The following is a 55,625-nucleotide window of genomic DNA, read 5'->3' on the forward strand; positions in this document are numbered from 1 at the left end:
CGCACACGAGCAAGCAGGAGACCGAACCCGGAATTGTGCTCCCTTCGCTGAGGCTCCTGCCCGGTTGACAGAGTGCTTGTTCAAGGAATTCTCCAAAATCTCCACCGGGAACACTGGAATAGAGAAGGTCCGTTACTTCCCGCCTAAGCAGGGCAACATAGTGGGAGAAAGCCACCTTGCCGCCACGGCCAGTCCTGGGGTCACTAGGGCGCTATTACCAACCAGCTCCCAGCAGGGATGGGCTCGGCTTCGAGGGGCCCTCCCTTTGCTCCCCATCCCAGCTTCCTCTGAGCAGCTAGCACCGCATCCCCTTCGTCCTTATTCAAGCCAAACTCAGAAAACGCCGCATCAGGAGAAGAAGCAAACCGCTCTTTAAACTTGTCATCGGCGAACACTTTGCTGATAAACGCCTGGACCAAATGAAGTCTCATCTTACACCTCCTCAGTGCGACACTCTAGTTTGCCCACATGGGGAACCTTTTGTCAAGCTCTATATCGCAGTCCGACCACTACCTGCATTCCGCCGACAGCAACACAGACCCAGTTGGGCCATGAACTGGGCAAGGTCACTGGGGTAAGGGAACTGGGGCCCTACAAGCCCGAGCCCCTGAATCTCGCGGGAGCAGGCGTAGAAGCTTGGGGCGGGGGGAGGGCCGAAAGTCCCATGAGCCTCCCCCCTTTTTGGGGATGGGTGTTGCACCAAGAACCCTGCATAATGAATGTCGGTGATGCCAGGGCGGTGTCAGGGAGTATGTTGTGCCTAGAAGAGGTCGCCTTGGGGACGCCTTGACTCATCACGAGTCGGGTCTTGGGTGCCGAAAGGGAATATGTGGCCTGTGAAAGGGGTTCTCACCGAAGAGCAAGAGGCAGACGGGTTCGTGGCCTTTGAGGATGTGGAATTTGTCTACATCAGGAGGTTTGGAGAGCTTTGCCTCACCTTTGGCCGCTATACAACGAGGGAGTCCATTAGAGAAGCCGTGGAGAGGATCCGGCGGTCGCCCCCTGGTGGTGGTCAACCGCCGAAATGAGGTGCCACTCTTTCCATTCACTGGCAAGTTCCGCGGCGCGAAAGATTCTGGATACCTGAATTCACGCTAGTTTCTTATCGTCTGGTTGAACTGCAGATTGAACAGAAGTCCATTTCGTCTCACTAGAGAGAGGTCCCCATGACGATGGGGAGCAATGGGCCTATCTAAGGTCTACCCGCCTGATGCGGTTGTTGCTCCTTTCAGCGATGTAGAGGTTCCCCGAGCCAACGGCGAGACCACAAGGAAAGTTGAGCTGTGCCGCCGCGGCCGGGCCCCCATCGCCCACGAAGCCCCCCACCCCGGTCCCGGCCAGGCTGGTGATGGTCCCTGTTGCCAAGTCCACCCTGCGGACGCGGTTGTTCTGGCTGTCGCCAATGTAGAGGTTCGCCGAGTCAACGGCGAGGCCAATGGGAGTGTTGAGCTGTGCTGCCGTAGCCGGGCCCCCATCGCCCGCAAAGCCCCCCGCCCCGGTCCCGGCAAAGGTTGTCATGGTCCCTGTCGCCAGGTCCACCCTGCGGATGCGGTTGCCGATGCCTTCGCTGATGTAAAGGTTAGCCGAGTCAAGGGTGAGGGCATTGGGATTGTTGAGCTGCGCCGCGGTCGCCGGACCCCCATCGCCCCCGAAGCCCGCGGTCCCGCTCCCGGCAAAGATGGAGATGGTCCCCGTCGCCAGGTCCACCCTGCGGACGCGGTTGTTGCCGCTGTCGGCGATGTAGAGGTTCCCCGAGCCAAGGGCGAGGCCTATGGGATTGTTGAGCTGTGCCGCCGTCGCTGGCCCGCCATCGCCCCCGGAGCCTACCGCCCCGTTCCCGGCTAAGGTCGTGATGGTCCCCGTCGCCAAGTCCACCCTGCGGACGCGGTTGTTGCCGCTGTCGGCGATGTAAAGGTTCCCCGAGCCAAGGGCAGCGCTTCTAGGACCGCTGAGTTGTGCCGCTGTCGCCGGGCCGCCATCGCCCCCGAAACCCGAGGTCCCGTTGCCGGCAACGGTGGTGATGGTCCCCGCCGCCAGGTTGACCCTGCGGACGCGGTTGTTGGCTGTGTCGGCGATGTAGAGGTTCCCCGAGTCAACGGCGACGCCATAAGGACCGCTGAGCTGCGCTTCCATAGCCGGGCCGCCATCGCCTGTGGGGACGGTGGTGCCCCCGGCAAAGGTGGTGATGGTGCCCGTCGCCAGGTCGACCCTGCGGACGCGGTTGCCGGCGAACTCGGTTATGTAGAGGTACCCCGAGCCAGAGGCGACGCCAACAGGAAGGGTGAGCTGCGCTGCCGTAGCCGGGCCACCATCGCCCGCGAAGCCCCCCACCCCGGTCCCGGCAAAGGTGGTGATGGTGCCCGTCGCCAGGTTGACCATGCGGACACGGTGGTTGCCCCTGTCGCCGATGTAGAGGCTCACCGAGTCAACGGCGAGGCTTCTAGGATCGTTGAGCTGCGCTGCCGTCGCCGGCCCGCCATCGCCCCCGGAGCCTACCGCTCGTTTCCGGCAAAGGTGGTGATGGTCCTCGCCGACAGGTTGACCCTGCGGATACGGTTGTTGCCACTGTCGGCGACATAGAGGTTCCCCGAGTCAAGGGCGAGGCCTCTGGGGCTGCTTAGCTGCGCTGCCGTGGCCGGGCCGCCATCGCCCCCGTGGCCCCCCTCCCCTGTCCCAGCGAAGGTGGTGATGGTCCCCGTCGCCAGGTCCACCCTGCGGATACGGTTGTTGCCACTGTCGGCGACATAGAGGTTCCCCGAGTCAACGGCGAGGCCTCTGGGGCTGCTTAGCTGCGCTGCCGTGGCCGGGCCGCCATCGCCCCCGTAGCCCCCCTCCCCTGTCCCGGCGAAGGTGGTGATGGTCCCCGTCGCAAGGTCCACCCTGCGGACGCGGTTGTTGCCGCCGTCGGCGATGTAGAGGCTACCAGAGTCAAGGGCGAGGCCCACCGGACCGCTGAGCTGTGCCGCCGTCGCCGGGCCGCCATCGCCAATGGGGAGAGGGCTGCCCGCCACCGTAACAATATTGCCCGCGATGAAGGCTGCGGGTGTTGTGGCGGGAGACTGGGCAGGTGTTGTAGCGGAAGGCTGGGTGGATGTTGCGGTGGGAGACTGGGGTGCAGGCTTGGGTCGAGGCGATGACCATAGGTAGACGCCCACGACCATCAGGGCGATGACTACCGACCCTATCCCGGCTAGCCTGAGCCACCTATATCGTCCAGGGCCCCTTTCACGGATCGGTTCCACAGTGGCAACAGGTTCTACCCGGGCTCCTACGATTGGCTTCGTTGGCTCTACACCGCCTCCCCGCTCAGGCTGCGGGGTCTCTCCAGCAGGAGCACCTAACAGGGCCTCACGGATGTGGGGCCGCTTGGAAATGATCCACTCTTGGACTGCTGGCTTCTGAGTTCTCACCAGTTCAGCCGGAATGCCTGGCTCGCCGATCGCCTCCTGAATTATCTTGGAGATGGTGACCCTATTCAGGTATATTCCCCGAAGCTCTAGCTTCTGCCGAACTCGGGCGATGCTGTGGCCGCCTGCCACCAGCTCCCACACTGCCGCCCTTTCCTCGTTCGTGACATCGGTCCTAACCCAGTCTGGAGCAAACTTGCGGCGAAACTGTCTCATAACTTGATCATAAATTGACCATAATTTGAGCCTATTCTTTCTCAGCCCGTCTGCCTCTTAGTTTAATGTGTGGAACAGCGGAGTTCAACCAGCAGAGAGGAAAGCTGAGGGTAAGCATGCGTAAGAAGAAACGCCAGGGGAAAGAGTAGGGCAGGCCTGCTATTTGAACTTGCCGCCAGAGAATGCGGAAGCCAACCGCCACCCTGCAGAGAAAGGGGGTGAGAAACAGGCGGAAAGAGAAAGCGGCTCATCCTCAGGTGGACTGACAAAAAGAGGAGGTAGAAAATGCGTACAAAGATTCTTCTTGGTCTTGTTGCGGTTGTTCTGGTTGTCTCTGGCCTCTTGCTCGCGGCCTGCTTGGTGCCTGCAGGCAGGACCATAAGCGGTCCAGTAGAGCAAATAAGCAAGGCGGCGTTGCCCAACATAGCTGACCGTTCCGTAGATTTCAGTACCCCGCCTGATGGTGTGGTTGACTATCAAATCCTGACTCGACATCTTGTATCGCAATACACAGGCGTCATGAAAGGATACGGGACCGTCCTGCTGACGGGCACGGACGACCTGAACACCAAAATGACAAGGGCATTTGCCCAAGGAACCTTCTGGGGCACGGTGGGCGACTCGAAACCAGGAGCCATGACATTCTTTGGCAGTCTAGTGACCGACAAGACAAACTCGAATCTCTGGGTGATCAACTCCAGGTATACGGTGGTGGAAGGCAGCGGTAGCGGTGGCCTCGAGGGCATAACCGGTTACGGAGTCTCCAATCTCACGGGTCCTGGGACCGGCCCCTATGTAGGTGACGCCAACTGGTCGTTCACCCTCCCCACCCCTTGAGGTCGCGAGGTCGGGCACAAACCGAATGCAGAGCCGATAGGCAAGAGAAGGCAAGCTGCCGGCAGCGCCCAGAGGCTTGTCTGGGGCATAGCACAGAACCCTGTCAGGCCGGGAAAGGGGGCGAGAGCAGGGTAAGCAGAAGTTGGGAGAAACGGGGAGATAGAGGGTAGGGAAACTGCGGCGGAAGACGGGTGTGGTGGCAGAAGACCACTCCAAAGGGAAGAATTGAAGGAGGAATGAAAATGAAGAAGAAGGTCCTACTGGCAGTCTTGGCAGTACTGGCTCTCCTCATTGTGCCAATGTCACCAGCTATGGCGGTAACAAAGGTACCTATGACGTTCAACATCACAGGGCTTGTTCAGCTCGACCCTGGCAAAGTCTGGACAGAGGGCAATATCATACACACCGACGGCCGTCAGGTGAGAGGAGTATATTCCAGCCCCCAGCTAGGCACTGGGACCTTTGAGGCCACAATGGACCGGAGGTATAGCCTCCTGACGGGAGAGGGAACCTACCTCGCCAAGGCGACTATCACAATTACTGTTGGAGGGTCGCTTGGCCTTGGAACGGGAACCATCTCGGGCACTGGTGAGGCAAAGATTACAGGTCTTACCCAACTCACAGGCAAGGCTGTGTACACGCATGGTACCGGAGGCCTTGCGGGTGTAAAGAAAATGGCTGATTTTTGGACCGTACCTGGCGGCACTGCGGGAGCTGGCACAATCGCATACTAGGACGTAGCCGACACCGCACAGCCAACGGCGAAGGCTCTAACTGTCGTCTTGGGCAAGCTCCCGCCACACTAAAGGGCGGGAGCTTAGCCGTCCGGGGCGGAGGAAATGCGGGGAACAGACCAGCTACCAGACGCTCCGTGATGAGTTGTTCTCCCTCCTGTTCTGGCTCACCTGGGGGGGCCCGACGCCCCACGACCCGTTCCCTGATGCGGGCGCCCGGGTCAGGCCGCCAAATGTGCAACAGACGGACAAAATGTTCCCCAAGGCCGGGCAACGCGCTCCGTCCCACATTTCAGGTCTTGCCCAGCCAGGAAGTCGCTGATAGGGCGGTGCCGAAAGGGCGGAAGCCGCCCAGTTGAGTCTCAAGGTAGGGTCATCCTTCACCGCTGTCGGGGGCATCACGAGCCGGAAGCTGACCACACAGCTTCCGATACCACTCCCGATGCTCACGCCCGCTGACTTTGCGGTACCTGGCGGTGGTGTTGAAGGATGCGTGCCCCAAGTGCTCTTGCAGAAGCCTCAGCCCGTCGCCAGAATCATCCACCTTCACTGCGTGGACGGCAAAGGCGTCCCTGAGGCGGTGGGGGCTCGCGCCAAGAGCCCTGCCCGTCGCCGGGTTCACCATGGGAGGCAGTCCCGCCCTACGGGCAGCCTCCCTCACGACCCGCCACGCCTGGCCGCGACCTATCCCGAAAAATAGGTTCCTCCCGTTCTTGGTTGCCTGATCGCCCTGCCCGACATAGTCCCGGAGCATGTTCAGGGTCTCCTTGTCGATGGGGAGGGTCCTCATTCTGCGGTGCTTCTGTTCTCTTGCCTGGGCCTCTTCCACCCTGGCACCACACTTAGGGCAGAAAGCGTGGGTTCTCCCCAGCCCGGCGTTACATCGGGGGCAGGAAAGCCTTACTCGGGCCTTGAGGTGCTCTATGATGACGGTACCCTGGACAAAGTTGATATCTTCCACCTTGAGGGCAAGGGCCTCCGAGATACGGCACCCGAGACGTGAAAGGACGCGGATGAGTAGCCGGTCCCTGAGAGTGCAGGCAGCAGCTATCAGTTTTTCAACCTCTTCCGGGTCTAGGTAAGCCTTGGGTTCCGGGATGGGACACCTAGCCTTCACGGTGGATGCCCTCCCGGGCATCGGGTGGCCATGGCCACTGCGAATCTGAGGGGGAAGGTTTGACTGTGTCCAGCATTCCCTGGGACGATGGAGCCCCGGCTTTGCGCTCCTGTTTTGCGGCTGATTCCCTCACCCGCCTACGTGCGATAATCTTCGCCAGGATTCTCAAACCGGGGAGACAGGCATGAGGCGAAAAAACCGAACCCTGTTCTGGTCTGTCTGCGCGGTCTGAATAGCGGGACCGTCTCACATTTTGATTCTAAGCCGAAAGCCAATGGCTGGCAAAGCACGTACACTCAATCATACACTATTGACATGTGCTTAATAATGCAGTAACATACAACAGCAAGAGGTGTTAGATACTACAATGGTAGGGAGATGAGAATGCCAAGAACTTACTTACCTCATCAGAAGGCGAAGTGGCTCGACCTATTTGAAAGTGGCAAAAGCGAGAAGTCGATCGCAAACTACGCCAAGTGTGACTACAGGACGGTGAAGAAAGGGATTGAGGAGGCCCGGCGGGATCGCAATGCGATTGCAGCGCAGATTGAGCTTGTCAAGGACGCATTAAGGGGCCATAAGGACCACTTGTTGATGGTGTTGGATGAGATGCGTCTCATGATGGCTATGCCGGCGGATAATCTGGAGATTCGGACCGAAAGAAACGGAAGCATGTTACCCATCTCTTTGACGCGGGCAAGAGTGAGGGCAGGCAACAGCGGAGGTCTGCTGCTCGATGTACCCGCAGAAGAAACAGTCGCCTGGGAGTTGATCCAGCAGCACCTGAAGGGAGATAAGGTTTGGAAAAGCTACAAAGAATGGAAAGAGGCGGTGCTCACCCATATCCAGGCGAAGGTTGATCTGAAGTCGGCGGTTGCCAGGTTCATTAAAGACAAAACCGATCTGGACATCGGTGATGAGGTTTCACAGGGCGACGAGACCGGGCGTGTCTATCCCGAGGCTGTACAGCTCTTCTATGAGGTGGCAACGGCTCGATCGTTGGGGAGAATTGATGGGACCAACCTGGAAGGGCGCATGATGGCAGGAGCGGACGGATATGTGAGAAACGGGGTCGGGGGCACCCCGCTCGCCTACGCCCCCCTGGGGGCGGATGAATGCCGTAGGGAACTACTTCAGGCTTTGGAATCAATCTACAGGTCTTCCGAAGTTGATAGAGTGGGAACGTCCCATAGCAGGCTGCAGGAAGTCACCGATAGAACCAGGCGCACTATCGATGAGATAGCATTGCTCCACATGCTTCCCGGAAGCTGCCGGGTCTGCAGACGTTTGGGAATCAGGTAAAGAGGGAGGAGGAGAACCACCTATGGAAGTCGCGCTTTATGCCCGGGTATCGTCGGAGAAACAGGACACAGACCTGTCTATATCTGCCCAATTGAGGGCATTGAGAGAGTACGCCGCGAAAAATGGCCACCGGGTAGCGAGGGAATTTGTCGATGAGGCCGAGACTGGCAGAACGACAGCCCGCCCGTCGTTTCGGGAGATGATTTTCCTGGCCCGGCGCCCGGATAAGCCGTTTGAGCAGATATTGGTCTGGAAGTACTCGCGATTCGCTCGCAGCCGTGAGGACTCTATCCTCTACAAAGCAATGCTCAAGAAGGCCGGAGTAACGGTCATCTCGATCAACGAACCGTTTGATGACACGCCGACCGGCCGGCTGCTGGAGGGCATCATTGAGAGTCTGGACGAATTCTACTCCGATAACCTGGGGGAAGAAGTCACCAGGGGGATGAGAGAGAGCGCGGGCAGAGGCTTCTATCTATCAAGCCGACCGCCTTACGGCTACCGAAAAGTACGAGTACTGGACGGGAACAGAGAGCGGACCAGACTCGAGCCTGACCCCAATCAAGTCGCGGTGGTGAAAGGCATGTTCGAAGCAGTATGCGATGGCAAGGGACTGACGGATATGGTACGGGATCTAAATGCAAGGAGAATTCCCGGTCCAACCGGGAAGGGGTGGAGCAAAACGGGGGTGTACGGCATACTGACCAACGAGATATGCACCGGCGTGTTTGTCTGGGGAAAGAACAGCAAACGTGGACTACCGCCGGTCCGTACCGAGAATGTCTGCGCTGCGCTGATAGAGAGGGCCACGTTCACCGAAGTGCAGAGCCTCATGAAAGAAAGGGCTCCGATCCATCAACACCCGAAGAGAGTGGCAAGTCCATTTCTCTTCAGCGGGCTGGCGAAGTGCGGCTACTGCGGGAAAGCCCTGGTTGGCAGGTATGCCAAGAGCGGCAAGTTTGCCTACTATGCCTGCGGCACCCTGGACAAGAAAGGGGCTGGGTCATGTCCGGCACACTACGTGAATGCGAACCAGTTCGAAGCGTTGGTTATTGACCGGATCAAGAAGCGAATCCTCACCAGGGAGAATCTCGAGGAACTGGTACGCCTGGTCAACGAAGAGACGGACCTTCAAATGAAGTCGTTGCGGGACGAATTAGACCTGATATCGGGAGCGTCTACCGATGTCGATCATCGCTTGGAACGGTTATATGATGCTATCGAATCAGGCAAAGTGACCGTGGACGACCTCGTGATCAGGATTCGTGAGCTAAGGAGCCGTCAGGCGCAGCTACAGGCGAGGAGAATCACAATTGAAAACCAGATGTCCGACAGGAAGGTGGACCTTGCCGACCTGAAAAGTATAACGGGCTCTCTTAGCGACCTGTATGTGTTACTCAGTGAAGGCACACTGGCTGAACGAAGGACCTTCATCCGGAGTTTTGTGAAGGAGGTCCAGGTGATGGGCAACAAGGCGGTAATGAACTATACGATGCCGGTGTTGCCGGAAAACCTAATCATTCAAAAAGAGGGAGTTCTACCTACCGTACAGTACAGTGGGCGGTATAGGACTTGAACCTATGGCCTCGGCGATGTCAACGCCGCGCTCTAACCGCTGAGCTAACCGCCCCTTCTGGAATTCTATACGGCCCCCGACAAGTTTTCAACCCTCTGGGGACTTGAAAAAGCTGGCCCAGGGCCTACAATAGCTCCCAGTGAGAGGAGATACTACGAGGATGGTCCCAAGAGAGACCATCCCTTTTTTTGGGAAAGGAGGTGAGCCTTGCGGTCGGCCCTTATAGGCAAGATTGAAAAGGCGAAGAGATATGCCCAGGAGCCCCATAGGCTCTCCCTGGACTCCTTCCGGGCCCGCTTCCAGGGGGAGCATGATGCCTACACCTTGCGCTATGAGGAGGGGGCCTGGAACTGTTCCTGCCCCTTTTTCTCCCAGTGGGGCCAGTGTAGTCATACCATGGCCGGCCAGCGCCTCCTGGCCCTCTTCCTACCACAGGCTGGCTAGGGTAAGGAGGAGCATCTGGGGGACACCCCCCAGACCGCCGGTGGGGGCTTCGCCCCCCGCACCTACAAATGATGCCCTAATAACCCGGCTCGGCACTAGCCCCCTTTTTCCTCCGGAGGTATTCTACGGCCTCGGCCACTACAAAGAGGGAGCCCGTGGCCAGGATGAGGTCGGTGGGCAGGGCCCGGGCCAGGGCTTCCTCCAGTGCCCGTGGCACCGAGGGGAAGCCCTCGCAGGCCTGATATTTCTCCCAGACCCCGGCAACCTTTTCCGTGGCGGCCGCCCGGGGGTGGCGGGAGGCGGCCACCAGAACCCTGGCCCCCAGAGGGGACAGCTCCCGTGCCATGCCTTCTATGTCCTTGTCCACCGAGGTGCCGAAGACCAGGACAGGCCGGCGGCCGGGGAAGAGGGCCAGGACCGCCTCCCTCAGCCTGCCGGCGGAGTCGGCGTTGTGGGCCCCGTCCACCACCACCAGGGGTGCCTCCTGGAGGACCTGGAGCCGCCCCGGCCAGGATACCTCTGCCATTCCCCGGGCCAGGCTCTCGGCCGTTATGCGCGGGAAGTGGGGCGTGAGGGCCTCGAGCACCGCCACCGCTGTGGCCGCGTTCTCCTGCTGGTGGGCCCCCAGGAGGGGGATAAAGAGCTGGTATCTCCCTCTCCGCCCCAAGACCTCCAGGGCCTGGCCCCGCAGGCTGGCCTCTCCCCCCCCCCAGGTGATATCCCGGCCCACCAGGGTAAGGCTTGCCCCCCTCTCCCGACATATTCCCTCAAGGACCCTCAGTGCCGCCGGCGGCTGAGGGGCGCTGACCACCGTGGCCCCCGGCTTGATGATGCCCCCCTTCTCCCGGGCGATGTCCTCTACCTTTGTTCCCAGCAGGGCGGTATGGTCCAGGCTGAGGGAGGTGACGACGGCCACCAGGGGCTCCACGATGTTGGTGGCGTCCAGCCTCCCCCCCAGCCCCACCTCCAGCACCTGGACCTCCACACCCTTCCGGGCAAAGTGGTCCAGGGCCAGGGCGGTGAGGAGCTCAAAAGTGGTGAGCTTATCTCTGTACTCCATTCCTTCTATCGCCACCTTCAGCCTCCCCACCCCCAGGGAGAAGTTCCTGGGGGAGATGGGCCGGCCGTCCACCCTTATCCTCTCCCGGATGTGGTGGAGGTGGGGGGAGGTGTAAAGCCCCGTGCGGTAGCCCGAGAAAGCGAGCCCCCAGGCCACCATGGCGGCGGTGCTCCCCTTCCCCTTGGTGCCGGCGATGTGGACGGTGGGGAGGGCCCGGTGCGGGTCCCCCAGCCGGGCCATAAGCCCCCTCATCCTCCCCAGGTCAAAGTCCGCCGGGGAATAGAGAAAGCTGGGGAGCTTCTCATAATCGGTAAAGCCGAGGAGGAACTCCACAGCCTGCCGATAGGTCATAAAGATATATTACAATTTTCTAGAACTTTCTAGAAATGCCCAGGGGCAACCAAGCCCAATGATGAATAAGTAACCCTGAGACCCTTCGCTGCGCTCAGGGTGACAAACAGTTCTGTCAGGGTGACAAGCAGCCCTGTCATTCTGAGCGGAGCGAAGAATCTGGTTTTGGCCCCCGCGGGATAGGCGGAGCAGGACTTTCGTCCTCCCTCCCGGAGGGGGTATTGACAAAAGGTGAGAAAAGGGTATGATAGATGACAGTTGAATATTTTCTAGCTGGACCCCGGACATGCGGGGCGTGTGTTGTTTATTGCCCCGGGGAAAGGGTCCTGAAAGGGAGGCTGACCGGAAAGCAGGCCTGGACAACTTAATAGCACATCTGCCCTGAAGAGCAGCCTAGAAGTTTTTAAGAATCTTTTAAAAAAGTCGTCAAAAGGGCTTGACAAGTGGGGTGGGTATGTTATCATCCCGCTTAGGCTCGACAAGAAAGGAGGGCCAGATGTGAAAAGGGAATCATTTGGGTAGCCCCGGGTAGAGCTAAGCTTTATCTGGGGCGCAGTGCGTTTAAGAAGGGTATTTAAATCAAGGAGGTTAAGTGAAAGGAAAATTCCCAAGGCTCTTTAAGCTGGCCATGGCCCTGGCCCTGGTTGTGGGGCTGGTGCCCATCATGGCCGCCCCGGCCTCGGCCGCTGTCACGGCCGTAACGGCCGCTCCCACCCCCAACACTGTCTCAGACAATGCACAGTACACCATCGGCTTCACGACTGCCGACGGTGTGGGGCTGGGGGGCACAATCACCGTAACTTTCCCCAGCGGCACGACGGTGCCGGCCACAATCTCCAAGAACAGCATATCCATTAACGGCGTGTTACTGACCCTGGACCCAAGCGTGGTAGGCAGGGCAGTCACCATGCAGCCCCCTGTGGCAATCGCCCTTGGAGCCAGCCCCACCATCGTCTTCTCCCAGCTAGCGGGGATTCTGAACCCCAATCTGGGAACGACCACCGCCACGTTAAGCGTGGCCACGGGGACTGAGTCTGCGGTAAACTCTGCGGCCTACACCATTGTACGGACCCTGAGCCGCAGCCCCTCCTCGGGCGTCCGCGGCACCAGCACCGCGGTCTCCGGGAAAGGCTTTGCGCCGGCAACCACGGCTAACGTGAGGCTTCAGGTCACTTCCGGCACCGATACCGCTGGCGCGGGCGCGTGGCTGACAGACGCAACGAAGAACTTCCTGAGCACTGGTGTATCGCCCCTGAGCGTAGCTGTCGGTGACACGGTCATTAACACCACTGACGGCTCGCTGGCTGTAATCACCGCCGTTACTGCCACGACACTGGCAGGAACGCTGACAGGTGGAACGGCTAATGTGTGGGCCCTTGGAAACGCCTACCGGGTCCTCCGTGCGTCAACGCTGGGCAGCGGTCTGGTGGCCTCTGACGGCACCTTCACGGCCTCCTCCTTCGCCGCCAGCGTAGGGCCCTTTGTCGCGGGCTCCAATACCCTTGTGGTCATTGACGGTTCGGGGTTGGCGTCGCTTACCACTACCTCGTTCACCGTGAGCGCAAAGATCACCCTGAACCCCGCCTCGGGGAAGCCGGGCGACACCATAACGGTAACGACCCAGGACTTCCGTGCCGCGGGGCCAAATATTGCCACCATCACCTTTGAGGGGTCAGCGCTTGCTACTACGATCCCTCCTCTACCTATCGCTCACGTCCTGGGGGCCGCGACCTTCACCTTTGTGGTGCCCCAGGCCACAGCGGGTGACAAGAATGTGATAGTTGGCGACAACCAGGCCACTCCGCTCACTGCCACGACCAAGTTCACCGTGACGGGCATTCCCATTGTTGCCTCTCCCGCCAGCGGGGTCATCGGCAACACGGTGACCCTGACAGGGTCGGGCTACCCGGGAGTCAACATTCCGATAGGAAGCATCCAGTTCGGTGGACAGCCCTGGAACAACAATGTGGTAACCATCTCGGGGGGGCAGTTTGCGACGACTCTCAACCTGTCCAATACTGGTATTGCGACGGTGGAGTCTGCGGCCGCGACCCCGGGCACCTACACCATTACCGTTGTTGACAACACGGGATTCAGCGGCACCGCGAGCTACACTGTTGCCGCCCGCTCCATCACCGTGACTCCTGATAGCAGCGCCATGGGCAGCTCGATAGTGATAAGGGGCGTGGGCTTCCCGGCCAATAGAATCGCCCTTATCTCGTACGGCGCAGCTGGGGGTATCGGGACGGGGCTGATTGACAACTCAGGGAACTTTGCTGGGGCCGTAGTCGTTCCGACCGGGTTGACGCCTGGCACCCAGAACACGGTAACGGCGAGTTCCACGACGGCGGCGGCCACTACCGTAACCGCCACGGCCACTCACAGCATTCCGGCGGGGGCGGTAACCCTTTCCGTCAGCAGCGCGAATCCCGGTTCCACTGTCAGGGTTAGCGGCACAGGCTTCCCGTCCTACTCCCAGGTGGCGTTCCTGACCATCGGGGGCCTGAGTGCCCTACCCTTGCCGTCCCCGGCCACGGACGGAGTGGGCAGCTTCTCCGCGAACGTCCTCGTTCCTGCCCTGCCTGTGGGCCCCACCATCGTGGTGGTCACGGTTGGTACGGTAACGGGGACAACTCTGGTCACGATAACGACAACGGCTATAACCCCGGGCACGGCCCTGGCGGGGATCGCCGGGAAGTACACCCGGGTGTGGGGCTATAATGCCGCCACCAAGGCCCATTTGCTCTATGACCCGGCCGTACCTGCCATCAGCGACCTGACGGCTCTGGCAAGAGGTCAGGGCTACTGGATTAACTGCACGGAGGCCGTTACGCTGGTCTACGGAGCTAACCAGTATGTCCTCGTGCCGGGCTGGAACCTTATCGGCTGGCTGGACTAAGAAGAGGAGATAGGCCTGAAGGGGTGGGGCCGCACACAGCGGCCCCACCCCAGGGCCGATTGAAGGAGGAAGGATGACGAGAATAAGAATCTTAGCCCTGCTGGCGCTGGTAGGCCTGTTGGTCCTGTTGCCAGCGGTGGCCTTCGCCCAGCCAAATGCCCACCGCTTCTACGGCACGGCCACGCTGGACGGGGCCGCGGTCTCGGTCGGCTCAGCGGTGGCCGCCACGGTCGGTGGGGACATCTACAGCACTACCACCACCGATGCCGCCGGAAGCTATGTCCTCACCGCCGCCTCGACGGACATCACCAAGAGCTATGCCGGACAGACGGTGGCCTTCACCGTAAGGGGCTATGCCGCCACGCAGACGGCTACCTGGACGGCCGGTGGGGTGACCAATCTGAACCTCACCGCCCGCACCGCTCCCCCTGCGGCGGCTGCCATTACCCTTAGCCCGACAAGCGGCCTGGCCGCCACCACCATCAGCGGCAGCAACTTCGCCGCCGGCTCTACGGTCACCGTTTCCTGGGCGGGGACAACGGTGCCCACGGTCCCGGCTACAGTTACAGTGGGGGGGACCGGCGCCTTCAGCGCCATCATCGCCGTCCCCACGGCTACGGTTGGCTCCTACACCGTCAGGGCAGCGGATGCCACCGGCAACGCGGGAACGGCTAGCTTCTCCGTAGTGGCCGGGCCTGCCGGGCCTGCCGGGCCTGCCGGGCCTGTTGGGCCTGCCGGACCTGCTGGAGCTATCGGAGCTCAAGGGCCTGCTGGACCCGCCGGAGCTCAGGGGCCTGCTGGTGTTCAAGGGCCTGCTGGGCCTGCCGGACCCGCCGGAGTCAGGGGTGACACCGGGCCTGCCGGGCCTGCCGGAGCTGCCGGGCCTGCCGGAGCTCAAGGGCCTGCTGGGGCCAAGGGTGACACCGGGACCGCCGGGCCTACTGGTGCCCAGGGGGTTGCCGGAGCCCAAGGGCCTGCTGGGGCCAAGGGTGACACCGGCGCCCAAGGGGCCGCCGGACCTCAGGGGCTTGCGGGGGTTGCCGGACCTGCTGGACCTGCCGGACCCGCCGGAGCTATTGGTCCTAAGGGGGCCACGGGTGACGCCGGTGCGGACGCCCCGACGGCCATTGTCTGGATAGGCCTCATCCTGGCGGTGGTGGCCATCATCATGGGGGCCATTGCCGTAATGAGGAAGCCCAAGGCTCTCTAGAGCCTCAAGGCACAAAAAGGGCGGGTCGCAGAAGCGACCCGCCCTTTCCTTTTAGTTAAAGACCCTAGCGGCGGTAGTCCAGGAGAATCAATCTGGTCTCGGCGGGGAGGGTAACCCGGGAGATGGAGAGGCGGGGTTGGGGGACTGCTGCCTCTGCCCCCATCTCCTTGAGGAAGGGTACCACAGGCTCCAGGTTGGCCCCTCCCGACTCTGTGCGGTAGTGCATGGGGATGACTACCCGGGGCTCCAGGGCCCTGACCAGCCCGGCGGCAGCCCTTGCCCCCATGGCCGCTCCCCCACCCACAGGCACCAGCAACACGTCCACCCGCCCTAACCCCCCCACCATCTCCGAGGAAAGGGGATGGCCCAGGTCCCCCAGGTGCAGCACCCGGACATCGTCCATCTCCACCAGGTATATGGTATTCCTCCCCAGCTTCTTTCCCTGCTCGCCATCGTGGTAGGTGGCCAGGCCCAGAACAAAGACTCCCCTGGTCTCATACTCCCCGGGGCCCTGGATAATCCGGGGCCCCCCACCCACCCCCACCCCGTAGCTATGGCCGGGATGAGAATGGCTTATGGTGACGATGTCTGCCTGAGGGCCGGGCCAAGGATAGCCCAGGGAGGGGTCAAAAGGGTCGGCGAGGAGCCCTGCCTCCTTCCCCTTGAGGCGAAAGCAGCTATGGCCCAGAAAGCTGACCTCCACAGGCGGCAGTATAACCACTGCCCCTCCCCCCGTCAACCCCTTCACACTCCCTCCCGACGCCCGCTAAAGACAGGCCGCCGGGGGAACACACCCCCTGGGAATTGACAACCCCCCTTTCAGAATGGGGGAGAGTCCCTAAGGGGCCCAGGGGGCGAAGCCCCCCGACCCCTTGACACCCCTACCCCCAGATGCTAAAGTATGACTATTAGCACTCGGGGCTGCCGAGTGCTAATAGAGGAAAAGATGCTTACAGTGAGGCAGGCAGAGGTCTTGAAGGCGGTCGTGGGGGGGTATATAGCCTCCGGGATGCCGGTGGGGTCGGAGGTTATCTGGCGTCACGGCCAGTTGGGGGTGAGCCCGGCCACTATCCGGAATGAGATGGCGGAGCTGGAAGAGATGGGCTACATCCTCCGGCCCCATATTTCGGCGGGGGGTGTCCCCTCGGACCTCGGCTACCGGTACTATGTGGAATCCCTGGGGGGCGCCCCTCCTCTGCCCCCTTCAGAACAGCTCCTACTCCGGCATCTCTTCCATCAGGTAGAGAAGGAGCTTGAGGAATGGGCCCGCCTTGCCGCCGTTTTTCTCTCCCGTTTCACCGGGAATATAGCGGTGGTAACCCAGCCCCGGGCGCAGGAGGCCCGGCTCAAAAGGGTGGAGATGGTGGCCCTGCAGGAGTTCCTGGCCCTGATGCTCCTCGTCCTCTGGGAGGTCCGCGTCAAGCAACAGCTGCTTGCTTTTGACCGCCCCGTCTCGCAGGGGGAGCTGGATGACATAGCGCGCCAGTTCAACCAGGACTACTCCGGCCTTACCCCTTCCCAGATGCGAGAGAAGGGGCTGCCCGAGGGGGAACTGGCAAGAAAGGCAGCAGAGGCCATGATTGACGCCATGGAAGGGGTGGGGGGGAAGGAGCCTTATGTCCATGGCCTTACCCAGATGCTGGCCCAGCCCGAGTTCGGGGAACCCGAGAAAAAGACAGTGCTGGAGGCCCTGGAGGAGAGCCAGGTCCTCCAGGTTGTCCTCTCCGGGATTCCCTGGGAGGAGGGGGTAAGGGTTATTATCGGCAGCGAAAACCCGGAAACAAGCCTCCAGCATTTGAGCTTGGTGGCCAGGCGCTATGGCTCCCCCGGCCGGGTGGGGGGCACCGTTGCCGTCCTGGGCCCTACCCGCATGAGATACCCCCAGACCATGGCTGCTGTTAGCTACCTCTCCCGCATCCTCTCCAGCCTGGTAGGGGAACTATATGCCTGAGGAGACGAGATGGCCGAGGCGAAAGAGTCCCCGGAGGAAAATATGGACCTTCAGAAGGAGGCCCCTGTAGAGGACCTGAATAAAGCCCTGGAGGCGGAAAAGGCCAGGGCAGAATCCTATCTGGCCAGCTGGCAGCGGGCCCAGGCCGATTTCCTCAACCTTAAGCGCCGCACCGAGCAGGAGAAGGAGGAAACCGTCAAGTTCTCCAATGCCATGCTCATCCTCAATCTCTTGGCAGTGATGGATGACCTGGAGCGGGCACTCAACTCCATCTCCACCCATCTAGCGGGGCTCACCTGGGTGGACGGGGTAAAGCTTATCTACCGCAAGTTCCTGGCCATCCTGGAGGCCCAGGGCCTCCAGGATGTCAAGGCCGTTGGGGAGCCCTTTGACCCCCGCTACCACGAGGCGGTGCTACAGGCTGAGGGGGAAGAGGGGATGGTCCTGGAGGAGGTACAGAAGGGCTACAAGCTCCATGACCGGGTCATCCGTCCCGCCATGGTGGTGGTGGGCAAGGGCAAGAAGAAAGAAAAAGTCACCGAAGAGGGCGAAAAGACCCCTGAGGAAAAGGGAGGCTAGATATGGCAAGGGCAATAGGTATTGACCTGGGCACTACTCTGAGCGAGGTAGCTGTGGTAGAAGGGGGACAGCCGGTCATCATCCCCGGTCAGGATGGCCAGAGGCTCCTCCCCTCGGTGGTGGCCATTTCCAAAAAAGGGGAAAGGCTGGTGGGCTGGGCCGCCAGGCGCCAGGGTGTCACCAACGCGGAGAACACCATCTATTCCATCAAGCGCTTTATGGGCCGAAAGTTCGGGGAACCTCACGGCCGGGAACTCCCGGTGGAGGAAGATGCCCGGCGGATGACATATAAGGTTACCCCGGCCCCCAATGGCGATGTGCAGGTGGTGATGGGGGACAAGGCGTACAGCCCCCCGGAGATATCCGCCACAATCCTCCAGAGGCTCAAGGCCGATGCCGAGGCCTATCTGGGGGAGCCGGTCACCGAGGCGGTCATCACCGTCCCCGCCTATTTCAACGATGCCCAGCGCCAGGCTACCAAGGATGCCGGGGAGATCGCCGGGCTCAAGGTGTTGCGCATCATCAACGAGCCCACCGCCTCGGCCCTGGCCTATGGCGTGGATAAGAAAAAGGAGCAGACCATTGCTGTCTACGACCTGGGCGGGGGCACCTTTGATGTCTCCATCCTGGAGCTGGGGGAGGGGACCTTCCAGGTGAAGTCCACCGCCGGGGACACCCACCTGGGCGGCGACGACTTTGACCAGAAGGTCATTGAGTGGCTCGTCCATGAGTTCAAGAGGGACACGGGGATTGACCTGAAGGGGGACCGCACGGCCCTCCAGCGCCTGAGGGAGGGGGCGGAGAAGGCCAAGGTTGAGCTCTCCAACCTGCCCCAGACGGAGATAAACCTGCCCTTCATCACCGCCGATGCCTCGGGCCCCAAGCACCTGACCTACACCCTGACCCGGGCCAAGCTGGAACAGCTCACCATGGACCTGGTGGAGAAGACCGTGGGCCCCTGCCGCCAGGCCATGGAGGATGCCGGACTGAGGCCGGAGCAGATTGATGAGGTGCTGCTTGTGGGCGGCCAAACCCGGATGCCCCTGGTGCGGGAAAAGGTCAAGGCCGTCTTTGGCAAGGAGCCCAACAAGGGCATCAACCCCGACGAGGCGGTGGCCATGGGGGCAGCTATCCAGGCCGCGGTGCTCAAGGGGGAGGTGAAAGACGTCCTCCTCCTGGATGTCACCCCCCTGACCCTTTCCATAGAGACCCTGGGCGGGGTGGCCACCCCCCTCATCCCCCGCAATACTACCATCCCCACCTCCAAGTCCCAGACCTTCACCACCGCTGCCGAGAGCCAGACCTCGGTGGAGATACATGTTGTCCAGGGCGAGCGCCCCATGGCCACCGACAACAAGGGCCTGGGGCAGTTCATCCTGGACGGCATTCTCCCTGCCCCCAGGGGGATGCCTCAGATTGAGGTCAGCTTTGACATAGACGCCAACGGCATCCTCAGCGTCCGTGCCCGGGACAAGGGGACGGGCCGGGAGCAGAAGATGACCATCATCCCCTCCAGCGGCCTCACCAAGGATGAGATTGAGAAGATGAAGCGGGAAGGGGAAATGCATGCCGCCGAGGATGCCCGCAAGAAAGAGGAAGCCGAGCTCAGGAACAGCGCCGATAGCCTGGCCTACTCCACCGAAAAGACCCTGAGAGAGCAGGGGGACAAGATACCACCCCCCTTGAAGCAGGAAGTAGAAGGCAAGCTCAAGGCCCTGCGCACCGCCCTTCAGGGAAAGGATATGGAGTCGGTGCGCCGGACCATGGCCGAGCTCTCCCAGTCCATGCAGAAAATAGGGGCCGCCGTCTACCAGCAGGCCGGGACCCCTCCCCCTGGAGGTGAAGCGCCCGGAGGCGAGCCCTCCGGGGAGACCAAGCCCCCCGAGGGCACCATAGAGGGGGAGTTCCGGGAGGTATAGCCGGGCACCGCCTCTGACCCCAGGGCCAGCTGGTCTCCAGAAGAGGACCGGCTGGCCCTGATAGTTTCCGGCCCAGGACTATTTTAGTAGCCGGGCGAAAGGATTTTCCTAGGATTCAATTAGCTTTGGCTGTGTGCCATCTACCAACTTGAAGGTGCCGGGTGCAACCTTTTCCCACGATGCGCTATTCTTGAGTAGCATATAGATATGAGAGGCAAGATTCGCTCGTTTGGCAGCACTCAACTTATTGTCAAAGATAAAGTTGGTTGCCATTGCGTAGTGCACTAAGCCGTCCCGCTTTTTGGCTAGAGTCTTGAGAATATCCATGAGCGTCATGTCCCGAAGTTCGCTAATTTGGTTAGCACTTGCCCAAGAGTCTCGGATTGACAGAGATTTTACTCCATTAGGGAAGAGAAGCAAGACCCGCTCTAGAGCCTTCAAGTCAGCATCAAGCGTAGCTACTTGACTCCCTAGGTGTTGGAGTTGCTGGCGTTTGTCATTGAGAAGCTTCGAAAGCTCTTCTCTGACTAGCGCATTTTCTTCACCCATTTGTGAACTCCTTTCTTTGCATTTGTTTCAAAATGCTTTTAGTTCTTGTCTTGATAAGGCAAGATTGCCTTGTCCTATAGTCATGATACGGAGGGTGGGAGATTCGAACTCCCGGGCCTGCGTACACAGGCCGACCGATTTTAAGTCGGTTCCAATGGACCTCTCTGGCAACCCTCCGGTAAATAGGGCGGGGCCGGATTTGAACCGGCGAATCGACACCTTGCAAGGGGTCGCCGTTAGCCTGACTTCGGCACCCGCCCTGTGGCTAGAGTTGAGTATGTTTGCCGACATCTCACCTCTAGTTTATTCCTTTTCCCCCAAAAGTCAATTAGTGTTTTGGTACTGCTTTTATTGGGTGGTCAGGACAGTTTGTGCCAGCGAGTTTCAGCAGCTTTCTTGGCGATTTCTTTCGTTGCTTAGGGGTGAGCTTGTTAGCCCGTGCCAGCCCGCCCTAAATTTCCCACCTAGTTTTCCCTTCCTTTGTGGGCCCCCGTCCGGGGTGTATAATAGAATGTTAAATTATGGCTACCAAACAGGATTACTACGGGGTCCTGGGCGTTTCCAGGGATGCCAGCGAGGAGGACATCAAGAGGGCCTTCCGGCGGCTCGCTTTTCAGTGCCATCCCGACCACAACAGCGAGCCCAGGGCCGAGGAGAAGTTCAAGGAGCTCAACGAGGCCTACGAGGTCCTCTCCAATCCGGAGAAGCGGGCAGCCTATGACCGCCGGCGGGAGTGGGGTGACGACTTTGGGGGCCTTGGCCCAGGCGGCCTGGGGGATATCTTTGAGTCCTTCTTCGGCGGGATAGGCACCCAGGCCCGCCGTGCCCCGCAGAGGGGGACAGACCGGCAATACAGCCTCACCCTCTCCTTTGAGGAGGCCGTCTTCGGCTGTGACAAGGAGATAGGGATGGAGAGGCTGGAGGTGTGCTCCGTATGTCATGGCCGGCAGGCGCGCCCGGGGAGCCAGCCGGAGACCTGCCCTCATTGTCGTGGAAGGGGCCAGGTGCAACGGGTGCAGCAGAGCCTCTTCGGCCGCTTCGTCCACATAACAGCATGTGAGCACTGCAATGGGGAGGGGCGGGTGGTCACCGACCCCTGCCCTCACTGCAGGGGGAGGGGCAGGGAGAAGCTCAGGAGAAGGCTGGTGGTCTCCATCCCGGCAGGGGGGGAAGATGGCTCCCGGCTGCATCTTCCAGGACAGGGGGATGTGGGGGAGAGGGGTGGCCCCCCTGGCGACCTCTATATCGACCTCGCTGTGAAGCCCCACCGCCATCTGCACCGGGAGGGGGAGGACCTGCTCCTGGAACTGCCCATCAACCTGACCCAGGCCGCCCTGGGGGACAGGGTGGAGATTCCCACCCTGGAAGGCCCCCATACCCTCCATGTGCCCCCCGGTAGCCAGTCGGGCCAGGTGCTCAGGGTAAAAGGGAGAGGGGTGCCACGGGGCAGGGGGAGAGGGGACCTGCTGGTCCGGCTCAATGTCCTCACCCCCAGGACCCTGGACAAGAAACAACGTCAGCTCCTGGAGGAGCTGGCCCGCACTCTGGAAAAGCCCAAACTTGTTGAGGACAGATAAGCCCACCCGGGGGCTTTGAGCTTTGAAGTGGCTTGAGGTCCGGGCCCGGGTGGGGCCGGGGGAGGCCGATGATGTGGCCGCCCTCTTGGGCCGCTTCGGCCGGGGAGGGGCGGTGGTGGAGGAGGGGCCTCAGGGCCTCATGGTCAAGGCCTATCTCCCCGTGGACCGGGCCCTCCCCAAGAAGAAGGAGAGACTCTACACTCTCATCGGTCATCTCTCCCTTATCGTCTCGCTGAAGCTTGAGGAGGAGGTCCTGGAGGAGGAGGACTGGGCCCTGGCCTGGAGGGCCCATTTCACCCCCCTTCATATCGGCCGGCTGGTGATAAAGCCCTCCTGGCACAACTGTGCCCCTGGCCCGGGGGAGACCGTCCTGGAGCTGGACCCCGGCCAGGCTTTTGGCACCGGCCACCACCCCACCACCAGGATGTGCCTTCTGCTCCTGCAGAAATACCTCCGCCCCGGTATAGAGGTGCTGGACCTGGGCACCGGCTCGGGCATCCTGGCCCTGGCCGCCGCCAGGCTGGGGGCACGGAGCGTCCTGGCCCTGGACACCGACCCCCTGGCGGTGAAGGCCGCCAGGGAAAACGTCCGCAGGAACGGCCTCACGGGAGCCATAAAGGTGAGGAAAGGCACCCTGGCCCCCCGGTGGGGGTATTTTGACCTCATTGCCGCCAACCTCACGGCAAGGCCCGTCCTGGAGCTACTGCCTGCCCTCTCCTCTTCCCTCAAGACAGGGGGGGGTCTCATCGCCGGGGGCATAATCGCGGACCGGGAGGAAGACGTGAAGAAGGGGCTCCTTGCAGCGGGCCTGAGGCTCCAGGAAAAAGCGGCGGAAGGGGAGTGGCGCACCCTGGCCGCCTGCAAATAGCAGCACCGGTCCTTCCTCAGCCCCGAGGCTGTGGGGCAGTCCCGAAACGGGATTCCTTGCTATGCTAGATGCTTCGCTATGCTCAGCATGACACACCTATGTTGTCACCCTGAGCGAAGCGAAGGGTCTCTGCTCATTTCTGTGGCAGGAATTATTGCAGCTAAGCACTTGTCAGGAAAAGCTCTCAGGCAAGCCCGCGTTTGAACACCCGGCTTTGCCGGCGGAGGCCAAAGTGTAAAGCTCAGGTCAGGAAGAAGGCGCCACCGCTGTAGATGAAATAGCCTGCCAGGGCCAGGAGGAAAAGGCCGCTGGCCGTCATCAGCCCCCGGTAGATTCTTGTGGCAAGGCCCCGGCTCACCAGGACCCCCACCAGGCTATACCAGGAGAGGTCGGAGAGGATATGGCCGAAGTAGAAGACCAGGAGGCCCAGCAACCCCATCCCCAGGGCCCAGACGACAAAGGTGCTGCCCACAGCGGCCCACCACAGGAACCAGGTGGGGTTGGCCAGGCTCACCACCATCCCACCCAGCACAGGAAAGGCCCTGCGGGATGGGCTGGCCGATAATACCGGCCCCTCCATCTTCTGCCGGAGGAGCCTCAGCCCCATCCACCCCAAGAACAGCCCCCCCAGGATGCCGATAAGTGCAACGACAGGCCCCTTCTGGAGCAAGGGGCTCAGGCCCAGCGCCAGGGCGGTCACCAGGGCCGCCTCTACAAGGCCGTGGCCCAGGACCATCAGGGGGGCTGCCCAGAAACCCCTCCGGGCCGTCTCGGCGATGCTCAGGGCCAGCATAGGCCCGGGGATAATAGACCCGGAAAACCCCACCCCAAAGGCAAGAAGAAAAAGGGAAACAAGCTCGGCCAAAAACTATCGGCCTCGGCTCTGGCCCAGAAGGCCCATGATGGCCTCCCGGGGGTCCCCTTTCTCAAAGAGGACCTGGTACACCGCCCGGGTGATGGGGGCATCCACCCCCAGCTTCTCCGCCAGGAGCCTGGCGCCCCGGGTGGTAGGGATACCTTCGGCCACCTCCCTCAGGGAGGCGGTTATCTCCTCCAGACGGCAACCCCTGGCCACCTCCAGGCCCACCTGGTGGTTGCGGGAAAGGGGGCTCATAGAGGTGACTATCAGGTCCCCCACCCCTGCCAGGCCGTAAAAGGTCCTATCCCGGGCACCGGCGGCCACCCCCAGGGCCATCATCTCCTCCAGGCCACGGGCCATGAGGGCGGCCTTGGCGTTGTCCCCGTAGCCCAGCCCCTCGCAGATGCCCGCCGCCAGGGTGATGACATTCTTCAGGGCCCCCCCCAACTCCACCCCCACCACATCAGCGCTGGTAGAGATATAAAGGTTGGAAAGGCAGAGAAGCCCTTTTGCCTCCTCGGCCACCCTCTCCTCCTGCGAAGCCACGACGGCGGCAGCCGGGAGGACCTGGACGACCTCCCGGGCCAGGTTGGGGCCGGAGAGGGCACAGAGTCCAGGACGGAGCCCCGGTCCCAGCTCCTCGGCCAGCACCTGTGTCATCCGCAGGGCGGTTTCGGCCTCCAGCCCCTTGGACACACTCAGTACGATGGGCGAGCCAGAAAGAGACCCCTTTATGGCCCGGACATTCTCCCTCATGCTCTGAGAAGGGACCGCCATGATGACCATCTCCGCCCCCTCCAGGGCCTCCTCGGGGCGGGGGGTGACCCCCAGACGGGAGGGGAAAGGGACACCCAGGGAAGGGCTCTGGCGGCGGGCCTGTAGCTCCCCGGCTTCCTCCTCGGTGCGGGCAAGGAGCTTCACCTTCGCCCCCCCCTGGGCCAGGCGGATGGCCAGGGTAGTGCCCCAACTGGTAGTGCCGACAACGGCTATCCGGCTCATCCCCTCTTCTCTGCCTTGCTCCCCAGTTTCCTCTCCGTGCCGGAGAGGAGGCGGTAGATATTGTCCCGGTGCTGGAAGACCACCAGGGAGCCTCCGGCGAGAGCGAAAACAAAGGGCTCCCTCCCCCCCCCAAGTGCCCAGACCAGAAGGCCCAGGACCACCCCCAGCGCCATCCCCAGCAGGGAGCCCAGGGAGGCATACCGGGATAGGGCGATGACCAGAAGGCCAAAGATCCCCCCCGCCAGGGCTATCCTCCAGTCCAGGACGAAGAAGCTACCCAGGAAGACCAGGACCCCCCTTCCCCCCCGGAAGCCGAGATATAGGGGCCAGTTGTGCCCCAGCATAGCCGCCAGGCCCCCCGCCAAGGCCCCCGGCATGCCTTTCATCAAGTAGAAGCCCAGATAGGCCGCCCCAACCCCCTTCAAGATATCGGTCGCGAAGACCACCATGGCGGTGCGGGTGCCCAGGGTTCGCAGGACATTGGTGGCCCCCAGCTTGCCACTGCCATACTGCCTCAGGTCTACACCCCTGAGCCTCCCGGCGATGAAGCCAAAGGGAATAGCCCCGATAAGATACGCCAGGACAGCAGTGGCCAATCCCTCCAGCATCAGGTCCGTTTCCCGGCCTTTTCCTTATGGGACCTGGCTTTCAAAATCAGCTTCAGGGGGGTGATGTATCCGAAGGCCTGACGCAGGCTGTTCTCCAGATAGCGGAGGTAGGTTGCCGGCAGGGCCGGCCGGCTCACCTCAAGGAGGAAGGTGGGGGGATTGACCCCGGTCTGCGCCACCGAAAGGAGGCGGAAATCACGCCTGCCTCTCAGGGGGGGAGGGCGGAAGGCCACCGCGTCATTGACTACCTTCGCTAACTGGGCGGGGGGAAGCTGCCGCAGACGGTCCTGATATACCCGGCGGGCGATGAGCAGGACCTGCTCTATACCCCAGCCCCGCAGGGCGGAGATAAAGAGCAAAGGGGCGTAGGGCATGAAGACCAGCCGCTCCCTCACCATCTCCTGGTAGGCCAGGGGGTCGGGCTTCTCCACCAGGTCCCATTTGTTTATCAATATTACAAGACCCTTACAACTCTCGTGCGCATAGGAGACGATGTGAAGGTCCTGGGCCATAACGCCCTGGTGGGCCTCAACCAGGAGGAGGACCACATCGGAGCGGGCAATGGCCCTGAGGGCCCGGAGGACGCCGAAGTGCTCTATCCCCGCCTCTACCTTTGCCCTCTTCCTTACGCCGGCGGTATCAATGAGCAGGATGGGCTGGCCCTCAAACTGGAAGGGGGTATCCAGGGCGTCCCTGGTGGTCCCAGGCAACTCTGACACCACCGCCCTCTCCTGGCCCAGGATGCGGTTGAGGAGGAGGGACTTGCCCACATTAGGCCTGCCCACTATCGCCACCTTCATCCCCGGGGCCTCCTCCTCTTTCCCCGCCGGGAGGAGGAGGAGGAGGCTGTCCAGCAGGTCGCCTGTGCCTTTTCCGTGGTAGGCACTGATGGGGTTGGGGTCCCCCAGGCCCAGCCGGTAGAACTCCGGGGCCATCATCTGCTGGCGAGGACTATCGGCCTTGTTCACCACCAGCAGAACGGGCTTCTTCTGCACTCTCAGCCTTTCGGCGATTTCCTCATCAGAGGGGGTGAGGCCCCCCTTGGCATCCACCAGGAAAAGGATGACATCGGCCTCGGCCAGGGCCATCTCCACCTGCTGTTTCACCTGCTGGAGCAAGCTCGTGGAGGGGTGGACCTCCAGGCCTCCAGTGTCCACGATGGTAAACTCCCGCTCCTGCCAGGAGACATCCGAATATATGCGGTCCCGGGTGGTGCCGGGAATATCTTCCACAATGGCCAGTGGCCTTCCCACCAGGCGGTTAAAAAGGGTGGACTTGCCCACATTGGGCCTGCCCACTATCGCCACGATGGGCAGGCTCATCCCAGGACCTCGGCGAGGAGGGCCCGCTGGAGATGGAGACGGTTTTCTGCCTGGTCAAAGACCACCGACTGGGGGTGCTCCAGGAGGCCAGGGGAGACTTCCTCACCGCGGTGGGCAGGGAGGGGGTGCATGAAGAGGGCACCCTTTCCCGCCCGCGCCAGGAGGCCCTCGTTGACCTGATAGCCCGAAAAGGCCTTCCTCCTGGCCTCCGCCTGGGTCTCCTGCCCCATGCTGGTCCAGACATCTGTATAGACCACCTCCACCCCCGCCACCGCCTCTTGAGGCCCCTCATAAAAGGATAATCTGGCGCCCCCTACCCGGGCAAGGGCCTGGGCCTTCTCCACCACTTGCGGCCCGGGGCCGTAGCCCTGGGGATGGGCCATGTGGAAGTCCACCCCCATGAGGGCCGAGGCCAGCATCAGGCTGTGGCAGACATTGTTGCCGTCCCCAATATAGGCCAGAGCCACGCCCTCGAGCCGGCCCTTCTTCTCCTTTATGGTCAGGAGGTCGGCCAGGGCCTGGCAGGGGTGCTCCTCATCGGTGAGGGCATTGATGATGGGGATGGCGGCCCACCGGGCCAGGAGGGCCAGGTCGGCCTGGGCGAAGGTGCGGACTACAATGGCCTGGACATAGCGGCCCAGGGTGCGGGCCACATCGGGGATGGCCTCCCGCTTCCCCAGCCCTACCTCCGCCTGGGAGAGGTAGATGGCCTTCCCCCCCAGCTGGGATACCGCCACTTCAAAGCTTACCCGGGTGCGGAGGGAGGGCTTCTCAAAGAGGAGGGCTACAGCCTTGCCCTGGAGCCTGGGGGTGATGGGGCCCCGCTTCATCTCCCCGGCCACCTGGAGAAGGCGCTCTATTTCCGCAGCCGTGAGGTCGGCCACGGAGAGGAGGCTCTTCCCCTTCACGCCTCAACCTTCTCTATCCGGTAGCGCCGGACCCCCGCCGGGGTGGTCACCTCCACCACCTCCCCTTCGTGCTTGCCCAGGACCCCCCGCCCGATGGGGGAGGCTACCGATAGTTTTCCTCTCTCCAGGTCCGCCTCCCTGGGGTCCACCAGGACATAAGAGACGCTGGCCCCCGAGGCCAGCTCCATCAGGGTAACCCGGTGGCCGGGGGCCAGCCCCCGTCCCTCCTCCCTCCTGGCCGTTGCCCTGGCCAGCACCCCCTCCAGCTCCGCAATACGGGATGATACCTTGGCCATCTGTTCCCGGGCCGCATCCAGGGGGGCGTTCTCCCGGAAGTCCTTGTCCTCCCGGGCCCGCTTTACCTCCCCCACCAGTCTGAGCCTCTCCGCCTGGAGGGCTTCCAGGTCCTGCTTCAAGTGCTGTCTCCCCTCCTCGGTGAGGAGGCTGGGCTGGGGGGTCTCCCCGGCCGGGGACACCCGGGCCGGGGTCTTCTTGGCCCGGAGGTGGACGGAGAGGTTGGTGGGGGTGAGCCCCTCCTTCTTGGCGAAAGTCAGGAAGGCACGTACCGGCTCCAGCTTCTTAATGTCCACCCCCTGGTCAGCTAACCTTTCGGCGTAGTTGCCTGTTTCCGGAGGGGTGAGGGCGGAAAGGGGCCTGTCCCAGCCATACCAGCGGACGAAGCGGTAGACCTCCTGCTGGGAAGACTCCTTTTCCTGGGGGGGAAGGCTGGCCAGGTAGCGGACGGCGGCCTCGCCCAGGGAAAGGTTCGCTTTCATTATAGGGGTATTTTAGGCAGGGCGCTCCCCCCTGTCAACGCAGAGGGGGCCCGAGATAGACCAGAAAGGGCAAGGGGGATATAATCGGGGGACATGGGGACCCTTTATCTGGTGGCCACGCCCATAGGCAACCTGGAGGATATCACCCTGCGGGCCATGCGCGTGCTGAAGGAGGTGGGGCTGGTGGCCGCCGAGGACACCCGCACCGCCCGCATCCTCTTCCGCAAATACGGGATAGAGACGCCCCTTATCAGCTACCACGACTACAACAAGAAGGCCAGGCTCCCCCGCCTGCTGGAGGTGCTGCAAGGGAAGGATGTGGCCCTCATCTCCGAGGCGGGGATGCCGGGGATAAGCGACCCTGGCTATGAGCTGGTGGTTGCCTGTGTAGAACGGGGGATAAAAGTCGTGCCGGTCCCCGGCGCCTCCGCCATCCTCACCGCCCTGGCGGCCTCGGGCCTCCCCACCAATTCCTTCCTCTACCTGGGCTTTCTGCCTCGCAAGAAGGGGGAAAGACGGCGGCTCCTGGAGGCCCTGGCCCCTTTGCCCCATACCCTGGTCTTCCTGGAGGCCCCCCACCGCCTATCCAAGGGCCTGGAGGACCTGCGGGAAGTGCTGGGGGAGAGGCGGATGGCGGTGGGGCGGGAGCTGACCAAGCTCCACGAGGAGTTCTTCCGGGGGACTGTCAGCCAGGCCCTGGAGCATTTCTCCCAGCCCCGGGGGGAGTTCACCCTGATTGTTGAGGGGGCACTCAAGGGAAAAAAGGAACTGGGGCCGGAAGTGGAAGCGGAACTCCTGAGGCTGCGCCAGGAGGGGCTGAGGGCAAAGGAGGCGGTGGCCCGGCTGGCTTCAGAGACAGGCCTCCCCCGCCGGGAGCTGTACCGGGCCTGGCTTGGGGCAAAAAGGGCCCCGTGAGCCCCCTCTTTATTCTCTCCCTTGTCCTGGCGGGGGTGGGGACTGGTATCTATGGAAGCCTGGTGGGGCTGGGGGGAGGCTTTATCCTGGTGCCCCTCCTCCTCTATCTATACCCTGAGGAAAGTCCCCGCATCATCACCGCCGTCTCCCTGGCGGTGGTCTTCTTTAACGCGCTCTCGGGGAGCCTGGCCTATGCCCGGATGCGGCGGATAGACTACTCCACTGGCCTCCCCTATGCCCTGGCCACTGTCCCCGGGGCTCTCCTGGGGACAGTGGCCTCCCGCTACGTCAGCCGGGAGGTTTTTGACCCCCTTTTCGGCCTGATGCTTGGCGCCGTTTCCCTCTTCCTTCTACTGCGCCCCCAGGCCCGGCTCTCCCTGCCCCGGGCCAAAACCAAGAGGGTGGTGGTAGACGGCTCCGGGCAGGTCCACGCCTACCGGACCAACCTGGGGCTGGGGGTGGGGCTGAGCTTCCTGGCGGGGTTCGTTGCCACCAGCCTGGGGCTCGGAGGGGGGGTCTTCCACATCCCCATCCTTATCGGCCTCCTCCAGTTCCCGGTCCACATAGCTACCGCCACCTCCCACTTTGTCCTCTCCATTACTGCCTTCACCGCCAGCCTGGCCCACCTCATAGGCGGGGCCTACTCCGGGACCTGGCAAATAGTGCTCGCCCTGGGGGCCGGGGTGATAGTGGGGGCCCAGGTGGGGGCAAGGCTCTCAGAAAGGGTGGCGGGGCCCCTCCTGGTCCGCCTCCTGGCCGTGGGCCTCCTCCTGGTGGGGGCAAGATTGCTCTGGCAAGGCCTCACCGTCTAGTGCTAGAATATGACCTTGATGCCTGATAAGGTTTTGGTCTGTGTCGCCTGGCCCTATGCCAACGGCCCCCTCCACCTGGGCCACATCGCCGGGTGCTATCTCCCCGCCGATATCTTCGCCCGCTACCACCGTGCCAAGGGGGACCGGGTCCTCATGGTCTCCGGCTCCGACCAGCACGGCACCCCCATCACCCTCCGGGCGGAGCAGGAGGGGAAGACTCCCCAGGAGGTAGTGGCCCGCTATCACCAGCAGTTCCTGGAAAGCTGGCAGAAAATGGGCATCTCCTTTGACCTCTTCACCGCTACCGGCACCCCCAACCACGCCCGGGTGGTCCACGACATCTTCCTCACCCTTCTCAAGAAGGGCTACATCTACAAGGACACCATGGCCCAGCCCTACTGCCCCAAGTGCAGGCGGTCCCTCCCCGACCGCTATGTGGAGGGGACATGTCCCTTCTGCGGGTTTGAGAACGCCCGGGGGGACCAGTGCGATAAGTGCGGGAAGCCCCTCAACCCCACCGACCTGGTGAAAGCCCGCTGCCGCACCTGCGGCACCACGCCACAAACAATCCAGTCGGAGCATTTCTTCCTGCGCCTCTCTGCCTTCCAGGAGGGGCTCCTTTCCTGGGTCAGAAAGCAAGCCCACTGGAAGCCCAGTGTCCTCAACTTCACAATCAATTATCTGGAGGAGGGGCTCAGGGACCGGGCTATCACCCGGGACATTGAATGGGGCGTGACGGTGCCGGTGGAGGGGTTTGAGAAGAAGCGAATCTATGTCTGGTTTGAAGCTGTCATCGGGTATCTCTCGGCCAGCCAGGAGTGGGGGGAGGGGTGGCGGGAGTTCTGGGAGGGGGATGCCCGCGCCTACTATTTTATTGGCAAGGACAATATCCCCTTCCACTCCATCATCTGGCCCGCGATGCTCATGGGCTACGAGGGGCTGAACCTGCCCTACGATGTGCCCGCCAACGAGTTCCTCACCCTCCAGGGCAAGAACTTCTCCACCAGCCGCAACTGGGCGGTCTGGGTGCCGGATTACCTGGAGAGGTATGACCCCGACCCCCTCCGCTATCTCCTCTCCGCCAACATGCCGGAGTCGGCGGATGCCGACTTCTCCTGGCAGGAGTTCTACCGACGCAACAACGATGAGCTGGTGGCCACCTATGGCAACCTGGTCCACCGGGTGCTCACCTTCCTCCAGCGCCACTATCAGGGGCGGGTGCCCCAGCCCGGCCCCCTGGACGCGGAGGGCCAGGCCCTGTGGGAGAAGGCCCGGCTCACCCTGGAGGCCGTGGACAAGAGCCTGGCCCTCTGCCACTTCCGGGAGGCTACAAGGGCGGCGATGGCCCTGGCCCAGGAGGCCAACCGCTACCTGGAGGTGAAGTCCCCCTGGAAGGCCGTGGCCCGGGACCGGGAAGGGGCGGGCACCTCCCTCTATGTGGCCCTGGGGGTTATCGCCTGCCTGAAGACGGTCTTCTACCCCTTCCTCCCATTTAGCTCCGCCAGGCTCCACCATCTGCTGGGCTTTGAGGGGTCGGTGGAGAAGGCGGGCTGGGGATGGCAGGTGCCTGAGCCGGGAAAGCCCCTCCCTCCGCCCCAGCCCCTTTTCACCAAGCTTGAGGAGAAGGCCCTGGCCGAGGAGTTGGCCCGCCTGGGCCCGAGGTAGCCTGTGTCCCCAAAAATCCTCCAATTATTCGGGGACCCCGAGACCTAGCTTGGAACTCAAAGAAATATACAGGCCCATCCAGGGGGACCTGGACCGGGTGGAGAAGGAACTCCGGACTCTTTCAAGGAAGGAGTTCCCCCGCCTGGCCCCCCTTCTGGAGCATATCCTGCCCCAGACCGGCAAGCGCCTCCGCCCTGCCCTTACACTCCTGGCCGGCCGGCTCTACGCCAGGAACTCCAACAGGCTCATCGCCATGGCTATGGCCGCGGAGCTCTTCCACACCGCCACCCTTGTCCACGACGATGTGGTGGACGATTCCGGGGTGCGCCGGGGCCGGCCCACCGTCCACAGCCTCTGGGGTAAAGGGGCAGCCCTCCTTCTGGGGGACTACCTCTTCTCCCTCTCCGCCGACCTGGTGGCCTCCACCCGGAACATGAGGGTCATTGACATCTTCGCCGATACCCTGAAGACCGTCTCCCGGGGGGAGCTGGGGCACAACCTGAGCCCGGGGGAGGAGAGGGGAAAGCGGCGGGCATACTACCGGTGGATAGGGGCCAAGACGGCCTCGGTCATGGCGGCGGCCACCCAGGCAGGGGCGATATTAGGGGGAGCGCCAGAGGCGGGGGTTACGGCCCTGGAAGAATACGGCCAGAGGTTTGGCCTGGCCTTTCAGGTTGTGGACGACATCCTGGACTTCACCGGGGAGGAAGGTGAGTTGGGCAAGCCCGTTGGCTCCGACCTCTTCCAGGGGGCCCTCACCCTCCCCGTGCTTATCCTTTTGGAGCGGGACCCTAAGAGCCCACTGGCCCGGGGCGAGGAGAGTCGCGAGAAGGCCCGGCGGACGGCCCGCCACATATCCCACTCCCCCGTCATCAAGGAATGCTACACCATAGCCCGGCGCTTCTCCTCCCAGGCCCTCCGGGCACTGGAGCCCCTCCCCCCCTCCCCCGCCCGGGAGTCCCTGGCCGCTTTGGTCCAGTACAACCTGGAACGGAGAAGATAACCCTCAGGCCTCCACCTCGCCGTCGGGGTTGTGGGTCTGCATGAGGGCGGCGTACTGGGGGTGGAGCTTATGCCAGTATATCTTCTCCAGCTTGTCCATGAGCTCCGCGGGGGTGGAGCTGTAGACCACCTCTGCCCCGGTCTCCTTCTTGACCATCTTGATAATGTCGTCCAGGTGCTCGGTGATGCCCCCGGTGCCCAGGAGGACGCCGATGACCTTCCCCTCGTCGTAGGCGATGGCGAACTCCCCCAGGGTCCCCGAGCGGCCACCGGCCAGGATGACCACATCGCAGGAGCGGATGTTGTCTATCTCCCGGCCCATAAGGCCGCTCCCGGTATAGATGATGGCATCATAGCCCCTAGTGGGGGACTTGTATTCCTCTACATGCTTTCTCAGGTTCAGGGCGGGGGAGATGCCTATGACGGTCCCCCCCTCCGCCTTGGCCCCCTTCGCAGCCTCGTGGGGGAGGCCGGGGCAGGCCCCCGTGATGAGGACGTGGCCCCTCCGGGCAATCTCCCTCCCCAGCTCATATAGCTTATCCAGCACCCTGGGCTCCATTTTTCCCCCAGCGGAGCCCATGACCCCCACGCTCATGTGGGGGAAGAGTTCGCGGTGCTCTCCCTCGTATAGGTTCATTCAACCCTCGCTTTGAAGTTCAGCAAACCAAGGGGGATTCTGACCTTCTGACTTCTTTATTAGCTCGGAGTTTTCCCCGCCAGCGAGATCGATAGTGGGATCGCCAAGCTAGATTTAATACCCAAAGCCTGAGTAGATTGCGATGCCTAATTCTGATCCTGCGCCAAATAGAAGGCAAGCTAAAGAACTCCCTCAACGCCCAGATTGTACCCCTTTGTAATGCTTCTCTTGACATCAATTTTGGCTCATAGACCACATCATCATCATACCTTGACCAGTCTTTGGTAACTATGCGACCAGCTTCGCCTAGAGACTTAAATAGAGCGGTGCCGGGAAGGGGGGTAAGAACAGCGAACCCGGCAGACTCCAGCCTCATCCTCTGGGCAAAACGAACCGTGCGCCCAAAAACACTTTCGTCATCGTCATCCAAGCCTACGATGAAGGTGCCATGGATAGCGATGCCGCGGGAGTGAAGCTTTCTGATTACGTTTTCATAGTCATCTGCCACATTGATCTTCTTCCCCACCGCTACCAGATTAGCTGGAGATAGTGACTCAAACCCGATGAGTAGGGCAACGCAGCCGCTGGCGGCTGCCAGTTGGAGCAGTTCTTCATCCCTCGCTATGGTGACCGAGGCCTGGCCGCCCCACTTGATTTTATAGGGAATAAGGGCACGAAAGAGCTCCTTGGCGAACCTGGGGTTGCCGACGATGTTATCGTCAACGAAGGCAATGAATTTCTTCTCTTTGAATGTCTCTATCTCCTTAAGGATTTCTTCCACCGGGCGGCAGCGATAGCTACGGCCAAAGAAAGAGGTAACTGAGCAGAAGGCGCAGGAATTGGGACAGCCTCTGGTGGTCTGGAGGGTGTGACTGACGAAGTACGCCCCCTCGTCAAACAGGTCTCGCCGGGGAATAGGTAGGCCGACCAAGCTGGGCCGCTCAGGCTGCCCGTATATTCTTTGTAGCTTGTTCGCCTTGAAATCCTCGAGCAGATTTGGCCAAACTTCCTCGGCCTCCCCGATGACCACGGAATCGGCATGCTGACTTGCCTCTTCGGGCAGGAAGCTAGGATGTACACCCCCTAAGACAACTTTTACTCCTCTGGCTCTGAAGGTATCGGCGATGTCGTAGGCCCGTTGCGCCGTGAGAGTTAGCACCGTGATGCCCACCAGGTCGGTGTCCTTTTGGAGATCAATAGCTGTAACATTCTCGTCAGTTATGGAGACTTCGACCTCCGGCGGGGTTAACGCGGCGAGCATGGCGAGGCCCAGGGGCGGGATCAGGCCCCTTTTTCGCTTCCGGCTACCCTCTTGCCTGGCAGGGGCAATGAGCTCAAGTTTTATTGGGACTCCCTTCCTCTTGTGGCGATAAGGACGCTATGGCCAGACCAGCATTCTTGTGCCACGCCTCACGCAATGCCTGGCTTCATCCTAGCCTTTGGCCCATTTCCACCCGTCGGGGAAGACCTCTTTCTTCCACAGGGGGACGGATTTCTTGAGCTGGTCAATGGCAAAGCGGCAAGCGGCGAAGGCCTGGCGGCGGTTGGGGGCGGAGACGGCGATGGCGACTCCTGTTGCTCCCACCTCCACCCTTCCCAGGCGGTGCAGAATGGCCACCTCCAGGGGCCCCCACCGCCTTCTCATCTCCTCCTCAATCCCCTGGAGCCTTTTCTCGGCCATAGGGGGATAGGCTTCATACTCAAGGCGCAGCACCTTCCTGCCCCGGGAGCTGGCGCGGACCGTCCCCAGGAAGAGGACCAGGCCACCGTGGTCGGGGTTCCTGACCAGGTCCAGGGCCCTTTGGGGCTCCAGGGGCTCTGAGGTTAGCTCAACCACAGGCCCCGCCGCTGAAGGGAGGGAGGAGGGCCACCTCGTCCCCTTCCTTGAGGGGGGAGTGGAGGGGCTTCATCTCCCCGTTTATGGCCATCAGGGGCAGGTAGTCTTTGAACCGGGGGAAGGTCCGGTCCAGGGTTTCCTTGAGGTCAGCCAGGGTGGCCCCTTTGGCTACTGCTACCTCCACCTCCCTCCGTTCCAGGAGCTCCCGGTAGAAGGCAAAGGGGAGGATTTTTATCTTGAGGGACACCTTAAGCGGAAGGGGCGGGCTGGGGGACGGGCTCCTGGAAGAGCGTTGCCAGGGCCTCCCCCTCAATGGTCTCCTTGGCGATGAGCTCCTGGGCTATATGGTTGAGCTTGGCCCTCTTCTCTCGGAGGATGTCCTTGGCCGTCTGATAGGCCTCGTTGATGAGCCTGTGGACCTCCTGGTCTATCTCCAGGGCCACCTTTTCGCTATAGTTGCGCTGCTCAGAGATCTCCCTGCCCAGAAAGACCAGCTCCTCCTTGCGGCCGAAGGCCCTGGGGCCCAGGAGTTGGCTCATGCCGTATTCCATTACCATCTTGCGTGCTATCTTGGTGGCCTGTGCAATATCGCTCTCCGCCCCTGTGGAGAAGTCCTGAAAGACCAGTTCCTCAGCGGCCCTGCCCGCCAGGCTTACCGCCAGTATATCCTTGAACTGAGAGCCGGTCCAGATGCGGCGGTCCTCGGTGGGGAGGAGGCGGGTATAGCCCCCCATCATCCCCCGGGCCACGATGGATATCTTGTGCACCGGGTCGGCATGGGGAAGCGTCCTGGCCACCAGGCCATGGCCGGCCTCATGGTAGGCGGCCAATTCCTTTTCCCGGGGGCTGATTACCCGGCTCTTCTTCTCCGGGCCAGCGATGAGCCGGTCTATGGCCTCCTCCATCTCCGCCGTGCCGACAGTCTTCTTGTTGCGGCGGGCCGCCAGGATAGCCGACTCGTTCACCAGGTTAGCCAGGTCGGCCCCGGAAAAGCCCGGGGTGAGCCGGGCGATGGTCTCCAGGTTCACGTCGGGCTCCAGGGGCTTCCCCTTTGCGTGGATCTGGAGGATAGCCTTCCGGCCGACGATGTCTGGCGGGTCCAGGACCACCTGCCGGTCAAAGCGGCCCGGCCTGAGGAGTGCAGGGTCCAGGATATCGGGGCGGTTGGTGGCAGCGACGACGATGACATTGGTGTTGGTATCAAAGCCGTCCATTTCCACCAGTATCTGGTTCAGCGTCTGCTCCCGTTCATCGTGGCTACCGCCCAGGCCGGCCCCCCGGTGGCGGCCCACGGCATCTATTTCGTCCACAAAGATAATGCAGGGGGCATGGCGTTTGGCCTGGTCAAAGAGGTCCCGCACCCTGGCCGCCCCCACCCCCACGAACATCTCCACAAACTCGCTGCCCGAGATAGAAAAGAAAGGCACCCCCGCCTCCCCGGCCACTGCCCGGGCCAGGAGGGTCTTGCCCGTGCCGGGGGGCCCCACCAGGAGCACTCCCCGGGGGATGCGGGCTCCCAGGGCATGGAATTTCTCCGGGTTCTTCAGAAAGTCCACCACCTCATGGAGTTCCTGCTTGGCCTCATCCACCCCGGCTACATCGGCAAAGGTCACCGGGGACCGTGCGCCGGCGAAGATGCGGGCCCGGCTCCGGCCAAAGTTCATGGCCTGGGAGTTGGCCCCCTGGGCCCGCTGGAGGATGAAGATGAAGACTAGGCCAATCAGGACAAGGGGGAGGTAGGTGATAATCAAGGCAACCCAGTTCCTCCCCGCTGAGCGGGGGACTATCTCCACCCGTCCCGGCCCGGAAAGGCTTACCCCCTCCTTCCCCAGGAGGTCATAGAGCTCCGCCGTGCTCCCCTGGAAGGGGGTTATGTAGAGGGGGCTGCCATCTACCCTGGGGATGGCAGTAAGGGTCTCCCCCTGCTGCTCAATGGCCTTTATCTCCCCCGCCCTGGCCCGCTCCAGAAGCTCGGTAAGGGATACCTCCTCCTTCGCCTGGGAAGCAGGGAAAAGGCTGGAGAAGAGGGCCACCACTGCCACCATGAGCAGCAGCCAAAGAAAACTGTTCCTCAACCAACGTCCGCCCATCGCTGCTATATTATAGCACCAAAAAAGCCCCAGGCCTATTCATTGACGCCCGGGGGGTGCCGTGCTATTATCTTCCCAAAAGAGGATGAAAGAGGTCAGGGACCTTTCCCCAGAGGAGCTGGCCGAGAGGGTAAAGGCCTGCACAGACTGCCGCCTGAGCCAGGGCCGTAACCTCGCAGTGCCAGGGGAGGGGAAAGACGGGTCCATCCTCTTTGTTGGGGAGGGCCCGGGCTGGCATGAGGACCAGATGGGCCGTCCCTTCGTAGGCCCCGCCGGCAAGTTCCTGGAGGAGCTCCTGGGCTCCATCGGTCTCAAGCGGGAGGAGGTATTCATCACCAACATGGTAAAGTGCCGGCCCCCGGGCAACCGGGACCCCCTGCCCGATGAGATTGAAACCTGCCGAAAGTATCTGGACCGTCAGATAGAGCTCCTCAGGCCCAGGGCGATAGTCAGCCTGGGCCGCCACTCTCTGGCCCGTTTCTTCCCCGGCAAGACCATCAGCCAGGTCCACGGCTCCTGGCGCAAGGAGGACTCCACTATCTACTTCGCCATGTATCACCCCGCCGCCGCCCTCCACCAGGGAAGCCTGAGAAAGGTCATCCAGGAGGACATTCTCAAGTTACCCCAGGCCATCCGGGAAGCGGAGAAGGACCGGGGGGAAAAGCCCACCCGGCAGCTCAGCTTCTTCTAGGCTACTATGGCTAAAGACAGGCTTAAGGTCATCCCCCTGGGCGGGCTGGGGGAAATCGGCAAGAATATGCTGGCCCTGGAGTTGGGCGGGGATATTATTGCTATTGACTGCGGGCTGATGTTCCCCAAGGAGGGGATGCTGGGGGTGGACCTGGTCATCCCCGATATTTCCTATCTCCAGGAGAGAAAGGACCGCCTGCGGGGCATCATCATCACCCATGGCCATGAGGACCATACCGGGGCCCTCCCCTATGTCCTGCCCAAGCTGGATGTCCCGGTCTATGCCACCACCCTCACCCGGGGCCTTATCCAGGCCAAGCTCAAGGAGCACGGGGTCAAGGCCAGGCTGGAGGTGGTGCGGCCGGGGGGGGAGGTGAGGCTGGGGGCCTTCCGGGTAGGGTTCTACCAGGTCAGCCACAGCATCCCCGATGGCGTGGGGCTCATCATCCATACCCCCCTGGGCACCATTGTCCACAGCGGCGACTTCAAGCTGGACCACACCCCCGTGGACGGCCGGCTCACTGACTTATCCCGCCTGGCCAAGGCAGGGACGGATGGGGTATTGCTCCTCTTCTCCGATTCTACCTATGTGGAGCTCCCCGGCTATACCCCCTCGGAGAAGGTGGTGGGGGAGACCCTGGACAGGATTATGGCCGAGGCCCCGGGAAGGGTTATCATCACCACCTTTGCCTCCCTGGTATCCCGCACCCAGCAGGTCCTCCGGTCGGCCGCCCGGCATGGCCGGAAGGTCTTTGTCCTGGGCAGGAGCATGCAGGATACGGTAAAGATAGCCACGAAGCTGAAATATCTGGAAATACCCCCCGGCACCCTGGGCCAACTGGAGGAACTGCCTGGACTGCCCCTACCCAAGGTGGTCCTCCTCATCACCGGCAGCCAGGGGGAGCCTACCTCCGCCCTGGTAAGGATAGCCCGGGGGGACCACCCCAGGGTGCGCATCTTGGCCGGAGATACCGTGGTCATCTCCGCCTCCCCCATCCCCGGCAATGAGGCCCTCATCAACCGCACCATAGACGCCCTCTTCAGGCTGGGGGCCCAGGTCCTCTATGATAAGCTGGCCCGGGTCCATGTCCACGGCCACGGCAGCCAGGAAGAACTGAAACTGCTTATCAACCTGGTCCACCCCAAATACTTCGTCCCCATCCACGGGGAATACCGCCACCTCAGCCTCCATGCCAGCCTGGCCCAGTCCCTGGGGATGCCCAAGGAGAATACCGTTGTCCTGGAGGACGGGGATACCCTGGAAATCGGCCCCAGGGGGGGCCTGGTGATGGAGCACCTGCCCATCAGTAGTATCTATGTGGACGGGCTAGGCGGGGTGGGGCCTGTGGTGTTGAGGGACCGTCAGAGCCTGGCCCATGACGGGGTGGTAATGGTGATACTCACCCGGGAAAGACGCTCCGGCCGGCTGGTGGGAAGGCCCGATGTGGTCTCCAGGGGCTTTGTGGAGGAAAAGGAGTGGCAGGCACTGGCAGAAAGGAGCCGGGACCTCCTCACCCGCCAGCTGGGCCACGGCAAGATAGAGGGCCTTGTCCAGGACAGGGTAAAAGATGTCCTGGGGCGGTTCTTCTACCAGGAGACCCACCGCCAGCCCATGGTCCTACCGGTGGTGGTAGAGGTCTAAAATGGGCCGGGCCGCAAGAAGGCCTTCCCTCTGGGGCACCCTGGGGATCATTCTCTTGGTGGCGGCGCTGGTGCTCCTCTACTATGAGCTCCCCGAGTTGCCGGACATGACCCAGGAGTGGGCTGACTGGGCGTACGAGCTCATGGGCGTGGGGCTTGCGCTTCCTGCTTTCTTCCTCCTCGTGCTTCTCACGCTCTGGCGTCTGGGCCGATTCTCATTCATCTGGCGGCGGAGATGGCTTGCCCTCCTGTCCTTTTCCTTAGCCGGCTGGGACATAGCCACCCTGACCGACTCCAGCTATGGGGGAGAATGGGGGCAGCGGTTCCTGGGACCGCCTACCTGGATAGCTTTCCTGCGCCTGGCGGTCCTCTTTTACCTGGGCCTCATCTTCTGGTCCCCCCGTCTTACCCTGAGAGTTACCCGGCGGGTCCTGCTTCTTATAGAGCGGCCCTTCCTCTTCCCGCTGCGCTTGCGGCTGCGGCGGCCCCGGCCCGCCGAAGCGCCCGTTGAACTGTCCCGCATGAAAGAAGAGGAACAGGAAGAAGCCCCACCCAAGCAGCCACCAAAGCCTTCCACCCCCCCTGCCCCCGCCCGCCTCAAGAAGGTTGTCATGGAGGTATGGAGGAAGAGGGCTCCACCCCCCGTCCCAGTCCAGCCCATCCTTACCGCCTCGGGGTGGGAGTTGCCCCCCCTGGAGCTGTTGGACATCAGCCCTGAGGCAGAGGCAAGACCTATGGACAACGAGAAGCGGGCCCACCTGCTGGAAGAGGCCCTGTCCAGCTACGGCGTAGAGGCCAAGGTGGTCCAGGTAAATGTGGGCCCCTCGGTCACCCAGTTCGGGGTGGAGCCGGGCTGGGAGCGGCGCTTCCGGGAGCTGAAAGAGAAGGACAAGAACGGTAATGTCCGGGTCCGCAAGGAGGAGGTCTCCCGCACCCGGGTGAAGGTGGAGAGGATTGTCTCCCTGGCCAACGACCTCGCCATGGCCCTGGCTGTCGCCGCTGTCCGCATTGAAGCCCCCGTGCCGGGCAAGCCGCTGGTGGGGGTGGAGGTGCCCAACACCTCCTTCGCCACGGTGGGCCTCAGGAGCGTTATGGAGAGCGCTCCCTTCCAGCGCCTCCGGCCCAAGGCCGCGCTGGCCCTCGCCCTGGGCAAGGGGGCCGGGGGGGAGGTGGTGGTGGCCGACCTGGCCAAGATGCCCCATCTCCTCATCGCCGGGGCCACCGGCTCGGGTAAGACCGTCTGCCTCAACGCCCTCATCTGCTGCCTTATGATGTATAACACCCCCGAGGAACTCCGGCTGATGATGGTGGACCCCAAGCGGGTGGAGCTGGTGGCCTATAACCGGGTCCCCCATATGGCCTTCCCCATCATCGTGGACCGGGAGAAGGCTGTAGAAGCCCTGCGCTGGCTCAATCTCGAGATGGATAACCGCTACAAGAAGTTCGCCGAGGTCGGGGCCAGGAATCTTGATGACTACAACAAAAAAATCCGGCCCCCCCTGCCCAGCCTCGTCCTCTTCATAGACGAGCTGGCTGACCTGATGATGGCCGCCTTTGAGGAGGTAGAACACGGCCTCTGCCGCCTAGCCCAGCTGGCCAGGGCCACGGGCATCCACCTGATAGTGGCCACCCAACGCCCCTCGGTGGATGTGGTCACCGGACTTATAAAGGCCAACTTCCCCACCCGCCTCAGCTTTGCCGTATCCCAGCTAGTGGACTCCCGCACCATCCTGGACATGGCCGGGGCGGAAAAGCTCCTGGGGAGGGGGGATATGCTCTTCCTCCCCACCGAGGCCACCAAACCCAAGCGCCTCCAGGGCTGCTATGTCTCCGATGCCGAGATAGAAAGGCTGGTGGCCTTCTGGTCCCGCCAGAAAGGGCCCGTTGCCCCGATAGCGGAGCCCACCGCCCCCGCTGCCAAAGAGGGGGAGGATTCCCTCCTGGAAGCTGCCCGCAGGCTCTCCAAAGAGCACCGCAAGCTCTCCGCCTCCTTCCTCCAGCGCCAGCTCCAGGTAGGCTACCCCCGGGCCGCCAAGCTCATGGAAGCCCTGGAAAAAGAGGGCCTGGCCGCCAAAGAAAACTCATAAGGGCTACTTCCTGAGGGGCGACAGGAGCTCCAGGTCACGGCGCAGGTCAATAATGCGGTCGCGGATGAGGGCGGCCTTCTCATACTCCAGCTCCCGGGCCGCCTTCCTCATCTGGCCCTCCAGCTCCCTGATTAGCTTGAGAATGCCCTCGGCGGTGGCGGGGGTGGAGACCTCATAGGGGGCCCGGGGCTCCGCCACCACCCTGATGCGCTCGGTGATGTCCCGGATGGCCTTCCTTATCCCCTGGGGGGTAATGGCGTGCTCCTGGTTATAGGCCGTCTGGATGTCCCGCCGGCGCTGGACCTCGTCCATGGCGGCCTTCATTGAGCCAGTAATGGTGTCGGCATACAGGATGACATGGCCGTCCACATGGCGGGCAGCCCGCCCCATGGTCTGGATGAGGGCCCCGGCGGAGCGCAGATACCCCTCCTTATCGGCGTCCAGGATGGTCACCAGGCTGACCTCCGGCAGGTCCAGGCCCTCCCGGAGGAGGTTTATGCCCACCACCACATCATAGACCCCCCGCCGGAGGTCCCGTAGAATCTCTACTCTTTCCAGGGTCTCTATCTCCGAGTGGAGATAATGGGTCTTGATGCCCATCTCCCGGAGGTAGTCGGAGAGCTCCTCGGCCATGCGCTTGGTGAGGGTGGTGACCAGGACCCTCTCCCCCCTCCCCACCCGCACCTTTATCTGCTCCAGAAGGTCGTCTATCTGCCCCTTTGTGGGCTTCACCTCCACCGAAGGCTCAAGGAGCGCTGTGGGGCGGATGAGCTGCTCCGCTATCTGCTCGCTGTGCGCGTATTCATAGGGGCCGGGGGTAGCCGAGACATAGATGACCTGGTTCACCCGCTCCTCAAACTCCTCAAAATTAAGGGGACGGTTGTCCAGGGCCGAGGGCAGGCGGAAGCCGTAGTCCACCAGGGTCTGCTTCCGCGAGATGTCCCCGTGGTACATGCCCCTTATCTGGGGCAGGGTCATGTGGGACTCGTCTATGAACATCAGGTAGTCCTGGGGGAAGTAGCCCAGGAGGGTCCAGGGAGGGCTGCCCGGTGGCCTGCCCGAGAGGTGGCGGGAGTAGTTCTCCACCCCCTGGCAGTATCCCGTCTCTCTGAGCATTTCTATATCGTAGCGGGTGCGGTTGAGGAGGCGCTCCGCCTCCAGGAGCTTGCTCTCCGCCTTGAGCTCTTTGCCCCGCTCCTCCAGCTCGGCCTCAATGGCCTGGAGGGCCCGGGAGAGCGCGTCGGGCGAGGTGACAAAGTGCTTTCCGGGGAAGATGTCAATCTCCTCCCTCGTCCCCAGTATCTCGCCGGTGAGGGGGTCCACCTCCAGGATACGCTCAATAACATCGCCCCAGAACTCTAGCCTTATGGCGGTCTCCTCGTAGGCGGGCTGGAGCTCCAGGGTATCCCCCCGCACGCGGAAGCGCCCCCGGGTAAAGTCCACATCGTTGCGCTCATACTGCATGTCCACCAGGGAGCGCAGGAGCTTCTGCCTCTGGACCCTCTGCCCCTTCTTGAGTTTGATTACAAAGCTGTAATATTCCTCCGGGGAACCCAGGCCATAGATACAGGAGACGGAGGCCACGATGATGACATCCCTCCTCTCAAAGAGGGCCTTGGTGGCGGCATGGCGGAGGCGGTCTATCTCCTCGTTGATATCCGTTTCCTTCTCAATATAGGTATCGGTGCGGGGGACATAGGCTTCGGGCTGGTAGTAGTCGTAGTAGCTGACGAAATACTCCACGGCGTTATCCGGGAAGTAGTCCTTGAACTCGGAGGCGAGCTGTGCGGCCAGGGTCTTGTTGTGGCAGATGACGAGAGCGGGGCGCTGGAGCCTTTCCACTACATTGGCCATGGTGAAGGTCTTCCCCGACCCCGTCACCCCCAGCAGCGTCTGCCGGCGGAAGCCCCTCCCCAGCCCCCCGACGAGCTTCTCCACCGCCAGGGGCTGGTCCCCCGTCATGCGAAAGTCAGAGACTATTTGAAAGTTGGGCATCATGCCAAGCTTATATCTAGTTGGCAGTTGGCTACGGGCCGTATTGCTATCCTCTTTTCGGCTTTCTTGCCGTTCTTACAGGTGATTCTAATTGTGCCATGCAAATCACGAGAGCCATCGCCAATCTTGCGAAGTGACGATTTGGAATAGCCTATCTCAGTTGGGGCAACAACGACACCGGTCTGAATGCCTCTGGCGCAAGTGTCCACTTCTCTCATATCTCCCACGTTCAGGGTCAACTCGGACGCGCCTCCTACCCAACAGAGTTGGTAAGCTTCAGGCGCTGAATCCAGAAGTAACCAAGCTACACAGTTTTCAGCGGCACAGTCTAGGAATCCCTTCTGGTGGTTCTCCACCTTCAGGCGGTAAGCATTGTAATCGTTATCAAAGCCGCCTGGGACCTGTGTTATGGGCCCAATGTGGAAAGCTTCTCTCGACACTGACACCAGTTCAACTCTTGGTGACTTAAGTTCGTCATACAGGAGTTTCGAGACGAATCCTAGCACCAGGCCAATTACGAGCTCAGGCATACCTTTCCTCTTTCCAGGGGTCGGCGGAGTTGGAGTAGCCGCGTTTCTCCCAGAAGCCGGGCTCCTGCTCCCGGGTGAACCGAATCAGCCGCACCCACTTGGCGCTCTTGTAGATGTATTTGTGGGGCACCACCAGGCGCAGGGGCCAGCCGTGCTCCGGGGCCAGGTCCTCGCCGTCCAGGCGGTAGGCCAGGAGGACATCTTCCCTCAGGAGGTCATCCAGGGGCAGGCTGGTGAAGTAGCCGGCCTCGGCCTCTATGGTGGCAAAGCGGGCCTCGGGCCGGGGCCGGGCCAGGTCCGCCAGGGTCTGGAAGAGGACGCCTTCCCAGTCGTTGTCCAGGCGGGTCCAGCCGGTGACGCAGTGGACGTCGCTCTTCCTCACCACCCGGGGCAGGGCCAGGAACTCAGGCCAGGAAAAGCGCAGGGGCTTTTCCACCTCCCCCTCCACCCGCAGGTCCCAGGTCTTGGGGTCAAACCTGGGCACCGACCCCACGTGAAGGACCGGCAGGTCCCTGACCAGGTGCTGGCCGGGGGGCAGCCGGGAAGGGTCCATCTATCCTGCCCCCAGGCTCTGCAATGCCAGCTTTATTCTATCCTCCAGGCTGAGGGCTTTCTCCTGGGGGAGGGAGGAGAGGGCGCGGGTGGCCTCGGCCAGGGTGTAGCCCAAATTGGTCAGGGCGGAGAGGACCTCGGCATCGCCCTCGGAGACGGGGACAGGGGACACCAGCTTCTCCAGCTTGCCTTTGAGCTCCAGGATGAGCCGCTGGGCGGTCTTCTTGCCTATCCCGGGCACCTGGGTGAGCAGGTCCTCGTCGCCCGAGGCGATGGCCAGGGTGAGCCGGTCCGGGGGGAGGGCGGAGAGGAGGACCAGGGCCAGCTTTGGCCCCACCCCCCTCACCCCGATTAGGCTCTGGAAGAGGCCCAGCTCCTCGGCGGTGGCGAAGCCGTAGAGGGCCAGGACTTCCTCACGCAGATAGAGATGGGTATGGAGCTCCACCTCCTTCCCCACCGGGCCCAGGCGGGCCAGGCTTGAGGCGGGGATGTGGACCTGGAAGCCCACCCCCCCCACCCGGACCAGGGCCCAGCCCGGCCCCCGTCCCTCGAGCACCCCTTTCAGGCTGGCAATCATTTCTCCCCTACAAGCTCCTGCCGACGGGAGTGGTAGAGATGGCAGAGGGCCACGGCCAGCGCATCGGCGGCGTCGGGGCCGGGGGTCTCCTCCAGGCCCAGCTGGAGCCTTACCATCTCCTGCACCTGCCCCTTCTCCCCCCTCCCGTAGCCGGCCACGGCCCCCTTTATCTGGGTGGGGGAATACGAGCGGATAGGTATTCCCCTACCGGCACAGGCCAGGAAGGCCAGGGCCTGGGCCTGCCCGACGGCGATGGCCGAGCGGGGGTTCTTGGCCACAAAGGGCTCCTCCACCGCCGCCTCATCAGGGGAGTGCTTGTCCAGAATCTCCTCCAACCCCTTGTAGATAAAGAGCAGTCTTTCCCCGAGGGGCCGGCGGGGGGCGGTGAATGTCCCCCAGGCCAGGGCCTTAGGCGGGTCCCCCTCAATGAGGCCGTAGCCCATAATCTGAGTGCCCGGGTCCAGGCCCAGGATGCGCCTATTTTCCATGAGGGAAACCCTCAGACGAGGCCGGAGGCCTTCAGCTTCTCCAGGACAGCATCGGAGTAGTCCAGGTTGGTGTTGACAAAGCGGACATCCTCCATCTCTTCCAGGCTCTCCAGCAACTTCAGGTTCTGGATGGCGGTCCTCTCCTCCACCATGACGGTGGAACGGGGCACCAGAGAAACATCCGAGGCGGTTATCTTCAGGTTCTTGGCCTCCAGGGCCCGGCGCACCTTCTCCAGGTCGTGGGGTCGGGTATAGACCTCGATGAGCGCTTCCTCGGTCTTCACATCCTCGGCCCCGGCATCTATGGCCTCCAGGGCCGTCTCCTCCGGCGTGGTGGTTTCAGCGGTAATAACCCCCCGGGACTCAAAGAGCCAGGCCACGGCGCCGCTCTCGGCCAGGCTTCCGCCGTGGCGGGATAAGACATTGCGCACTTCCTGGATAGTGCGGTTGCGGTTATCGCTGAGGGCCGCCACCATGATGGCCACCCCGCCGGGGCCATAGCCCTCCAGGGTAAGCTCGACCAGGTTGGCCCCCTCCGCCCCCCCCACCCCCCTCTGGACGGCCCTCGAGATGTTGTCAGCGGGCATATTCACATCCCGGGCCTTCTGGATGATAAGGCGCAGGCGCACATTGGTCTGGGGGTCCGCCCCCCCCTGGCGGGCAGCGATGGCCAGCTCCCGGGAGAGCCTGGAGAACAGCGCGCCACGCTTCTGGTCGGTGACGCCTTTCGCCCGCTTTATCGTAGACCACTTGGAATGTCCGGACATCTTCCCCCTCCCTCGCCCAGATTCTAGCACTTTTGTCAAGTGCCCTCAATGACCGGTTCTTATGCCTCTTAGTGTATCGTGGTATTTGTCTCTTGTCGTCGCTGTTATAATGGGCGTGATGTTTGGGTGGGAGATAGGCTTCGGTGTAGCCTTTCTAGTGGCTGGTTTCGGCTTCATGAGTGCAGGATACATCTGCTGGGGGATAGTTCTTCTCATTCCTGGTATTGGTCTAGCCGTTACAAGCTATCTTCGTATTCACAGCAAAGTCGGGGTTGGGATAGACCTATCAGATTTCAAAGGAGAGTATTTCCAGCGCACCAATATCCCTAGTGAGTATCAGTTTTCAGGGACGATTGAGGTAAAAGTCCCTAATGCGGTTGCTGTCCGTGAAGTGTATCTTGACATCCTCATTGAAGGCAAAAGTATACGAGCCAATCTGATGTCAGATATGGAAGGTTTTGGCGAAGGCTATACTCTGTCGCCATCCAAGCCATTATTCAAACGAATAGCCTTTCAGTTGACTAGCACAATACCAATAGATACACCGCCTAAACAAGGCACTCTCCACTTTATGACCACGGATTGGGAGAGAACAAAGGTCGTCAGCCTAAAATATGAGGCATATATGCATAAGAACCGCTGACGTGGCAGGCATCAAGGCCCCTTACAAGACATGGCCTGATTTGGTGAGGGCCGACAAGTGACTACACCTAGACGCATAAGAACCCAATGACCTGCCCGTGGAGCCTCGCCCGCCGAGGCTTGACAGGGTGGGAGAAGGCCCCTAAAATGTGGCCCATCCGGGGAACTGATGCGCTTTGATGTAGGGGAGCAGCTGAGGGAGCCCGTGGGCACCATCCACACCTATAGCCTGGAAGAGAGGATGGGCCTGTGTGAAGGGGAGGAGTTCCCTGTCGCGGGCAGGTTGAATTTTATGCGCACCTCCCAAGGCCTCCTGATAACGGCCAACCTGGAGGCCAGGATGGAAGCCTCCTGCAACCGTTGTCTGGACAGTTTTACACTTTCCGTCCCCTTCCATATTGAGGAGGAGTTTTTCCCCACCTCGGACCCCTGGAAGGGAGGCAGGCTGGCGACCCCGGAGGACGCCTTCACCATAGATTCGCACCAGGTGCTGGACTTGACAGAAGCCCTCAGGCAGTATATCCTTCTGCAAATGCCCATGAAGCAAGTCTGTCGGCCCAGTTGCCTGGGCCTCTGCCCCCGCTGCGGGCACAACCTCAACCTGGGCCCCCATTCCTGCCCAAGGGACTAACTCCAAGAAGCAAAGGAGGGAGAAAAGCCAGCTATGGCCCCTTTACCCAAGAAAAGAACTGCCAGGGCCAGACAGGGAGAAAGGCGAAGCCATCTCCACCGCGTGAGCTCCGCTCTCAGCCCGTGCTCTCAGTGCCACACTCCCAAGCTACCCCATCACGCCTGTCCCACCTGCGGCTACTACAATGGGAGGCAAGCAGTAAAAATAAAGGGGAAGGGGAAAAAGGGGTAGAGGGGGTTGCTTAGAACTCCCCTTTGCGACCTTCTAGATATCCAATACCCCATCTTTCAGGGCGGGATGGCTTGGCTTGGCACCAGTGAGCTGGTGTCGGCGGTCTCCAACGCCGGGGGCTTGGGCATCATCGGTTCCGGGAATGCCCCCGGCTCCTGGGTGCGGGAGCAGATAACCAAGACCCAGGAAAGGACCGCCAGGCCTTTTGGCGTCAATGTCATGCTCCTCTCCCCCAATGTGCAGGAGGTGATAGAGGTGGTGTTGGAGGAGAGACCGAAGGTGGTCACCTTCGGTGCCGGCAACCCGGCGGTTCATATCCCCCGCTTCAAGGAGGCAGGGGTCCGGGTCATCCCGGTAGTGGCCTCAGTGGCCCTGGCCAAGAGGCTGGAGCGGGCCGGGGCCGATGCCTTCATAGCTGAGGGCATGGAGTCCGGGGGCCATATCGGTGAGATAACCACTATGGCGCTGGTGCCTCAGGTGGTGGAGGCGGTGGATGTGCCTGTGGTGGCCGCCGGGGGTATCGCCAATGGGCGGGGCCTTGCAGCCGCCCTTGCCCTGGGGGCCCAGGGGGTCCAGATAGGCACCCGTTTTGTCTGCGCCCAGGAATGCATAGCCCACCCCAACTACAAGAAGAAGATAATGGAGGCGAGGGACCGCTCCACGGTAGTCTCCGGCACCCCCACCGGCCACCCGGTGCGCTGTCTGGAGAATAGGCTTACCCGCCTTTTCCAGGAACGGGAAAGGGCCGGGGCCACGCCCGAAGAATTGGAGAAGCTGGGTGAGGGCAAGCTCTATCTGGCAGCAATTCTAGGGGACGTGGAAAACGGCTCTGTCATGGCAGGGCAGAGCGCTGCCCTGGTAAGAGACATAAAGCCCGCAAAGGATATTGTTGAGGAAATCGTGCGGGAAGCAGAGGAGGTGCTAAAAAGGCTGGCCGTCCTGCCCCAGCCTGTGAAACATGTTTAAGAAAGGTTCCCCCAAAAAACGAAGCCCTTCAAAGGGGTCCAAAGTGGCCTTTATCTTCCCGGGGCAAGGTACCCAGTGGGTGGGGATGGGCAAGGACCTCTACCAGACCTTCCCCTCCGCCCGCCAGGTCTTTGACGAAGCCGACGAGAGCCTGGGTTTCGACCTCTCCCGACTCTGCTTTGAAGGGCCGGAGGAGAAATTGCGCCAGACGGTCTATGCCCAGCCGGCCATCCTCACCATGAGCCTGGCATGTCTGGAAGCGGCCCGGGAGATGGGCCTGGAGCCCTGCCTGGGAAAACCAGACTTTGTGGCCGGGCACAGCCTGGGGGAGTACACCTCCCTGGTGGCCGCCGGCGTCCTGGACCTCCCCGAGGCTGTCTCTCTGGTCAGGCAGCGGGGCAAGCTGATGCAGAAGGCCTCCCAGCAAGAAAAGGGCGGGATGATCGCCATCCTGGGGCTGGACCTGGAGACAGTGGTTGAGGTATGCGAGTGGAGCGGGACCGAGATAGCCAACGTTAACTGCCCCGGCCAGGTCGTCATCGCCGGCACCGCGGAGGCCCTGGCCGAGGCCAGAGAGTTGGCCCAGGAGCGGGGGGCCAGGAGGGTGGTAACCCTGGATGTCTGCGGGCCCTTCCACTCCTCCGTCATGCGCCGGGCCCTTCGGGCACTGGGCCGGGCTATCTCCTCCCTGCGTTTCCATCACCCCAAGGTGCCCATCGTGGCCAATGCCTCTGCCCGGCCCCTCACCAGTTCCCAGGCGGTGAAGAAGGAGCTTCGCGTCCAGCTCTGCTGCCCCGTCAGGTGGCAGGAATCGGTGAATTTGATGGTCGAACGGGGGGTAGATACCTTTGTAGAGCTGGGACCAGGCAAGGTGCTCTCCGGAATGATTGAGCGCACTGCCCCTCAGGTTCAGACCATCAACATCGGTGACCTCCCCAGCCTGGAAAGGGCAAGGAAGATTGCCCCTCCCGGGTAGTCAAGAATAGCCAGAATACCGCACACATGGGCATAAGGACTGCTCTGCGCTGTTCTCGTTGCGGCTCCGGCGGTCTGGCCCCCCAGGCCCCGGAACATTGCCGCCGTTGCCTGCGGCATGGCTTTCACCGGGTGTTGCCCCAAATAGAGGACCGCCCGTGAAAGGCCCAAGGCGGTGGGCCCGGGAGACCGCCTTCAAGGCCCTCTACGAGGGGGATGTGGCCCGCCATGACCCCCTCCTGGCCCTGGAGCGCCTGGTGGAGGAGGAAGCACTGCCCCCCGAGGTAAAGGGCTATTCCCGGGAGCTGGTGGAGGGGGTGCTCAAGAAACAAAGGGAGCTAGATTCCCGCCTGAGGCGTCTGGCCCCCGCCTTCCCCCTGGAGCAGCTCTCCCCGGTTGACCGCAACATCCTGCGCCTTGCCCTGTGGGAGGTCCTGCATCCTGCCAATATACCGCTGAAGGTGGCCATCAATGAAGCCGTGGAGCTGGCCAAGACCTTTGGCTCAGATACTTCCCCCCGCTTTATCAACGGGGTTCTTGGCTCGGTAGCCGATGAGGTCCTGGGAAAAACAGCCCCAGGAAAGGAGGCGAACGGATGACAACAGTCGCAGAAAGGTTGAAGAAGGTCATCACTGAGCAACTGGGGGTGGAGCCTGACCAGGTGGTGCCGGGGGCCAGTTTCGTGCAGGACCTGAACGCCGATTCCCTGGACCTGGTGGAGTTGGTCATGGCCATCGAGGAGGAGTTCTCCAACCCCGATAAGAAGTTTGAAATCCCCGATGAGGATATGGCCAAGCTGAAGACCGTCCAAGACGCCCTGGACTACCTCAAGAGCCGGGGCATCTAGTACTGTAGCTATCCCCCGTCAGGCAGGCAGGATAGAGAGTTGGATGGTGCGCCGGCGGGGGCGGGTGTCAAACTCCAGAAGGATTATCTGCTGCCAGGGGCCAAGTATGAGCTGGCCCTCCCGGAAGGGGAGGGAAAGGGAAAAGCCGAAGAGGCAGGCCCTGAGGTGGGAGGTGGCGTTCTTCTCCTGCCAGGCCTGGTTGTGACGGTAGTCGGCGAGGGGGGGGACCAGCCTGTTCCCCAGGGCCCTCAGGTCCTCCAGCAGGCCCGGCTCATTTTCGTTGAGGATGAGGCCAGCGGTGGAGCCCAGGACAAGGGCCACTACCACCCCAGAGGCCACCCCGCTCCCCTTCACCTTCTCCGCCACCCTGGCGGTGATGTCCAGGCAATCTCCGTCGCCCTTGGTGTCTAACTCCAGGCTCAGGTGCATGACTTTCCCCCTTTCATAGTTCTACGCCATCCCAATTGACTTCATCCAGGAGAAACACCGGGCCATCCCGGCAGACCAGGCGGTTGCCGTTTCCGGTGGGCACCGAGCAGCCCAGGCAGACCCCAAAGCCGCACCCCAGCCTCAACTCCAGGGAGACCTGGACAGGCTTATCCTTGAGCTCAGGCATCCGGGCCAGGGCCCGTAGCATCTCTCCCGGCCCGCAGGCAAAGACCTGGTCCGCCTTAGCCAATAGCCCGGGCAACAGGTCCGTTGCCAGCCCCCTATCACCAAAGCTGCCATCTTCTGTCGCTATGACCGTCTTGAGTCCCGGGGGGAGGAGCTCCTGGGGATAGAGCCTCTCCTTCGTCCTGGCCCCCAGGAGGAGGGTAGCTTCCAGGCCCTTCTCCCCGGCCCTCTGGGCCAGGAAGGCCAAGGGGGCCACCCCCATCCCCCCTGCCACCAGCAGGACCCTTTTTGCCTTGCCATCCAGATGAAAACCCTTGCCCAGGGGCCCCAGGAGGTCCAGGGCCTCACCCGGCTTCCTCCGTGAGAGCCAGGAGGTGCCCTTCCCCACCACCTGAAAGAGGAAGGCGAGGCGGGAGGGGGTGGCGCGGTGGACGCTCAAGGGGCGGCGCAGGAAGACCCCTTCCCCGCAGCCCACCATTAAGAACTGCCCCGGCTCCAGGGCCATCTCCGGCCTCTCGGCCCACATAAGAAATATCCCGGGCCTGACCTCTTCCACCCAGAGGACAGGGGCGAAAAGGCGCTTCAAGCCCTTTCCTTCACCCCGGCCCGGTAAAGGGGCAGGGGCAGGATGGAGTAGGGCTGGGCGGAATCAATGAGCACCTCCAGGGCCACCCGGAAGGTGTCCAGGGAGGTAAAGCAGGGGATGCGCTGCTCCGCCGCTGCCCGGCGGATCTGGAAGCCGTCCCGGAGGGGTGTGCTCCCATGGGTCAGGGTGTTGACCACCCCCTCTACCTTTCCCCCCAGGATGATGTCCAGGACATTTGGATGGCCCTCGCTCAGCTTCTTGGAGATCTGGGTCACCTCCAGGCCGGCCCTCTCTATCAGGGTCGCGGTGCCCTCGGTGGCATAAAGGCGATACCCTGCCTGGGCCAGCCTTTGGACCAAAGGCAGGGCCTCCCCCTTGTCCCGGTCTGCTATGGAAAGGAGCAAGGCCCCCTGGGGCGGGAGCATGAGGCCCGCCGCCATGAGGGCCTTGGCCAGGGCGGGGCCGAAGGCATAGTCAATACCCATGACCTCGCCGGTGGACTTCATCTCCGGGCCCAGGTAGGTATCCACCCCCGCCAGCTTGGACATGGAGAATACGGGGGCCTTCACCCCCACCAGCTTCTGCTTCTTCCACAGCCCCGATGGGTAGCCCAGCTCCCTCAGGCTGCGCCCCAGCATCACCTGGACCGCCAGGCGCACCATGGGCACCTCCGTGACTTTGGAGATAAACGGGATGGTGCGGCTGGCCCGCGGGTTCACCTCCAGGACATAGACCGTGGAGCCTCCATCCCCGTCCCTCATGATGTCAAACTGGACATTCATCAGCCCCTTCACCTGGAGGGCTCTCCCGATGCGCAGGGTGTAGTCCACCAGGCTGTCCGCCTCGGCCTGGGTCAGGCCCAGGGCGGGATAGACAGCGATGGAATCGCCGCTGTGGACCCCCGCCCTTTCAATATGCTCCATTATCCCGGGGATGAGGATACTCTCGCCGTCGCAGACCGCATCCACCTCGCACTCCTTCCCCCCCAGGTACTTATCGATAAGGACGGGGTGCTTGGAGTCCATCTCCATGGCCGCTCCCACATACCTCAGGAGCTCCTCGGGGTTGTGGACGATTTCCATAGCCCGGCCCCCCAGAACATAGCTGGGGCGGACCAGGACAGGGTAGCCTATCCGGGTAGCTATCTCCAGAGCCTCCCCCCGGGAGGTGACCCCGGCCCCAGGGGGCTGGGGGATACCCAGGCGGTTGAGGAAGTCCTCAAACCGCCGGCGGTCCTCCGCCAGGTCTATGGTCTCGGCCGAGGAGCCGGCGATGGGCAGGCCCGCCCGCACTAGAGGCTCGGCCAGGTTTATCGCCGTCTGGCCCCCAAACTGGACAATGGTGGGGGTGGTCTCCCCCTCATTCTCCAGGATGTCCCTCAAGCTTTCCTCATCCAGGGGTTCAAAATAGAGGCGGTCGGAGGTGTCAAAATCGGTGGAGACAGTCTCGGGGTTGGAGTTGACCATGATGGAGGCCATCCCCTCCCGGCTCAGGGCCCAGGCGGCATGGACGGAGCAGTAGTCAAACTCAATCCCCTGGCCGATGCGGATAGGCCCCGAGCCCACCACCACCGCCTTTTTCCCCTCCAGAGGCAGTGCCTCGTTCTCCTGCTCGTAGGTGCTGTAGAAGTAGGGCGTCTGGGCCTCAAACTCGGCGGCGCAGGTATCCACCATCTTGTAGACGGGCCTTATCCCCCACCCCCGGCGGAGCTGTCTCACCTGCTCCGGCAGGCGGTCGGCCAGGGTGGCGATTACCTCATCTGGGAAGCCCAGGCGCTTTGCCTGGCGCAGGAGGTCCTGAGTGAGGGGCTCGGACAGGAGTCGTCTTTCCATCTCCACCAGGTTCTGGAAGCGGGAGAGGAACCAGGGGTCCACCCCTGTCCTCTGGGCCAGCTCCCCGTGCCCCGCCCCCCTCCGGAGGGCCGCCAGCACCGCCCAGATGCGGAGGTCGTGGGGTGGATAGAGGGGGAACTGGCGCCAGTCGCTGCCCCAGCCCCTGTCCTCCCACAAGATGCTCTTGTTGCCGAACTCCAGGGACCGGATAGCCTTCTGGAAGGCGGCCTCAAAGCAGCGGTCAATGGCCATGACCTCGCCCGTGGCCTTCATCTGGGTGCCGATGGTCCTCTCCCCCGAGGCGAACTTGTCAAAGGGCCAGCGAGGTATCTTCACCACACAGTAGTCCAGGGCAGGCTCAAAGGCAGCCGTGGTCTTGCCGGTGACCCGGTTCGGTATCTCGTCCAGGCGGCGGCCCACGGCAATCTTGGCCGCCACCCTGGCAATGGGGTAGCCTGTGGCCTTGCTGGCCAGGGCCGACGAGCGGCTAACCCTGGGGTTGACCTCAATGACATAGTAGGCACTCCCCTCCCCACCCCCCCATTTCTCCATTACTATGGGGTGGGGCCTCAGGGCAAACTGGATGTTGCACCCCCCCTCAATCCCCAGGGCGCGGATTATCTTCAAGCTGGCGGAGCGGAGCATCTGATATTCCTTGTCGGTGAGGGTCTGGGAGGGGGCCACCACGATGCTGTCCCCCGTGTGCACCCCCATAGGGTCAATGTTCTCCATATTACAGACTGTAATGCAGGTATCGGCCCCGTCCCGCATCACCTCGTATTCAATCTCCTTCCACCCCTCCAGGCTTTTCTCCACCAATACCTGGTGGATGGGGGAGGCGGCCAGTCCCCCCTGGACGATGCTGGTCATCTCCTCCCAGGTATGGGCCAGGCCCCCGCCGGTGCCCCCCAGGGTATAGGCGGGGCGGATGACCACTGGCAGGCCCAGCTTCTTGGCGGCGGCCTGGGCCTCCTCCAGGGTGGTGGCCGTCTCACTGGAGGGGACGGGTTCCCCGACTTCCAGCAGCATCTGGCGGAAGAGGGCCCGGTCCTCCGCCTTCTTGATGGTGGAGAGGGGGGTGCCCAGGAGGCGGACGCCGTATTTGTCCAGCACCCCCGCCTCCGCCAGCTCCACCGCCAGGTTCAGCCCGGTCTGGCCCCCCAGGGTGGGCAGTAGGCCATCAGGCCTTTCCCTTTCTATGACCCGGGCGATAGCCTCCACGGTGAGGGGTTCGATATAGACGATGTCGGCGATGCCCTCATCGGTCATAATGGTGGCGGGGTTGGAGTTGACCAGGACCGAGACCACCCCCTCCTCCCGGAGGGCCTTGCAGGCCTGGGTCCCGGCGTAGTCGAACTCCGCCGCCTGCCCGATGATAATGGGCCCCGACCCTATGACCAGGACTTTTTTGGGCTTATCCATCCCCCGCCCGCTTCTTCATCTCCTGCTCAATCAGCTCAAAGTCCTCTCTGGGTATTTCCCTGAGGCCCTCACGGAAGAGGCGGCCCCCGGGATGCCTGAGCTTTCCCGGGACAAAGCTCAGGTGAGGCGACACCGCCCCAGCCGGCAAGGCCTTGTCCTTTGGCAGGACGAGCTCCGGACGCCTTTCAAAGCGGACGGGGCGGACATTGTCCGGCCAGATGGGCCGCCACTCCACGAAGACGCGGGAGCGGGCCACGCAGATGGCCCCGAAGGCCTCCCACCCCCGGACGTAGTAGATAATCCTGTCCCCGGGCTCCACCCGGATGGCCTTCTCGAGGTCCTCCTCCTGGTAGCCGTCCAGGGCGAACTCGTTCCCAATGTCCAACTCAAAACTCTCCGGGCTGGTGCTGGAAAGCCAGTAGGCCATAAGGCTATCCCCAGGGGTAGAGGCGCTTGGCATCCGGGATGGATAGGCAGATGTCCTCGCTGCTTATGTCGGTGCTGCCCCGGGCCCTGGCCCTCCCC

The 55,625-nt window shown here is 62.3% G+C and carries 56 protein-coding genes and 3 tRNA genes (1 of these 59 running past the window's edge); 27 read left to right on the top strand and 32 right to left on the bottom strand.

The window, feature by feature from the left end; translation table 11 throughout:
• Window positions 1–203: 203 nt before the first annotated feature.
• Window positions 204–419: a hypothetical protein gene (locus KJ624_00890; protein ID MBU2008398.1), complete on the bottom strand. Its 216-nt coding sequence runs from the start codon at window positions 417–419 to the stop codon at window positions 204–206.
• Window positions 420–836: 417 nt separating this feature from the next.
• Between KJ624_00890 and KJ624_00895 the strand changes: the two genes are divergently transcribed.
• On the top strand, window positions 837–1,028 hold the full coding sequence (locus KJ624_00895; protein MBU2008399.1) for a hypothetical protein: 192 nt from the start codon (window positions 837–839) through the stop codon (window positions 1,026–1,028).
• Window positions 1,029–1,188: 160 nt separating this feature from the next.
• Here the strand turns inward: KJ624_00895 and KJ624_00900 are convergent, their stop codons facing one another.
• Both KJ624_00900 and KJ624_00905 read right to left on the bottom strand, forming a co-directional pair.
• Window positions 1,189–2,421, bottom strand: coding sequence for a hypothetical protein (locus KJ624_00900; protein MBU2008400.1), 1,233 nt, complete (start codon window positions 2,419–2,421; stop codon window positions 1,189–1,191).
• Window positions 2,422–2,492: 71 nt separating this feature from the next.
• Complete coding sequence (locus KJ624_00905) at window positions 2,493–3,161, bottom strand: hypothetical protein (protein ID MBU2008401.1); 669 nt, start codon at window positions 3,159–3,161, stop codon at window positions 2,493–2,495.
• Window positions 3,162–3,908: 747 nt separating this feature from the next.
• Here KJ624_00905 and KJ624_00910 point away from each other — a divergent pair.
• Together KJ624_00910 and KJ624_00915 are read left to right on the top strand one after the other, a co-directional pair.
• Entirely contained in the window at window positions 3,909–4,460 is a 552-nt protein-coding gene (locus tag KJ624_00910; GenBank protein MBU2008402.1) for a DUF3224 domain-containing protein, read from the top strand.
• 242 nt (window positions 4,461–4,702) lie between these two features.
• Window positions 4,703–5,194: a hypothetical protein gene (locus KJ624_00915; protein ID MBU2008403.1), complete on the top strand. Its 492-nt coding sequence runs from the start codon at window positions 4,703–4,705 to the stop codon at window positions 5,192–5,194.
• Between the two features lie 373 nt (window positions 5,195–5,567).
• Here KJ624_00915 and KJ624_00920 read toward each other — a convergent pair whose 3' ends face one another.
• The gene (locus tag KJ624_00920; protein MBU2008404.1) at window positions 5,568–6,332 is read right to left on the bottom strand and encodes a site-specific integrase; all 765 of its coding nucleotides are present in this window, start codon (window positions 6,330–6,332) and stop codon (window positions 5,568–5,570) included.
• A 363-nt stretch (window positions 6,333–6,695) separates the two neighbouring features.
• Between KJ624_00920 and KJ624_00925 the strand changes: the two genes are divergently transcribed.
• Both KJ624_00925 and KJ624_00930 read left to right on the top strand, forming a co-directional pair.
• Window positions 6,696–7,613 carry a hypothetical protein gene (locus KJ624_00925; protein ID MBU2008405.1) on the top strand — a complete coding sequence of 306 codons (918 nt, stop codon included), beginning with the start codon at window positions 6,696–6,698 and terminating at the stop codon, window positions 7,611–7,613.
• Between the two features lie 22 nt (window positions 7,614–7,635).
• A complete protein-coding gene (locus KJ624_00930) occupies window positions 7,636–9,189 on the top strand; it encodes a recombinase family protein (protein ID MBU2008406.1) in 1,554 nt (517 codons plus the stop codon).
• Here KJ624_00930 and KJ624_00935 read toward each other — a convergent pair.
• A tRNA-Val gene (locus KJ624_00935) sits at window positions 9,171–9,243 on the bottom strand. The genes KJ624_00930 and KJ624_00935 overlap by 19 nt on opposite strands.
• Before the next feature lie 153 nt (window positions 9,244–9,396).
• Here KJ624_00935 and KJ624_00940 point away from each other — a divergent pair.
• Window positions 9,397–9,633, top strand: coding sequence for a hypothetical protein (locus KJ624_00940; GenBank protein MBU2008407.1), 237 nt, complete (start codon window positions 9,397–9,399; stop codon window positions 9,631–9,633).
• A 76-nt stretch (window positions 9,634–9,709) separates the two neighbouring features.
• On the opposite strand, the gene KJ624_00945 is transcribed toward KJ624_00940, so the two are convergent.
• Entirely contained in the window at window positions 9,710–11,044 is a 1,335-nt protein-coding gene (locus KJ624_00945; protein ID MBU2008408.1) for a bifunctional folylpolyglutamate synthase/dihydrofolate synthase, read from the bottom strand.
• Between the two features lie 592 nt (window positions 11,045–11,636).
• On the opposite strand from KJ624_00945, the gene KJ624_00950 reads away from it, so the two are divergent.
• Both KJ624_00950 and KJ624_00955 read left to right on the top strand, forming a co-directional pair.
• Entirely contained in the window at window positions 11,637–13,943 is a 2,307-nt protein-coding gene (locus KJ624_00950; GenBank protein ID MBU2008409.1) for a hypothetical protein, read from the top strand.
• 73 nt (window positions 13,944–14,016) lie between these two features.
• On the top strand, window positions 14,017–15,153 hold the full coding sequence (locus KJ624_00955) for a collagen-like protein (protein ID MBU2008410.1): 1,137 nt from the start codon (window positions 14,017–14,019) through the stop codon (window positions 15,151–15,153).
• A 64-nt stretch (window positions 15,154–15,217) separates the two neighbouring features.
• Here KJ624_00955 and KJ624_00960 read toward each other — a convergent pair whose 3' ends face one another.
• Window positions 15,218–15,865 (bottom strand): MBL fold metallo-hydrolase, encoded by a 648-nt coding sequence (locus KJ624_00960; protein MBU2008411.1) that lies wholly within the window; start codon window positions 15,863–15,865, stop codon window positions 15,218–15,220.
• Window positions 15,866–16,099: 234 nt separating this feature from the next.
• Between KJ624_00960 and hrcA the strand changes: the two genes are divergently transcribed.
• Genes hrcA through dnaK form a run of 3 tightly spaced genes read left to right on the top strand, consistent with a single transcriptional unit; the run spans window position 16,100 to window position 19,602 of the window.
• Window positions 16,100–17,104 carry a heat-inducible transcriptional repressor HrcA gene (gene hrcA, locus KJ624_00965; protein MBU2008412.1) on the top strand — a complete coding sequence of 335 codons (1,005 nt, stop codon included), beginning with the start codon at window positions 16,100–16,102 and terminating at the stop codon, window positions 17,102–17,104.
• 9 nt (window positions 17,105–17,113) lie between these two features.
• Window positions 17,114–17,683, top strand: a complete 570-nt coding sequence (locus tag KJ624_00970; GenBank protein ID MBU2008413.1) for a nucleotide exchange factor GrpE — start codon at window positions 17,114–17,116, stop codon at window positions 17,681–17,683.
• A 2-nt stretch (window positions 17,684–17,685) separates the two neighbouring features.
• Window positions 17,686–19,602, top strand: coding sequence for a molecular chaperone DnaK (gene dnaK / locus KJ624_00975; protein ID MBU2008414.1), 1,917 nt, complete (start codon window positions 17,686–17,688; stop codon window positions 19,600–19,602).
• Window positions 19,603–19,710: 108 nt separating this feature from the next.
• Here dnaK and KJ624_00980 read toward each other — a convergent pair whose 3' ends face one another.
• The 3 genes from KJ624_00980 to KJ624_00990 form a co-directional block, all read right to left on the bottom strand.
• Entirely contained in the window at window positions 19,711–20,151 is a 441-nt protein-coding gene (locus KJ624_00980; protein MBU2008415.1) for a hypothetical protein, read from the bottom strand.
• A gap of 88 nt (window positions 20,152–20,239) precedes the next feature.
• Window positions 20,240–20,328: transfer RNA gene (locus KJ624_00985), tRNA-Leu, on the bottom strand.
• A 7-nt stretch (window positions 20,329–20,335) separates the two neighbouring features.
• Window positions 20,336–20,411 (bottom strand) — tRNA-Ala (locus tag KJ624_00990).
• Between the two features lie 261 nt (window positions 20,412–20,672).
• Between KJ624_00990 and dnaJ the strand changes: the two genes are divergently transcribed.
• Both dnaJ and prmA read left to right on the top strand, forming a co-directional pair.
• Window positions 20,673–21,728, top strand: a complete 1,056-nt coding sequence (gene dnaJ, locus KJ624_00995) for a molecular chaperone DnaJ (protein ID MBU2008416.1) — start codon at window positions 20,673–20,675, stop codon at window positions 21,726–21,728.
• A gap of 22 nt (window positions 21,729–21,750) precedes the next feature.
• Complete coding sequence (gene prmA, locus KJ624_01000) at window positions 21,751–22,596, top strand: 50S ribosomal protein L11 methyltransferase (protein ID MBU2008417.1); 846 nt, start codon at window positions 21,751–21,753, stop codon at window positions 22,594–22,596.
• 241 nt (window positions 22,597–22,837) lie between these two features.
• Here the strand turns inward: prmA and KJ624_01005 are convergent, their stop codons facing one another.
• From KJ624_01005 to KJ624_01030, 6 genes are all read right to left on the bottom strand, one after another.
• The gene (locus KJ624_01005) at window positions 22,838–23,389 is read right to left on the bottom strand and encodes a LysE family translocator (GenBank protein MBU2008418.1); all 552 of its coding nucleotides are present in this window, start codon (window positions 23,387–23,389) and stop codon (window positions 22,838–22,840) included.
• Between the two features lie 75 nt (window positions 23,390–23,464).
• A complete protein-coding gene (locus tag KJ624_01010) occupies window positions 23,465–24,454 on the bottom strand; it encodes an NAD(P)-dependent glycerol-3-phosphate dehydrogenase (GenBank protein MBU2008419.1) in 990 nt (329 codons plus the stop codon).
• Complete coding sequence (gene plsY, locus KJ624_01015; GenBank protein MBU2008420.1) at window positions 24,451–25,062, bottom strand: glycerol-3-phosphate 1-O-acyltransferase PlsY; 612 nt, start codon at window positions 25,060–25,062, stop codon at window positions 24,451–24,453. The genes KJ624_01010 and plsY overlap by 4 nt, the downstream gene beginning before the upstream one ends.
• The gene (der, locus tag KJ624_01020) at window positions 25,062–26,384 is read right to left on the bottom strand and encodes a ribosome biogenesis GTPase Der (GenBank protein ID MBU2008421.1); all 1,323 of its coding nucleotides are present in this window, start codon (window positions 26,382–26,384) and stop codon (window positions 25,062–25,064) included. Before der ends, plsY begins: the two co-directional genes overlap by 1 nt.
• Complete coding sequence (gene argF / locus KJ624_01025) at window positions 26,381–27,292, bottom strand: ornithine carbamoyltransferase (GenBank protein ID MBU2008422.1); 912 nt, start codon at window positions 27,290–27,292, stop codon at window positions 26,381–26,383. Before argF ends, der begins: the two co-directional genes overlap by 4 nt.
• Complete coding sequence (locus KJ624_01030; protein ID MBU2008423.1) at window positions 27,289–28,068, bottom strand: transcription elongation factor GreA; 780 nt, start codon at window positions 28,066–28,068, stop codon at window positions 27,289–27,291. The genes argF and KJ624_01030 overlap by 4 nt, the downstream gene beginning before the upstream one ends.
• A 93-nt stretch (window positions 28,069–28,161) precedes the next feature.
• Between KJ624_01030 and rsmI the strand changes: the two genes are divergently transcribed.
• The 4 genes from rsmI to KJ624_01050 are packed head-to-tail and all read left to right on the top strand — an operon-like array spanning window position 28,162 to window position 32,463.
• Complete coding sequence (gene rsmI, locus KJ624_01035) at window positions 28,162–28,983, top strand: 16S rRNA (cytidine(1402)-2'-O)-methyltransferase (protein ID MBU2008424.1); 822 nt, start codon at window positions 28,162–28,164, stop codon at window positions 28,981–28,983.
• The gene (locus tag KJ624_01040) at window positions 28,980–29,795 is read left to right on the top strand and encodes a sulfite exporter TauE/SafE family protein (protein MBU2008425.1); all 816 of its coding nucleotides are present in this window, start codon (window positions 28,980–28,982) and stop codon (window positions 29,793–29,795) included. The genes rsmI and KJ624_01040 overlap by 4 nt, the downstream gene beginning before the upstream one ends.
• 18 nt (window positions 29,796–29,813) lie before the next feature.
• Entirely contained in the window at window positions 29,814–31,460 is a 1,647-nt protein-coding gene (metG, locus tag KJ624_01045; GenBank protein MBU2008426.1) for a methionine--tRNA ligase, read from the top strand.
• A gap of 49 nt (window positions 31,461–31,509) precedes the next feature.
• Window positions 31,510–32,463, top strand: coding sequence for a polyprenyl synthetase family protein (locus KJ624_01050; GenBank protein ID MBU2008427.1), 954 nt, complete (start codon window positions 31,510–31,512; stop codon window positions 32,461–32,463).
• A gap of 3 nt (window positions 32,464–32,466) precedes the next feature.
• Here the strand turns inward: KJ624_01050 and KJ624_01055 are convergent, their stop codons facing one another.
• The 5 genes from KJ624_01055 to ftsH all read right to left on the bottom strand — a co-directional run bounded on the left by KJ624_01055 (window position 32,467) and on the right by ftsH (window position 37,026).
• Window positions 32,467–33,057, bottom strand: a complete 591-nt coding sequence (locus KJ624_01055) for a hypothetical protein (protein ID MBU2008428.1) — start codon at window positions 33,055–33,057, stop codon at window positions 32,467–32,469.
• Between the two features lie 61 nt (window positions 33,058–33,118).
• Window positions 33,119–34,444 carry a B12-binding domain-containing radical SAM protein gene (locus tag KJ624_01060; protein MBU2008429.1) on the bottom strand — a complete coding sequence of 442 codons (1,326 nt, stop codon included), beginning with the start codon at window positions 34,442–34,444 and terminating at the stop codon, window positions 33,119–33,121.
• A gap of 87 nt (window positions 34,445–34,531) precedes the next feature.
• Complete coding sequence (locus KJ624_01065) at window positions 34,532–34,936, bottom strand: molybdenum cofactor biosynthesis protein MoaE (GenBank protein MBU2008430.1); 405 nt, start codon at window positions 34,934–34,936, stop codon at window positions 34,532–34,534.
• Window positions 34,929–35,183, bottom strand: coding sequence for a MoaD/ThiS family protein (locus KJ624_01070; GenBank protein MBU2008431.1), 255 nt, complete (start codon window positions 35,181–35,183; stop codon window positions 34,929–34,931). Before KJ624_01070 ends, KJ624_01065 begins: the two co-directional genes overlap by 8 nt.
• 1 nt (window position 35,184) lies before the next feature.
• A complete protein-coding gene (ftsH, locus tag KJ624_01075; protein ID MBU2008432.1) occupies window positions 35,185–37,026 on the bottom strand; it encodes an ATP-dependent zinc metalloprotease FtsH in 1,842 nt (613 codons plus the stop codon).
• Window positions 37,027–37,111: 85 nt separating this feature from the next.
• Between ftsH and KJ624_01080 the strand changes: the two genes are divergently transcribed.
• From KJ624_01080 to KJ624_01090, 3 genes are read left to right on the top strand one after another with little or no spacing between them, the layout of a single operon-like run.
• Complete coding sequence (locus KJ624_01080; GenBank protein MBU2008433.1) at window positions 37,112–37,717, top strand: uracil-DNA glycosylase; 606 nt, start codon at window positions 37,112–37,114, stop codon at window positions 37,715–37,717.
• 6 nt (window positions 37,718–37,723) lie between these two features.
• Window positions 37,724–39,358, top strand: a complete 1,635-nt coding sequence (locus tag KJ624_01085; GenBank protein ID MBU2008434.1) for a ribonuclease J — start codon at window positions 37,724–37,726, stop codon at window positions 39,356–39,358.
• A gap of 1 nt (window position 39,359) precedes the next feature.
• Window positions 39,360–41,444 carry a DNA translocase FtsK gene (locus tag KJ624_01090; GenBank protein MBU2008435.1) on the top strand — a complete coding sequence of 695 codons (2,085 nt, stop codon included), beginning with the start codon at window positions 39,360–39,362 and terminating at the stop codon, window positions 41,442–41,444.
• Between the two features lie 3 nt (window positions 41,445–41,447).
• On the opposite strand, the gene uvrB is transcribed toward KJ624_01090, so the two are convergent.
• Genes uvrB through KJ624_01120 form a run of 6 tightly spaced genes read right to left on the bottom strand, consistent with a single transcriptional unit; the run spans window position 41,448 to window position 46,353 of the window.
• Entirely contained in the window at window positions 41,448–43,439 is a 1,992-nt protein-coding gene (gene uvrB, locus KJ624_01095) for an excinuclease ABC subunit UvrB (protein ID MBU2008436.1), read from the bottom strand.
• Entirely contained in the window at window positions 43,439–43,969 is a 531-nt protein-coding gene (locus KJ624_01100) for a hypothetical protein (GenBank protein MBU2008437.1), read from the bottom strand. Before KJ624_01100 ends, uvrB begins: the two co-directional genes overlap by 1 nt.
• Window positions 43,962–44,522: a sulfite oxidase-like oxidoreductase gene (locus tag KJ624_01105; GenBank protein ID MBU2008438.1), complete on the bottom strand. Its 561-nt coding sequence runs from the start codon at window positions 44,520–44,522 to the stop codon at window positions 43,962–43,964. The genes KJ624_01100 and KJ624_01105 overlap by 8 nt, the downstream gene beginning before the upstream one ends.
• Window positions 44,523–45,098 (bottom strand): Holliday junction branch migration protein RuvA, encoded by a 576-nt coding sequence (ruvA, locus tag KJ624_01110; protein ID MBU2008439.1) that lies wholly within the window; start codon window positions 45,096–45,098, stop codon window positions 44,523–44,525.
• Complete coding sequence (gene ruvC, locus KJ624_01115) at window positions 45,095–45,586, bottom strand: crossover junction endodeoxyribonuclease RuvC (protein ID MBU2008440.1); 492 nt, start codon at window positions 45,584–45,586, stop codon at window positions 45,095–45,097. Before ruvC ends, ruvA begins: the two co-directional genes overlap by 4 nt.
• Window positions 45,587–45,597: 11 nt before the next feature.
• Window positions 45,598–46,353, bottom strand: a complete 756-nt coding sequence (locus tag KJ624_01120) for a YebC/PmpR family DNA-binding transcriptional regulator (protein ID MBU2008441.1) — start codon at window positions 46,351–46,353, stop codon at window positions 45,598–45,600.
• A gap of 118 nt (window positions 46,354–46,471) precedes the next feature.
• On the opposite strand from KJ624_01120, the gene KJ624_01125 reads away from it, so the two are divergent.
• From KJ624_01125 to KJ624_01155, 7 genes are all read left to right on the top strand, one after another.
• The gene (locus tag KJ624_01125; protein MBU2008442.1) at window positions 46,472–46,996 is read left to right on the top strand and encodes a hypothetical protein; all 525 of its coding nucleotides are present in this window, start codon (window positions 46,472–46,474) and stop codon (window positions 46,994–46,996) included.
• Window positions 46,997–47,164: 168 nt separating this feature from the next.
• The gene (locus tag KJ624_01130; protein ID MBU2008443.1) at window positions 47,165–47,626 is read left to right on the top strand and encodes a DUF177 domain-containing protein; all 462 of its coding nucleotides are present in this window, start codon (window positions 47,165–47,167) and stop codon (window positions 47,624–47,626) included.
• 33 nt (window positions 47,627–47,659) lie between these two features.
• Window positions 47,660–47,857, top strand: a complete 198-nt coding sequence (gene rpmF, locus KJ624_01135) for a 50S ribosomal protein L32 (GenBank protein ID MBU2008444.1) — start codon at window positions 47,660–47,662, stop codon at window positions 47,855–47,857.
• 6 nt (window positions 47,858–47,863) lie between these two features.
• Window positions 47,864–48,823, top strand: a complete 960-nt coding sequence (gene fabK / locus KJ624_01140) for an enoyl-[acyl-carrier-protein] reductase FabK (protein ID MBU2008445.1) — start codon at window positions 47,864–47,866, stop codon at window positions 48,821–48,823.
• A complete protein-coding gene (fabD, locus tag KJ624_01145) occupies window positions 48,816–49,799 on the top strand; it encodes an ACP S-malonyltransferase (protein ID MBU2008446.1) in 984 nt (327 codons plus the stop codon). Before fabK ends, fabD begins: the two co-directional genes overlap by 8 nt.
• A 157-nt stretch (window positions 49,800–49,956) precedes the next feature.
• Complete coding sequence (nusB, locus tag KJ624_01150) at window positions 49,957–50,397, top strand: transcription antitermination factor NusB (protein ID MBU2008447.1); 441 nt, start codon at window positions 49,957–49,959, stop codon at window positions 50,395–50,397.
• Entirely contained in the window at window positions 50,394–50,645 is a 252-nt protein-coding gene (locus KJ624_01155; GenBank protein ID MBU2008448.1) for an acyl carrier protein, read from the top strand. The genes nusB and KJ624_01155 overlap by 4 nt, the downstream gene beginning before the upstream one ends.
• 18 nt (window positions 50,646–50,663) lie before the next feature.
• Here the strand turns inward: KJ624_01155 and KJ624_01160 are convergent, their stop codons facing one another.
• The 5 genes in view from KJ624_01160 to KJ624_01180 are tightly spaced (at most 13 nt apart) and all read right to left on the bottom strand, a layout consistent with a single transcriptional unit that may run on beyond the window.
• Entirely contained in the window at window positions 50,664–51,074 is a 411-nt protein-coding gene (locus KJ624_01160) for a secondary thiamine-phosphate synthase enzyme YjbQ (protein ID MBU2008449.1), read from the bottom strand.
• 13 nt (window positions 51,075–51,087) lie between these two features.
• Window positions 51,088–51,846: a dihydroorotate dehydrogenase electron transfer subunit gene (locus KJ624_01165; protein MBU2008450.1), complete on the bottom strand. Its 759-nt coding sequence runs from the start codon at window positions 51,844–51,846 to the stop codon at window positions 51,088–51,090.
• Window positions 51,843–55,100 carry a carbamoyl-phosphate synthase large subunit gene (gene carB / locus KJ624_01170; protein MBU2008451.1) on the bottom strand — a complete coding sequence of 1,086 codons (3,258 nt, stop codon included), beginning with the start codon at window positions 55,098–55,100 and terminating at the stop codon, window positions 51,843–51,845. The genes KJ624_01165 and carB overlap by 4 nt, the downstream gene beginning before the upstream one ends.
• The gene (locus KJ624_01175) at window positions 55,093–55,527 is read right to left on the bottom strand and encodes an EVE domain-containing protein (GenBank protein ID MBU2008452.1); all 435 of its coding nucleotides are present in this window, start codon (window positions 55,525–55,527) and stop codon (window positions 55,093–55,095) included. Before KJ624_01175 ends, carB begins: the two co-directional genes overlap by 8 nt.
• A gap of 4 nt (window positions 55,528–55,531) precedes the next feature.
• Window positions 55,532–55,625 carry the final stretch of a hypothetical protein gene (locus tag KJ624_01180; protein ID MBU2008453.1) on the bottom strand. The gene runs 215 nt beyond the window's last position, so the window shows 94 of its 309 coding nt (coding positions 216–309); its start codon lies beyond the right edge, outside the window; its stop codon occupies window positions 55,532–55,534.

It is taken from the genome of Chloroflexota bacterium (genome assembly GCA_018825785.1).
Classification (GTDB): Bacteria; Chloroflexota; Dehalococcoidia; order JACVQG01; family JAHKAY01; genus JAHKAY01.

What these genes read in the sequence shown, in the direction of transcription:
- KJ624_00905 (MBU2008401.1), bottom strand. Translation starts at nt 3,161, where the DNA reads ATGGTCGTGGGCGTCTACCTATGGTCATCGCCTCGACCCAAGCCTGCA.
- KJ624_00910 (MBU2008402.1), top strand. Translation starts at nt 3,909, where the DNA reads ATGCGTACAAAGATTCTTCTTGGTCTTGTTGCGGTTGTTCTGGTTGTC.
- KJ624_00915 (MBU2008403.1), top strand. Translation starts at nt 4,703, where the DNA reads ATGAAGAAGAAGGTCCTACTGGCAGTCTTGGCAGTACTGGCTCTCCTC.
- KJ624_00920 (MBU2008404.1), bottom strand. Translation starts at nt 6,332, where the DNA reads ATGCCCGGGAGGGCATCCACCGTGAAGGCTAGGTGTCCCATCCCGGAA.
- KJ624_00925 (MBU2008405.1), top strand. Translation starts at nt 6,696, where the DNA reads ATGCCAAGAACTTACTTACCTCATCAGAAGGCGAAGTGGCTCGACCTA.
- KJ624_00930 (MBU2008406.1), top strand. Translation starts at nt 7,636, where the DNA reads ATGGAAGTCGCGCTTTATGCCCGGGTATCGTCGGAGAAACAGGACACA.
- KJ624_00945 (MBU2008408.1), bottom strand. Translation starts at nt 11,044, where the DNA reads ATGACCTATCGGCAGGCTGTGGAGTTCCTCCTCGGCTTTACCGATTAT.
- KJ624_00955 (MBU2008410.1), top strand. Translation starts at nt 14,017, where the DNA reads ATGACGAGAATAAGAATCTTAGCCCTGCTGGCGCTGGTAGGCCTGTTG.
- hrcA (MBU2008412.1), top strand. Translation starts at nt 16,100, where the DNA reads ATGCTTACAGTGAGGCAGGCAGAGGTCTTGAAGGCGGTCGTGGGGGGG.
- KJ624_00970 (MBU2008413.1), top strand. Translation starts at nt 17,114, where the DNA reads ATGGCCGAGGCGAAAGAGTCCCCGGAGGAAAATATGGACCTTCAGAAG.
- dnaK (MBU2008414.1), top strand. Translation starts at nt 17,686, where the DNA reads ATGGCAAGGGCAATAGGTATTGACCTGGGCACTACTCTGAGCGAGGTA.
- KJ624_00980 (MBU2008415.1), bottom strand. Translation starts at nt 20,151, where the DNA reads ATGGGTGAAGAAAATGCGCTAGTCAGAGAAGAGCTTTCGAAGCTTCTC.
- dnaJ (MBU2008416.1), top strand. Translation starts at nt 20,673, where the DNA reads ATGGCTACCAAACAGGATTACTACGGGGTCCTGGGCGTTTCCAGGGAT.
- KJ624_01005 (MBU2008418.1), bottom strand. Translation starts at nt 23,389, where the DNA reads ATGCTGGCCCTGAGCATCGCCGAGACGGCCCGGAGGGGTTTCTGGGCA.
- KJ624_01010 (MBU2008419.1), bottom strand. Translation starts at nt 24,454, where the DNA reads ATGAGCCGGATAGCCGTTGTCGGCACTACCAGTTGGGGCACTACCCTG.
- plsY (MBU2008420.1), bottom strand. Translation starts at nt 25,062, where the DNA reads ATGCTGGAGGGATTGGCCACTGCTGTCCTGGCGTATCTTATCGGGGCT.
- der (MBU2008421.1), bottom strand. Translation starts at nt 26,384, where the DNA reads ATGAGCCTGCCCATCGTGGCGATAGTGGGCAGGCCCAATGTGGGCAAG.
- KJ624_01030 (MBU2008423.1), bottom strand. Translation starts at nt 28,068, where the DNA reads ATGAAAGCGAACCTTTCCCTGGGCGAGGCCGCCGTCCGCTACCTGGCC.
- rsmI (MBU2008424.1), top strand. Translation starts at nt 28,162, where the DNA reads ATGGGGACCCTTTATCTGGTGGCCACGCCCATAGGCAACCTGGAGGAT.
- metG (MBU2008426.1), top strand. Translation starts at nt 29,814, where the DNA reads ATGCCTGATAAGGTTTTGGTCTGTGTCGCCTGGCCCTATGCCAACGGC.
- KJ624_01055 (MBU2008428.1), bottom strand. Translation starts at nt 33,057, where the DNA reads ATGAGCGTGGGGGTCATGGGCTCCGCTGGGGGAAAAATGGAGCCCAGG.
- ftsH (MBU2008432.1), bottom strand. Translation starts at nt 37,026, where the DNA reads ATGGGCGGACGTTGGTTGAGGAACAGTTTTCTTTGGCTGCTGCTCATG.
- KJ624_01080 (MBU2008433.1), top strand. Translation starts at nt 37,112, where the DNA reads ATGAAAGAGGTCAGGGACCTTTCCCCAGAGGAGCTGGCCGAGAGGGTA.
- KJ624_01085 (MBU2008434.1), top strand. Translation starts at nt 37,724, where the DNA reads ATGGCTAAAGACAGGCTTAAGGTCATCCCCCTGGGCGGGCTGGGGGAA.
- KJ624_01090 (MBU2008435.1), top strand. Translation starts at nt 39,360, where the DNA reads ATGGGCCGGGCCGCAAGAAGGCCTTCCCTCTGGGGCACCCTGGGGATC.
- uvrB (MBU2008436.1), bottom strand. Translation starts at nt 43,439, where the DNA reads ATGCCCAACTTTCAAATAGTCTCTGACTTTCGCATGACGGGGGACCAG.
- KJ624_01100 (MBU2008437.1), bottom strand. Translation starts at nt 43,969, where the DNA reads ATGCCTGAGCTCGTAATTGGCCTGGTGCTAGGATTCGTCTCGAAACTC.
- KJ624_01105 (MBU2008438.1), bottom strand. Translation starts at nt 44,522, where the DNA reads ATGGACCCTTCCCGGCTGCCCCCCGGCCAGCACCTGGTCAGGGACCTG.
- ruvA (MBU2008439.1), bottom strand. Translation starts at nt 45,098, where the DNA reads ATGATTGCCAGCCTGAAAGGGGTGCTCGAGGGACGGGGGCCGGGCTGG.
- ruvC (MBU2008440.1), bottom strand. Translation starts at nt 45,586, where the DNA reads ATGGAAAATAGGCGCATCCTGGGCCTGGACCCGGGCACTCAGATTATG.
- KJ624_01120 (MBU2008441.1), bottom strand. Translation starts at nt 46,353, where the DNA reads ATGTCCGGACATTCCAAGTGGTCTACGATAAAGCGGGCGAAAGGCGTC.
- KJ624_01125 (MBU2008442.1), top strand. Translation starts at nt 46,472, where the DNA reads ATGTTTGGGTGGGAGATAGGCTTCGGTGTAGCCTTTCTAGTGGCTGGT.
- KJ624_01130 (MBU2008443.1), top strand. Translation starts at nt 47,165, where the DNA reads ATGCGCTTTGATGTAGGGGAGCAGCTGAGGGAGCCCGTGGGCACCATC.
- rpmF (MBU2008444.1), top strand. Translation starts at nt 47,660, where the DNA reads ATGGCCCCTTTACCCAAGAAAAGAACTGCCAGGGCCAGACAGGGAGAA.
- fabD (MBU2008446.1), top strand. Translation starts at nt 48,816, where the DNA reads ATGTTTAAGAAAGGTTCCCCCAAAAAACGAAGCCCTTCAAAGGGGTCC.
- KJ624_01155 (MBU2008448.1), top strand. Translation starts at nt 50,394, where the DNA reads ATGACAACAGTCGCAGAAAGGTTGAAGAAGGTCATCACTGAGCAACTG.
- KJ624_01160 (MBU2008449.1), bottom strand. Translation starts at nt 51,074, where the DNA reads ATGCACCTGAGCCTGGAGTTAGACACCAAGGGCGACGGAGATTGCCTG.
- carB (MBU2008451.1), bottom strand. Translation starts at nt 55,100, where the DNA reads ATGGATAAGCCCAAAAAAGTCCTGGTCATAGGGTCGGGGCCCATTATC.
- KJ624_01175 (MBU2008452.1), bottom strand. Translation starts at nt 55,527, where the DNA reads ATGGCCTACTGGCTTTCCAGCACCAGCCCGGAGAGTTTTGAGTTGGAC.